The 57,671-nt window shown below is 61.3% G+C and carries 53 protein-coding genes (1 of these 53 running past the window's edge); 21 read left to right on the forward strand and 32 right to left on the reverse strand.

Annotated features, from left to right (window positions below):
• A partial coding sequence (xerD, locus tag AC07XZ_RS16935; RefSeq protein WP_102686932.1) for a site-specific tyrosine recombinase XerD occupies positions 1-840 on the reverse strand: 840 nt, incomplete at its 3' end.
• A 107-nt stretch (positions 841-947) separates the two neighbouring features.
• Between xerD and AC07XZ_RS16940 the strand changes: the two genes are divergently transcribed.
• Positions 948-2,756: a cation:proton antiporter gene (locus AC07XZ_RS16940; RefSeq protein ID WP_085747022.1), complete on the forward strand. Its 1,809-nt coding sequence runs from the start codon at positions 948-950 to the stop codon at positions 2,754-2,756.
• A 117-nt stretch (positions 2,757-2,873) separates the two neighbouring features.
• Here AC07XZ_RS16940 and AC07XZ_RS16945 read toward each other — a convergent pair whose 3' ends face one another.
• The 6 genes from AC07XZ_RS16945 to ffh all read right to left on the reverse strand — a co-directional run bounded on the left by AC07XZ_RS16945 (position 2,874) and on the right by ffh (position 7,110).
• Positions 2,874-3,287, reverse strand: a complete 414-nt coding sequence (locus tag AC07XZ_RS16945; RefSeq protein WP_011332614.1) for an acyl-CoA thioesterase — start codon at positions 3,285-3,287, stop codon at positions 2,874-2,876.
• Between the two features lie 90 nt (positions 3,288-3,377).
• Positions 3,378-3,728: a 50S ribosomal protein L19 gene (gene rplS / locus AC07XZ_RS16950; protein WP_003175895.1), complete on the reverse strand. Its 351-nt coding sequence runs from the start codon at positions 3,726-3,728 to the stop codon at positions 3,378-3,380.
• 45 nt (positions 3,729-3,773) lie between these two features.
• Positions 3,774-4,526, reverse strand: coding sequence for a tRNA (guanosine(37)-N1)-methyltransferase TrmD (gene trmD, locus AC07XZ_RS16955; protein WP_085747021.1), 753 nt, complete (start codon positions 4,524-4,526; stop codon positions 3,774-3,776).
• 3 nt (positions 4,527-4,529) lie between these two features.
• The gene (gene rimM, locus AC07XZ_RS16960; RefSeq protein ID WP_007954628.1) at positions 4,530-5,066 is read right to left on the reverse strand and encodes a ribosome maturation factor RimM; all 537 of its coding nucleotides are present in this window, start codon (positions 5,064-5,066) and stop codon (positions 4,530-4,532) included.
• Between the two features lie 5 nt (positions 5,067-5,071).
• Positions 5,072-5,323 carry a 30S ribosomal protein S16 gene (rpsP, locus tag AC07XZ_RS16965; protein ID WP_003198088.1) on the reverse strand — a complete coding sequence of 84 codons (252 nt, stop codon included), beginning with the start codon at positions 5,321-5,323 and terminating at the stop codon, positions 5,072-5,074.
• 410 nt (positions 5,324-5,733) lie between these two features.
• Positions 5,734-7,110, reverse strand: coding sequence for a signal recognition particle protein (gene ffh / locus AC07XZ_RS16970; protein ID WP_007954627.1), 1,377 nt, complete (start codon positions 7,108-7,110; stop codon positions 5,734-5,736).
• A gap of 209 nt (positions 7,111-7,319) precedes the next feature.
• Here ffh and AC07XZ_RS16975 point away from each other — a divergent pair, with 209 nt between their 5' ends.
• The 3 genes from AC07XZ_RS16975 to AC07XZ_RS16985 all read left to right on the forward strand — a co-directional run bounded on the left by AC07XZ_RS16975 (position 7,320) and on the right by AC07XZ_RS16985 (position 10,938).
• Positions 7,320-8,132, forward strand: a complete 813-nt coding sequence (locus tag AC07XZ_RS16975) for a cytochrome C assembly family protein (RefSeq protein WP_007954625.1) — start codon at positions 7,320-7,322, stop codon at positions 8,130-8,132.
• Positions 8,133-8,144: 12 nt separating this feature from the next.
• Positions 8,145-9,386: a transporter associated domain-containing protein gene (locus AC07XZ_RS16980; protein ID WP_085747020.1), complete on the forward strand. Its 1,242-nt coding sequence runs from the start codon at positions 8,145-8,147 to the stop codon at positions 9,384-9,386.
• A 235-nt stretch (positions 9,387-9,621) separates the two neighbouring features.
• Positions 9,622-10,938 (forward strand): MFS transporter, encoded by a 1,317-nt coding sequence (locus AC07XZ_RS16985; protein ID WP_102686929.1) that lies wholly within the window; start codon positions 9,622-9,624, stop codon positions 10,936-10,938.
• Positions 10,939-10,985: 47 nt separating this feature from the next.
• Here AC07XZ_RS16985 and purT read toward each other — a convergent pair whose 3' ends face one another.
• The 5 genes from purT to AC07XZ_RS17010 all read right to left on the reverse strand — a co-directional run bounded on the left by purT (position 10,986) and on the right by AC07XZ_RS17010 (position 14,183).
• Complete coding sequence (gene purT, locus AC07XZ_RS16990) at positions 10,986-12,167, reverse strand: formate-dependent phosphoribosylglycinamide formyltransferase (RefSeq protein WP_039769540.1); 1,182 nt, start codon at positions 12,165-12,167, stop codon at positions 10,986-10,988.
• A gap of 100 nt (positions 12,168-12,267) precedes the next feature.
• Positions 12,268-12,735, reverse strand: coding sequence for a preQ0 transporter (locus tag AC07XZ_RS16995; RefSeq protein ID WP_007954619.1), 468 nt, complete (start codon positions 12,733-12,735; stop codon positions 12,268-12,270).
• 64 nt (positions 12,736-12,799) lie between these two features.
• Complete coding sequence (locus AC07XZ_RS17000; RefSeq protein WP_102686928.1) at positions 12,800-13,015, reverse strand: DUF1289 domain-containing protein; 216 nt, start codon at positions 13,013-13,015, stop codon at positions 12,800-12,802.
• On the reverse strand, positions 13,012-13,536 hold the full coding sequence (locus AC07XZ_RS17005) for a gamma carbonic anhydrase family protein (RefSeq protein ID WP_007954617.1): 525 nt from the start codon (positions 13,534-13,536) through the stop codon (positions 13,012-13,014). Before AC07XZ_RS17005 ends, AC07XZ_RS17000 begins: the two co-directional genes overlap by 4 nt.
• A 47-nt stretch (positions 13,537-13,583) precedes the next feature.
• Positions 13,584-14,183, reverse strand: a complete 600-nt coding sequence (locus AC07XZ_RS17010; RefSeq protein ID WP_085608172.1) for a CoA pyrophosphatase — start codon at positions 14,181-14,183, stop codon at positions 13,584-13,586.
• A gap of 147 nt (positions 14,184-14,330) precedes the next feature.
• On the opposite strand from AC07XZ_RS17010, the gene AC07XZ_RS17015 reads away from it, so the two are divergent.
• The 7 genes from AC07XZ_RS17015 to nagE all read left to right on the forward strand — a co-directional run bounded on the left by AC07XZ_RS17015 (position 14,331) and on the right by nagE (position 22,988).
• Complete coding sequence (locus tag AC07XZ_RS17015; RefSeq protein WP_085747017.1) at positions 14,331-14,882, forward strand: NUDIX hydrolase; 552 nt, start codon at positions 14,331-14,333, stop codon at positions 14,880-14,882.
• Positions 14,883-14,984: 102 nt separating this feature from the next.
• A complete protein-coding gene (locus AC07XZ_RS17020; RefSeq protein WP_007954614.1) occupies positions 14,985-15,500 on the forward strand; it encodes a L,D-transpeptidase family protein in 516 nt (171 codons plus the stop codon).
• Positions 15,501-15,828: 328 nt separating this feature from the next.
• The gene (locus AC07XZ_RS17025) at positions 15,829-16,560 is read left to right on the forward strand and encodes a GntR family transcriptional regulator (protein ID WP_007954613.1); all 732 of its coding nucleotides are present in this window, start codon (positions 15,829-15,831) and stop codon (positions 16,558-16,560) included.
• A 30-nt stretch (positions 16,561-16,590) separates the two neighbouring features.
• Complete coding sequence (gene nagA / locus AC07XZ_RS17030; RefSeq protein ID WP_102686927.1) at positions 16,591-17,697, forward strand: N-acetylglucosamine-6-phosphate deacetylase; 1,107 nt, start codon at positions 16,591-16,593, stop codon at positions 17,695-17,697.
• Positions 17,678-18,700 carry an SIS domain-containing protein gene (locus tag AC07XZ_RS17035; protein WP_102686926.1) on the forward strand — a complete coding sequence of 341 codons (1,023 nt, stop codon included), beginning with the start codon at positions 17,678-17,680 and terminating at the stop codon, positions 18,698-18,700. Before nagA ends, AC07XZ_RS17035 begins: the two co-directional genes overlap by 20 nt.
• A 35-nt stretch (positions 18,701-18,735) precedes the next feature.
• On the forward strand, positions 18,736-21,249 hold the full coding sequence (ptsP, locus tag AC07XZ_RS17040) for a phosphoenolpyruvate--protein phosphotransferase (protein WP_102686925.1): 2,514 nt from the start codon (positions 18,736-18,738) through the stop codon (positions 21,247-21,249).
• Between the two features lie 23 nt (positions 21,250-21,272).
• Positions 21,273-22,988 carry an N-acetylglucosamine-specific PTS transporter subunit IIBC gene (nagE, locus tag AC07XZ_RS17045; protein ID WP_102686924.1) on the forward strand — a complete coding sequence of 572 codons (1,716 nt, stop codon included), beginning with the start codon at positions 21,273-21,275 and terminating at the stop codon, positions 22,986-22,988.
• Between the two features lie 668 nt (positions 22,989-23,656).
• On the opposite strand, the gene AC07XZ_RS17050 is transcribed toward nagE, so the two are convergent.
• Positions 23,657-23,968, reverse strand: a complete 312-nt coding sequence (locus tag AC07XZ_RS17050; RefSeq protein WP_102686923.1) for a YqfO family protein — start codon at positions 23,966-23,968, stop codon at positions 23,657-23,659.
• A 5-nt stretch (positions 23,969-23,973) separates the two neighbouring features.
• Positions 23,974-27,870: a phosphoribosylformylglycinamidine synthase gene (gene purL, locus AC07XZ_RS17055; protein ID WP_085747011.1), complete on the reverse strand. Its 3,897-nt coding sequence runs from the start codon at positions 27,868-27,870 to the stop codon at positions 23,974-23,976.
• Positions 27,871-28,155: 285 nt separating this feature from the next.
• On the opposite strand from purL, the gene mltF reads away from it, so the two are divergent.
• On the forward strand, positions 28,156-29,616 hold the full coding sequence (gene mltF / locus AC07XZ_RS17060) for a membrane-bound lytic murein transglycosylase MltF (protein ID WP_011332593.1): 1,461 nt from the start codon (positions 28,156-28,158) through the stop codon (positions 29,614-29,616).
• Between the two features lie 53 nt (positions 29,617-29,669).
• Here mltF and pdxJ read toward each other — a convergent pair whose 3' ends face one another.
• The 8 genes from pdxJ to lptF all read right to left on the reverse strand — a co-directional run bounded on the left by pdxJ (position 29,670) and on the right by lptF (position 38,093).
• Positions 29,670-30,413, reverse strand: coding sequence for a pyridoxine 5'-phosphate synthase (gene pdxJ / locus AC07XZ_RS17065; protein ID WP_064382428.1), 744 nt, complete (start codon positions 30,411-30,413; stop codon positions 29,670-29,672).
• 47 nt (positions 30,414-30,460) lie between these two features.
• A complete protein-coding gene (gene recO / locus AC07XZ_RS17070) occupies positions 30,461-31,150 on the reverse strand; it encodes a DNA repair protein RecO (protein ID WP_085747010.1) in 690 nt (229 codons plus the stop codon).
• A gap of 167 nt (positions 31,151-31,317) precedes the next feature.
• Positions 31,318-32,220: a GTPase Era gene (era, locus tag AC07XZ_RS17075; RefSeq protein WP_039769512.1), complete on the reverse strand. Its 903-nt coding sequence runs from the start codon at positions 32,218-32,220 to the stop codon at positions 31,318-31,320.
• On the reverse strand, positions 32,213-32,902 hold the full coding sequence (gene rnc, locus AC07XZ_RS17080; RefSeq protein WP_011332589.1) for a ribonuclease III: 690 nt from the start codon (positions 32,900-32,902) through the stop codon (positions 32,213-32,215). The genes era and rnc overlap by 8 nt, the downstream gene beginning before the upstream one ends.
• A 182-nt stretch (positions 32,903-33,084) precedes the next feature.
• Positions 33,085-33,939 carry a signal peptidase I gene (gene lepB / locus AC07XZ_RS17085; protein ID WP_011332588.1) on the reverse strand — a complete coding sequence of 285 codons (855 nt, stop codon included), beginning with the start codon at positions 33,937-33,939 and terminating at the stop codon, positions 33,085-33,087.
• A gap of 9 nt (positions 33,940-33,948) precedes the next feature.
• The gene (gene lepA / locus AC07XZ_RS17090; protein ID WP_039769508.1) at positions 33,949-35,745 is read right to left on the reverse strand and encodes a translation elongation factor 4; all 1,797 of its coding nucleotides are present in this window, start codon (positions 35,743-35,745) and stop codon (positions 33,949-33,951) included.
• A 172-nt stretch (positions 35,746-35,917) separates the two neighbouring features.
• A complete protein-coding gene (gene lptG, locus AC07XZ_RS17095; RefSeq protein ID WP_039769506.1) occupies positions 35,918-36,979 on the reverse strand; it encodes an LPS export ABC transporter permease LptG in 1,062 nt (353 codons plus the stop codon).
• Positions 36,972-38,093: an LPS export ABC transporter permease LptF gene (gene lptF, locus AC07XZ_RS17100; RefSeq protein WP_064593584.1), complete on the reverse strand. Its 1,122-nt coding sequence runs from the start codon at positions 38,091-38,093 to the stop codon at positions 36,972-36,974. Before lptF ends, lptG begins: the two co-directional genes overlap by 8 nt.
• A 308-nt stretch (positions 38,094-38,401) precedes the next feature.
• Here lptF and AC07XZ_RS17105 point away from each other — a divergent pair, with 308 nt between their 5' ends.
• The 5 genes from AC07XZ_RS17105 (at position 38,402) to rlmF (ending at position 44,983) form a co-directional block, all read left to right on the forward strand.
• Entirely contained in the window at positions 38,402-39,892 is a 1,491-nt protein-coding gene (locus AC07XZ_RS17105; RefSeq protein ID WP_085747009.1) for a leucyl aminopeptidase, read from the forward strand.
• A gap of 60 nt (positions 39,893-39,952) precedes the next feature.
• The gene (locus AC07XZ_RS17110; protein ID WP_102686922.1) at positions 39,953-40,381 is read left to right on the forward strand and encodes a DNA polymerase III subunit chi; all 429 of its coding nucleotides are present in this window, start codon (positions 39,953-39,955) and stop codon (positions 40,379-40,381) included.
• A gap of 8 nt (positions 40,382-40,389) precedes the next feature.
• Positions 40,390-40,782 (forward strand): DNA polymerase III subunit chi, encoded by a 393-nt coding sequence (locus tag AC07XZ_RS17115; RefSeq protein ID WP_102686921.1) that lies wholly within the window; start codon positions 40,390-40,392, stop codon positions 40,780-40,782.
• A 198-nt stretch (positions 40,783-40,980) separates the two neighbouring features.
• Positions 40,981-43,827, forward strand: a complete 2,847-nt coding sequence (locus tag AC07XZ_RS17120; RefSeq protein WP_102686920.1) for a valine--tRNA ligase — start codon at positions 40,981-40,983, stop codon at positions 43,825-43,827.
• 133 nt (positions 43,828-43,960) lie between these two features.
• Positions 43,961-44,983 (forward strand): 23S rRNA (adenine(1618)-N(6))-methyltransferase RlmF, encoded by a 1,023-nt coding sequence (rlmF, locus tag AC07XZ_RS17125; protein WP_085747006.1) that lies wholly within the window; start codon positions 43,961-43,963, stop codon positions 44,981-44,983.
• A gap of 123 nt (positions 44,984-45,106) precedes the next feature.
• Here rlmF and AC07XZ_RS17130 read toward each other — a convergent pair whose 3' ends face one another.
• Complete coding sequence (locus AC07XZ_RS17130) at positions 45,107-45,388, reverse strand: HU family DNA-binding protein (protein ID WP_003221909.1); 282 nt, start codon at positions 45,386-45,388, stop codon at positions 45,107-45,109.
• A 396-nt stretch (positions 45,389-45,784) separates the two neighbouring features.
• Here AC07XZ_RS17130 and yejK point away from each other — a divergent pair, with 396 nt between their 5' ends.
• Entirely contained in the window at positions 45,785-46,789 is a 1,005-nt protein-coding gene (yejK, locus tag AC07XZ_RS17135; RefSeq protein WP_007957356.1) for a nucleoid-associated protein YejK, read from the forward strand.
• Positions 46,789-47,139 carry a glutaredoxin family protein gene (locus AC07XZ_RS17140; protein ID WP_102686919.1) on the forward strand — a complete coding sequence of 117 codons (351 nt, stop codon included), beginning with the start codon at positions 46,789-46,791 and terminating at the stop codon, positions 47,137-47,139. Before yejK ends, AC07XZ_RS17140 begins: the two co-directional genes overlap by 1 nt.
• Before the next feature lie 31 nt (positions 47,140-47,170).
• On the opposite strand, the gene AC07XZ_RS17145 is transcribed toward AC07XZ_RS17140, so the two are convergent.
• From AC07XZ_RS17145 to AC07XZ_RS17185, 9 genes are all read right to left on the reverse strand, one after another.
• Positions 47,171-48,106 (reverse strand): glutathione S-transferase family protein, encoded by a 936-nt coding sequence (locus AC07XZ_RS17145; protein ID WP_102686918.1) that lies wholly within the window; start codon positions 48,104-48,106, stop codon positions 47,171-47,173.
• Positions 48,107-48,190: 84 nt separating this feature from the next.
• The gene (locus AC07XZ_RS17150) at positions 48,191-48,493 is read right to left on the reverse strand and encodes a GIY-YIG nuclease family protein (protein ID WP_102686917.1); all 303 of its coding nucleotides are present in this window, start codon (positions 48,491-48,493) and stop codon (positions 48,191-48,193) included.
• Positions 48,494-48,532: 39 nt separating this feature from the next.
• On the reverse strand, positions 48,533-49,006 hold the full coding sequence (locus tag AC07XZ_RS17155) for a nuclear transport factor 2 family protein (RefSeq protein WP_085747002.1): 474 nt from the start codon (positions 49,004-49,006) through the stop codon (positions 48,533-48,535).
• 100 nt (positions 49,007-49,106) lie between these two features.
• Positions 49,107-50,411 carry a CynX/NimT family MFS transporter gene (locus AC07XZ_RS17160; protein WP_102686916.1) on the reverse strand — a complete coding sequence of 435 codons (1,305 nt, stop codon included), beginning with the start codon at positions 50,409-50,411 and terminating at the stop codon, positions 49,107-49,109.
• Positions 50,401-51,060 (reverse strand): FadR/GntR family transcriptional regulator, encoded by a 660-nt coding sequence (locus AC07XZ_RS17165; protein ID WP_085747000.1) that lies wholly within the window; start codon positions 51,058-51,060, stop codon positions 50,401-50,403. The genes AC07XZ_RS17160 and AC07XZ_RS17165 overlap by 11 nt, the downstream gene beginning before the upstream one ends.
• A gap of 137 nt (positions 51,061-51,197) precedes the next feature.
• Positions 51,198-51,962, reverse strand: a complete 765-nt coding sequence (locus AC07XZ_RS17170; protein WP_007957337.1) for an amino acid ABC transporter ATP-binding protein — start codon at positions 51,960-51,962, stop codon at positions 51,198-51,200.
• An 11-nt stretch (positions 51,963-51,973) separates the two neighbouring features.
• Complete coding sequence (locus AC07XZ_RS17175; RefSeq protein ID WP_102686915.1) at positions 51,974-53,071, reverse strand: amino acid ABC transporter permease; 1,098 nt, start codon at positions 53,069-53,071, stop codon at positions 51,974-51,976.
• A 10-nt stretch (positions 53,072-53,081) separates the two neighbouring features.
• Complete coding sequence (locus tag AC07XZ_RS17180) at positions 53,082-54,263, reverse strand: amino acid ABC transporter permease (RefSeq protein WP_011332572.1); 1,182 nt, start codon at positions 54,261-54,263, stop codon at positions 53,082-53,084.
• A 65-nt stretch (positions 54,264-54,328) separates the two neighbouring features.
• A complete protein-coding gene (locus tag AC07XZ_RS17185) occupies positions 54,329-55,360 on the reverse strand; it encodes an amino acid ABC transporter substrate-binding protein (protein WP_007957332.1) in 1,032 nt (343 codons plus the stop codon).
• Positions 55,361-55,827: 467 nt separating this feature from the next.
• Between AC07XZ_RS17185 and AC07XZ_RS17190 the strand changes: the two genes are divergently transcribed.
• Together AC07XZ_RS17190 and rhlB are read left to right on the forward strand one after the other, a co-directional pair.
• Positions 55,828-56,484, forward strand: a complete 657-nt coding sequence (locus tag AC07XZ_RS17190; RefSeq protein WP_085690612.1) for an alpha/beta hydrolase — start codon at positions 55,828-55,830, stop codon at positions 56,482-56,484.
• Positions 56,485-56,580: 96 nt separating this feature from the next.
• A protein-coding gene (gene rhlB, locus AC07XZ_RS17195) for an ATP-dependent RNA helicase RhlB (protein WP_085746996.1) crosses the window boundary here: on the forward strand, positions 56,581-57,671 show its 5' portion. It continues 388 nt past the right edge of the window; 1,091 of the gene's 1,479 nt are visible here — the first part of the coding sequence; it begins with the start codon at positions 56,581-56,583; its stop codon lies beyond the right edge, outside the window.

Here is a 57,671-nt window from a genome sequence, read left to right on the forward strand (position 1 = left end):
AGTGTAGATCTGCGTGGTCGACAGGTCGCTGTGGCCCAACAGCATCTGCACCACCCGCAAATCGGCGCCATGGTTGAGCAGGTGTGTGGCAAACGCGTGACGCAAGGTGTGCGGCGACAGCGATTTACCAATGCCGGCGACCTTGGCCTGATGCTTGATGCGGTGCCAGAAGGTCTGGCGGGTCATCTGCTCGCCGCGCTGGCTGGGGAACAGCACATCACTGGGGCGCCCGCCCAGCAGCTCGCTGCGGCCATCGCGCAAGTAGCGCTCGACCCAGACAATCGCTTCCTCGCCCATTGGCACCAACCGCTCCTTGCTGCCCTTGCCCATCACCCGCAACACGCCCTGACGCAGGTTGACCTGTTCCAGAGTCAGACTGATCAGCTCGGTCACCCGCAGCCCGCAGGCATACAAGACTTCGAGCATGGCGCGGTCGCGCTGGCCGATGGCTTCGCTCAGGTCTGGTGCCTTCAGCAAAGCTTCAACGTCGGCTTCCGACAAGGATTTGGGCAATGGCCGACCGAGTTGCGGCATATCCACGCGCAAGGTCGGATCGACCGAAATCAGTTTTTCCCGCAGCAGGTAGCGATAAAAGCCACGCACACCGGAGAGAAATCGCGCGGTGGAGCGAGGTTTGTAGTTCTGTTCCAGACGCCAGGCCAGGTGGTCGAGGATCAGTTCGCGACCGGCATTGATCAGCTCGAGACCTTTGTCCTGCAACCAGCCGTTGAACAGCGCGAGATCGCTGCGGTAGGCGTCGCGAGTGTTGTCGGAGAGACCTTTTTCCAGCCAGAGGGCGTCGAGAAACTGGTCGATCAGTGGGTGGTCGATGGCAGGCATGGGCGCTCAAGACACGCAGGCTTGGCACTGCGCGCAAATAAAGAGTGAACGGTTGAAATGGCCGCTAGTCTTTCATAGCCCGCTATTTCAAGGAACAGGGAGCTTCAATGAACGAGCAGCAAATTCTGTTGGCTTTCGGTGGTATCGGTGCCGCCGCGCTGGGCTGCCAATGGCTTGCCTGGCGCCTGAAACTGCCGGCGATTCTGTTTCTGCTGCTGACCGGCATTCTGGCGGGCCCCGTGCTGGGCTGGCTCGACCCGCAGGAAATGTTCGGCCCGCTGCTGATGCCGCTGGTGTCGCTGGCGGTGGCGCTGATTCTGTTTGAAGGCAGCCTGACCCTGCACCTGTCGGAATGGCGCGAGATCGGCAGCGTCGTGCATCGCCTGGTCACCATCGGAGCGCTCTCGACCTGGATAGTGATTGCGGTCGCGACCCACTGGCTGCTGGGCTTCGACTGGCTGCTCGCCATCCTGTTCGGCAGCCTGACCCTGGTTACTGGCCCGACCGTGATCGTGCCAATGCTGCGCGTGGTGCGGCCGAAGGCTTCGATCGCCAACATCCTGCGCTGGGAAGGGATTGTGATCGACCCGATCGGCGCGCTGCTGGCGGTGGTGGTCTACAGCTTCATCATTGCTCGGTCCGAAGGAAATGGCCTGGAACAGAGCCTGCTGACATTCGGCGGGGTGATTGCCTGCGGCAGTGCGTTCGGCGTCGCCGGTGGCTGGCTGCTCGGCACGATCATCCGGCGCCAATGGCTGCCGGAGTATTTGCACAATCTGGCATCGCTCGCCGCGGTGCTGGGGATATTCATCGCCGCCAACCAGGTGATGCACGAATCCGGGCTGCTGGCGGTGACGCTGATGGGCATGTGGCTGGCGAACATGAAGGGCGTGGACGTGCGGCATATCCTGCACTTCAAGGAAAACCTCAGCGTGCTGCTGATTTCCGGGCTGTTCATTCTATTGGCGGCGCGACTGGATCTGAACGCTTTGATCAGTCTCGGGCCGCTGGTGCTGATTCTGTTGCTGGTGATCCAGTTGATCGCCCGACCGCTGAACGTGGTGCTAAGTACCGCCGGTTCGGGTCTGAGCTGGCGTGAGCGTGCATTGTTGTGCTGGATTGCCCCGCGCGGGATCGTCGCGGCGGCAGTCTCGGCGATCTTTGCGATTCGCCTGGATGAAGCGGGCCATGAAGGTGCATTGTTGCTGGTGCCGCTGACCTTCGCGGTGATCATCGGCACCGTCGTACTGCAAAGCGCGACTGCCCGGCCACTGGCCCGACTGTTGAAAGTTGCGGAACCAGCGCCCAGCGGCTTCCTGATCGTCGGGGCGAACGGGCCTGCGCGCCTGCTCGGCAAGTCGCTGCAACAGCTGGGCAGCCGGGTGCTGCTGACGGATTCAAGCTGGGAGAACATCCGCGCGGCGCGCATGGATGGCTTGCCGACCTACTTTGGCAATCCGGCTTCGCAGCATGCCGATGCGCATCTGGACCTGGTCGGACTGGGGCATCTGCTGGCGCTGTCACCGTCGGGCGAACTCAATACGCTGGCGGCCATGCGCTTTCGCCATGACTTTGGTCATCAACGATTGTTCGGACTGGCCAGTGGTCAGGAGAGCCGACGCAGCGACAAGCACCGCGCCAGCCTCGAACATCGCGGCAATCAACTGGGGAGCGAGGCGCTGACTTACGCCAGACTCGCCAGCCAATTGGGCCAGGGCGCCGACCTGTACAGCACGACATTGACGGACGGGTTCGGCTGGGACGATTACCGGGCGCTGCATGGCAACCGCGCGACGCTGCTGTTCATGCGCGATGACAGCGGCTGGGTGCATGTCGTGACACCGGAAACCGTGTTGAAGCCGGGACCGGGGTGGACGTTGCTGGCGCTGATTCAGCCGGAGAGTGGCAGCGCCTGATAGAACAAATCGCGGGCAAGCCCGCTCCCACAGTGTCCGTGTCGAACACAACATCAGCGGACAACACAAAATCTGTGGGAGCGGGCTTGCCCGCGAATGCCGCGGCTCGGTGCTGGATCAGGCCGCGAAACCCGGCAGCACCGGCACCGGACGCTTGTCATCATCAATGGCAACAAAGCTGAACTGCCCGTGAATGGCCTTCTCACGCCCGTCACAGCTCATGCTTTCGACGAACACTTCCACCTCGACCTTGAGACTGGTGTTGCCAACCTTGATCACCCGCCCGACCAGCTCGACGATGGATCCTGCCGGGATCGCGTGATTGAAGTCGATGCGATCGGTCGACACGGTCACCAGCGGCAAACGGCAAAACCGCGTGGCGGTGATGAACGACACTTCGTCCATCCAGGCCAGCGCGGTGCCGCCGAACAGGGTGTTGTGGTGGTTGGTGGTCGGCGGGAAAACCGCCTTGGTCACGCGGGTCACCGAGAGTTCGGTGCGGCGTTCGATTTCTTGCTCGCGAGGGGTCATGGGTCAGGCCTGGAACGGAATGCTGTGGATAAATTGCGGGCAACAAAAAAGCAGCCCGTAGGCTGCTTTTTTCTGCATCGGAAGCTGGACTTAAGCCAGTTTTTCCTTGATGCGAGCTGCTTTACCCGACAGGTCGCGCAGGTAGTACAGCTTGGCTTTACGTACGTCACCGCGACGTTTGACAGCCATGCTGTCGATCTGCGGGGAGTAGGTCTGGAAAGTACGTTCTACGCCAACACCGTTGGAGATTTTACGAACGGTGAACGCACTGTTCACGCCGCGGTTACGCTTGGCGATTACAACGCCTTCGAACGCTTGCAGACGGGAACGATCGCCTTCCTTCACTTTCACCTGAACGACGATGGTGTCGCCCGGGGCAAAGGTAGGGATTTCTTTGGTCATCTGCTCTGCTTCGAGTGCAAGGATGATTTTGTTGGTCATGCTGTGCTCCTAAGGTAAATCGTCTGATCTACCATCGATACGTTGTTAACTATCGTCCCGCTCGCGGATGTATTCCTCGAGCAGCTTCTTCTCTTCTCCAGAAAGCGAGCGGCTTTCCAGAAGATCGGCGCGTCGTTCATAGGTCCTACCAAGGGACTGCTGTAAACGCCAACGCCGGATATGCGCGTGATTGCCACTCAGCAACACGTCGGGAACACGCTGATCCGCATACACCTCAGGTCGGGTGTAGTGCGGGCAATCCAGCAGACCATCCGTAAAGGAATCTTCCTCAGCGGAATCCGCATGCCCTAAAGCTCCGGGCAGCAGTCGTGTAACCGCATCGATCATGACCATGGCCGGCAGCTCGCCGCCAGACAACACATAGTCACCAATCGACCACTCTTCATTGACATGAGCATCAATAAAACGCTCGTCAATGCCTTCATAGCGACCGGCAATCAGGATCAACGCATCCGATTTAGCCAGTTCGCGTACCGCCGACTGAGTCAGTTGACGGCCTTGGGGGGACAGGTAAATCACCTTCGCCGCCTCCCCGGCTGCTGCCTTGGCCTGAACCAGAGCATCTTCCAGGGGCTTGATCTTCATCACCATGCCCGGACCACCGCCAAACGGGCGATCGTCCACAGTGTGATGCCGATCCGTCGTGTAATCCCGCGGATTCCAACAGGTCAGCTGCAAGAGCCCCTGTTTGACCGCACGACTGGTAATGCCGTACTCACTGATGGCCGAGAACATCTCGGGAAACAGCGTAATGACGTCTACGCGCAGGCTGGCCATTGCTTAGAAGTCCGCGTCCCATTCCACCCTCATCACGCCTGCTTCCAGGTCGATTGCCAGCACGCATTGCTCCGTATAGGGCAACAACCGCTCGCGATCATCCAGGCTGCCGACGCAGGGCTTGACCACCAATACATCGTTCGCGCCGGTCTCCAACAGGTGATCAACCTTGCCGAAGAATTCTTCGTTCTGGTTGATGACACTCAGACCCTGCAACTGGTACCAGTAGTACTCGTCGCCAGTCAGGTTGGGCAAAAGGCTTCGCGAGATGCAAATCTCGTAACCACTCAGAAGACGGGCTTCATCGCGATCGTCGAGGCCTTTGAGCTTGGCAACCAGATCCTTTTGGGTGGATCGGCCGCTGACCAGCTCGACCTGCTTTACCACGCCTTCGCGCCGAAGCGTCCAGTTGCGGTAGTTCAACAGGTTTTCAATCGGATCGGTAAAGGAAAAGACCTTCACCTCGCCGCGAACGCCGTGAACCGAAAAAATCTTGCCGACAACGATCAGGTCATCAGCTTTTTCTGGCGTCGCGCTCATACTGCTCAGGCTGCAGCCTTGGCAGATTCCTTCAGCAACTGAGCAACACGCTCAGAAGGCTGTGCACCAACGCTCAGCCAGTAGGCAACGCGCTCTTGGTTCACGGACAGACGAACTTCCTGACCACGGGCAACAGGGTTGAAGAAACCAACCTGTTCTTTGTGGGAACCGTCACGCGGGTTGCGGGAGTCGGTTACGGTCAGGTGGTAAAACGGGCGCTTTTTGGAGCCGCCAAGGGCAAGACGGATTGTTAGCATGTGAACATCGTTCCTGTAGTCGGTGCTGCAAATCTAAATGCACAGCGGGCATGGGTGCCCGAAAGGCCGCATATTCTAAGGAATATCCGGACTTTTGCAAATGACTTTTTCCGGCGCCTGTGGCATGCCGTGCAGATTTGCATATGGGGCCGTCGTTCAAAACGGCCGGTCAGCTCCCGCCGAGTGCGGGTTTGCTGTTGATCCTGCGTCCTTGCAGGGTCTGCGCCGGTGCGACGACCGGCGAGATTCCAGTGTCCCGTCTCATCCATTTCGCTCACTTATGGCGAGTGGCTGATGCCCTCAAGCAAGGCGCCGCGACGAGTCATAGCCCGCTATGGCGAGGAGCGGCAACGCAGCATGAGGGCATCAGACGCCGCCATAAGTGAGCAGAATGGGTGAGACGGGACACCTTACATCTTCGGCATGCCGCCGCCGGGCAACATACCGCCCATGCCGCGCATCATTTTCGCCATTCCGCCCTTGGCGGAGAATTTCTTCATCATCTTCTGCATCTGCTTGTGCTGCTTGATCAAGCGACCGATGTCCTGCACCTGGGTGCCGGAACCCATGGCGATCCGGCGCTTGCGCGAACCACTGATCAGCTCAGGGTCGCGGCGCTCGGCCGGGGTCATGGAGTTGATGATGGCTTCCATCTGCTTGAACTGCTTCTCTGCGGCGTTCTGGGCGTTGCCCATTTGCGAGAGATTGACGCCGCCGATGTTCGGCAGTTTGTCCATGAGCCCACCTAGGCCGCCCATGTTCTTCATCTGTTGCAGCTGATCGCGGAAGTCTTCGAGGTCGAAGCCCTTGCCCTTCTTCAGCTTTTTAGCAAGCTTGTCGGCCTTGTCCTTGTCGAGCGTCGCTTCAGCCTGCTCGATCAGGCTGAGCACGTCGCCCATGCCGAGGATCCGCGAAGCGATACGCTCGGGGTGAAACGGATCGAGCGCTTCGCTCTTCTCGCCCATACCGATGAACTTGATCGGCTTGCCGGTGATTGCGCGAACGGACAGCGCGGCACCGCCACGGGCATCACCGTCGACCTTGGTCAGGATCACACCGGTCAGCGGCAGTGCATCACCGAAGGCCTTGGCCGTGTTGGCCGCGTCCTGACCGGTCATGGCGTCGACCACGAACAGGGTTTCAACCGGATTGATCGCGGCGTGCAGCGCCTTGATCTCGCCCATCATCTCTTCGTCGATGTGCAGACGACCGGCGGTGTCGACGATGACCACGTCGATGAATTTCAGTTTTGCTTCTTTAATAGCCGCGTTGGCGATATCGACCGGCTTCTGGCTCAGGTCGGACGGGAAGAACGTCACGCCGATGTCGTTGGCCAGGGTTTCCAGCTGTTTAATAGCAGCAGGACGGTAGATGTCCGCCGACACGACCATGACCGACTTCTTCTTGCGCTCTTTAAGGAAGCGCGCCAGCTTGCCGGCGGTGGTGGTTTTACCCGCACCCTGCAGACCGGCCATCAGAATGACGGCAGGCGGCACGGCGCTCAGGTTCAAGTCTTCGTTGGCCGCGCCCATCAGGCTTTCGAGTTCGGCCTGGACGATCTTCACGAACGCCTGGCCCGGCGTCAGGCTGCGCGACACCTCGGTGCCGACAGCGCGTTCCTTGACCGAATTGACGAAGTCCTTGACCACCGGCAGGGCGACGTCGGCTTCGAGCAACGCCATGCGCACTTCGCGCAGGGTGTCTTTGATGTTGTCCTCGGTCAGTTTCGCCTTGCCGGTGACATGGCGCAGCGTCTGCGAGAGACGGTCGGTTAAGTTTTCAAACATTGCGCGATCCTTTCAGGCCCTGTGTAGACCGGGATAATGGCGGCCCAGACCGGAATCAACATGTGCTCGGCGAGCCTGCGGCGTGGGCAGGTCGCGGATTATAGCGAAGACTGCGTCTGGCGGACACCTCGCTGTCAGCTTGCCGGTCTTTCGTGCAATGGCGGTTCTATGCCAAACTCAGCCCCTTTCGGGCTTGCCTAACAGGATTTATGCTCCCCTTGTCACCGAGTTTGCTGACCACCCTCGCCGCCGCCCTTCTCTACGCCGCTGCGACTCTCTATCAGGGCACCCGCCTGGCCACTGGCGCCAAGGCCAACAAGCGCCTGCTGGTCTCGCTCGGCGTCCTCGCCGTGCTGGCCCACAGCGCCAGCCTGCTCACCCATTTATTGACGCCGATCGGTCTGGGCCTGGATTTCTTCAGCGCTTCCAGCCTGATTGCGGCGGCCGTCATTGCCCTGACCCTGCTGGCCTGCTCGCGGATCCCGGTGGAAAACCTGTTGGTGCTGCTGTTCCCGCTGGGTGCAATCACGGTGCTGCTGGCGCAATTCGCGCCGACCGGCACGGTGCAGGTCATCGATGAAGAACCGGGCATTCTCGCGCACATTCTGCTGTCGATCCTCGCCTATGGCATGTTCACCATTGCGGTGTTTCAGGCCTTGTTGCTGCTGGTGCAGGATCACCAGCTCAAGCACAAGCACCCGTCCGGGCTGATCAAGAATTTCCCGCCGCTGCAGACCATGGAAAGCCTGTTGTTCGGCTTCCTCTGGGCCGGCTGGACGCTGCTGTCGCTGTCGCTGATTTCCGGCTGGCTGTTCGTCGAGAACCTGTTTGCCCAGCACCTGGTGCATAAAACCCTGCTGGCCTGCCTGGCCTGGATCGTGTTCAGCGTCCTGCTGTGGGGCCGTAACCGGCTCGGCTGGCGCGGGCACAAGGCAATCCGCTGGACCCTCGCCGGTTTCTGCCTGCTGATGCTCGCGTATTTCGGCAGCAAACTGGTTCGTGAATACATCCTGCACATCTGACGGGCGGCATAAATGGACGGTTTGCCCATAGGGCCGATGCTCGCGGTATTTGTTCTGCTGATTCTCTGGTCGGGGCTGTTTACCGCCGTCGAAGCGGCGCAACAGCACCTGCTCGCGCAACGCACCGCCTCCCGCGCCAGCGACAAGCCGCTGGCAAAGCTCAGTTTCCCGCTCGAAAGCCTGATCCTCTGCAATACCCTGTGCCGCGCCCTCGCCGTCATTCTGGCCACGCTGCTGGCAATCTTTCTCTGCGAAGAAAACGGCCCCTGGGCGGCTTGCCTCGGTGCCGGCGCCCTGCTGCTGGTCTTTGCCGACTATTTCCCCCGCGCCCTCGCCCAGCGTTATCCGGATGCGGTGTTGGCGTTCGGCAATACGCTGCTGGCGGTCCCGCTGAAGGTGGTTTACCCGCTTGCCTGGTTGCTCAGCCGCATCAGTGCTTTGCTGATGCGCCCGTTCATTCGCAAGGCCCAGGTGGTGCAACAGAGCGAAGATGATGTGCCGACGGAGCGTCATGACGACCCGGATCATCCGGTGCGCCCACACCCGGTTTCAGGCATCCATGCGCTGGACAACATCACGGTCAACGACATTCTGGTGCCGCGCAGCGATGTCGACGGCATCAACCTCGACGATCCGATCGAAGAAATCATCGAGCAATTGCGCAAGAACCGGCGCACTCGCCTGCCCGTCTTCCACAGCGATATCAATCAGGTCGAAGCGGTGCTCAACACCCGGCAGATCCGTCACCTGCTGGACAATGGCAGCCTGACCCGCGAAGCGTTGCTGGCGGCCAGTTACGAGCCGTATTTCGTCCCTGAAAGCACCCCGCTGCAACTGCAACTGCTGAACTTCCACAAGCAGCAGCGGCGTCTGGGCATGGTGGTGGACGAGTACGGCGAAGTCCTCGGCATCGTCACCCTGGAAGACATTCTCGAAGAGATCGTCGGCGAATTCGAAAGCGAGCACAGCCTCGACAATCCGCACATCCACCCACAGGCCGATGGTCGCATGGTGATCGATGGCGCGGCGTCGATTCGCGAACTGAACAAATGCCTGGGCTGGCACCTGCCCAGCGACGGCCCCCGGACCCTCAATGGCCTGGTAACCGAAGCGCTGGAAACCATCCCGGAAAGCGCGGTCTGCCTGAAGATCGGCCGCTACCGGCTGGAGATTCTCGAAACCGAAGAGAACCGGGTGAGCAAAGTCCTGATCTGGCACACCACTTCGGCCCCGGCGCTGGCCACGGCGCGCTAGGCAGCCTCTTGTTCAATCGTTAGCCACCTTCCTATAATCGCGGGGCTTACCCAAGCCCCGCCGAACCGCGTGCTTACCCCGCACCCGACAAATTCCGGCCGGTTCATCGGCAATATCCGCATCACACCGACGACTGTTCCTACCTGAAGCAGCGATCGCGCCTCATCCCACATCCCTGGGTGTTCGACCATAATAATTCGCTCCAACGGAGCTCATGACTGTCAGGGATCACCGCATGACGACCAGTACCGCTTACAGCGACACCACGCCTGCCCAACCGACCAACTCCGCCACCCGCGTGGCCACGGCGAGCTTCATCGGCACGGCCATCGAGTTCTACGATTTCTACGTCTACGCCACCGCCGCTGCGCTGGTGATCGGGCCGGTGTTTTTCCCGCAGACTTCCGGCACGGCGCAGATGCTCTCGGCATTCCTGACCTTCGGCATCGCCTTCCTCGCCCGACCTTTGGGTTCGGCGCTGTTCGGCCACTTCGGTGACCGGATCGGGCGCAAATCGACCTTGGTGGCTTCGCTGCTGCTGATGGGTGTCTGCACCACGCTGATCGGCGTGCTGCCGGGTTACGACAGCATCGGGGCCTGGGCGCCGATCCTGCTTTGCGTGCTGCGCTTCGGCCAGGGCCTGGGATTGGGTGGCGAATGGGGCGGCGCGGCGCTGCTGGCCACCGAAAACGCCCCGAAAGGTAAACGGGCGTGGTTCGGCATGTTCCCGCAACTCGGCCCTTCGATTGGCTTTCTGGCTGCCAACGGCTTGTTCCTGACGCTGGCCATGACGCTCAATGATGAACAATTCCGCAGCTGGGGCTGGCGGATTCCGTTCCTGCTCAGCGCCGTGCTGGTGATGGTCGGGCTGTACGTGCGCCTCAAACTCCACGAAACCCCGGTGTTCGCCAATGCCATCGCCCGTCAGGAGCGAGTGAAAGTTCCGCTGGTCGAGCTGTTCAGCCAATACTGGGCACCGACGCTGCTGGGCGCCGCCGCCATGGTGGTCTGCTACGCACTGTTCTACATCTCGACGGTGTTTTCCCTGAGCTACGGCGTATCCACATTGGGTTACAGCCGCGAGACATTCCTCGGGCTGCTGTGCTTTGCGGTGCTGTTCATGGCGGCTGCCACGCCTTTGTCGGCGTGGGCAAGTGACCGTTACGGGCGCAAGCCGGTGCTGATCGTCGGCGGTGTGTTGGCAATTCTCTCCGGGTTTCTGATGGAGCCGCTGCTGACTCAGGGATCGACCTGGGGCGTGGCGCTGTTCCTGTGCATCGAGCTGTTTCTGATGGGGGTGACATTCGCCCCGATGGGTGCGCTGCTGCCGGAACTGTTTCCGACGCATGTCCGGTATACCGGTGCATCGGCAGCCTACAACCTCGGCGGCATTGTCGGAGCCTCAGCGGCGCCGTTCTTCGCGCAGAAACTGGTGGCGATGGGTGGTTTGAGTTACGTCGGCGGGTATGTGTCGGCGGCCGCGGTGCTCAGCTTGATCGCTGTGCTGTGCCTGAAGGAAACGCGTAATAACGATTTGAATCAGGTGTCGTAAATGCCCTGATCGCTCCCGCCCGATGCGGGAGCGATCAGGTTGCGAGATTACAGCTCTACAACGACCGCCTGGGAAGCACGGGTCGCCTTGGCGCGAGCGGCTTCAATCGACTCGTCACGGGCCAGTGCAACACCCATGCGGCGCTGACCGTTGACTTCAGGCTTGCCGAACAGACGCAGCGCGGTATCCGGCTCGCTCAGCGCAGCCCCGAGGTTGGCGAATGCGGTCTGGGTCGACTGACCTTCCACCAGGATCACCGCCGAGGCCGATGGGCCGAACTGACGGATCAGTGGCACCGGCAGGCCGAGGATCGCCCGGGCGTGCAGGGCGAACTGCGACAGGTCCTGGGAAATCAGGGTTACCAGACCGGTGTCATGCGGACGCGGCGACACTTCGCTGAACCACACCTGATCGCCTTTGATGAACAGCTCGACGCCGAACAGGCCACGCCCCCCCAACGCTTCGGTCACGGCTTTGGCAACGCGCTCGGATTCAGCCAGCGCCACCGGGCTCATGGCCTGTGGCTGCCAGGATTCCTGATAGTCGCCCTTCTCCTGACGGTGGCCGACCGGCGCACAGAAAGTTGTGCCGCCGACATGACGCACGGTCAGCAGAGTGATTTCGTAGTCGAAATCGATGAAGCCTTCGATGATCACGCGACCTTTGCCGGCGCGACCGCCCTCTTGGGCGTAATCCCAGGCTTTCTGCACGTCATCGGCGCTGCGCAGCAGGCTCTGGCCCTTGCCCGACGAACTCATCACCGGTTTTACGACGCATGGGAAACCCAGGTCCTGAACGGCCTTGCTGTAATCCTCGAAGGTGTCGGCGAAGTGGTACGGCGAAGTCGGCAGGTCCAGCTCTTCGGCGGCCAGGCGACGGATACCTTCGCGGTTCATGGTCAGTTGCGCGGCGCGAGCGGTCGGGATCACGGTGAAGCCTTCGGCTTCCAGTTCGACCAGAGTCGCGGTGGCGATGGCTTCGATTTCCGGCACGATGAAGTGCGGCTTCTCGGCTTCGATCACTGCACGCAGGGCGGCGCCGTCGAGCATGTTGATCACGTGGCTGCGATGGGCAACCTGCATGGCCGGCGCATTGGCGTAACGGTCAACGGCGATCACTTCAACGCCCAGGCGTTGCAGCTCGATCACCACTTCTTTGCCCAACTCACCACAGCCACACAGCAATACGCGGGTCGCGGTCGGCGACAATGGAGTTCCGATACGGGTCATCTCAGGTCCTCAAAGAAGCGGATCATCGAGGAAAGCAACGCCAGACGCGCTTTCCATGGGGAGAAAGCGCGGCATTTTACATGAACCTGAGGGTTTGGCTTCAGCCGGCGACAGCCTGTTTGCGTTCGCGCCAGGCCATGATCAGCCAGACCGCAGTCACACCGGCGAACTTCGAGGCCAGCGCGGTGATGAGCACCGGCGGCGTCAGCAGGTCGATCATGCCGAAGAAGATGAAGGTATCGAGGGGAATGCTCAGCGCCGAGCTGATCCACAAGCGGTCGCGCAACGGGCGCTTGGTGATGGTGAACACCAGCCAGTCGATGCATTCGGAGACCGCGAATGCCGTGGCGCTGGCCAGTGCAATCGACGGATCGGACGTGACATAGGACAGCACCAGCGCCGCCAGCATCGCCACAATCGCGCCGTGGCCGAAGCGGATCTGCACCATGTCGCGCAGCACGAACACCAGCCCACCCCAGGCCGACCAGATGATGTCCAGGTGCGGCGCGGTGGAGAAGGCGAAGTTGATCAGCACGACGCTGCTGATGTAGGCGATGAGGAAAATCATGGGCGTGACCTGTCAATTTGGCGCACAGGTTACTTCAGCCCTTCGATCACGCCAATCAAATCGGTTATTGCCCTGGCGTTTTACCGATCATCCAGACCAGGCCACTGGCCTTCGCCCGCTCATGACAGAGCCCGAGGACAACCCGGCGTTCATCATTCGTCATCCCGCTCCAGCGAGTGATCTCCTCGACCGTACGCTGGCAACCGGTGCAAATGTCGTCTTCGTCCAGCGCGCAAATGCTCACGCACGGCGAGGCGACAGGTTTTTCCGGGGTTGTCATTCTTCCTGCTCGACCAGATCGCGCGCATAGCGCTGGGAGTTATGCACATAGTGCGCGGCACTGGCTTCGAGCATCTTCTTCTGCGGCTCGGTGAGTTCGCGCACGACCTTGCCCGGCGAGCCCATCACCAGCGAACCGTCAGGAATTTCCTTGCCTTCGCCGATCAGCGAATTGGCGCCGATGATGCAGTTCTTGCCGATTTTCGCGCCGTTGAGGATGACGGCGTTGATGCCGATCAGGCTGTAGTCGCCGACCGTGCAGCCGTGGAGCATGGCGTTGTGGCCGATGGTCACGCCGGTGCCGATGGTCAACGGATAGCCCATGTCGGTGTGCATCACCGTGCCGTCCTGCACGTTGCTGTTCTTGCCGATCAGGATCAGTTCGTTGTCGCCGCGCAACACGGCGTTGAACCAGACGTTGGCGCCCTCTTCCAGTTTGACCTTGCCCACCAGCACGGCATTGGGGGCGACCCAGCTCTGCGGATGGGTTTCGACACGGGCGTCGCCCAGGCGGTATTTCATCTTGTTTTCCTCAGGGCTCACGATGGCTGGCCATTCGAGCGATGGCTTCAGGTATTGATGAAGCTTTTAGGCGGCTGATGCAGGCTGATTTTGGCGTCATAGAGCAGGTTGATCAACTCGACGATCATGATCGCCGTCAGCCCCCAGATCTTGTATTCGCCGTAACGGTAGCTCGGCACGTACCAACTGCGACCCTGATAGTCGATGCGGTGGGTGTGTTCGCGCGGATCCTTGCGGAAGAACTCCAGCGGCACGCTGAACACCGCAGCAATCTCGGCATCATTGGCCTGGTATTCGACAAAATCGGGAATCACCCCGACATACGGCGTGACCTTGATGCCATGCAGGGAAATCAGCGGACTGAGCGGACCGATCACTTCGACCAGTCCTGGCGGCAGGCCGATTTCCTCTTCGGCTTCACGCAGGGCGGTGAAGATCAGATCCGGGTCTTCGGGATCGCGTCGTCCACCGGGGAAGGCGACTTCGCCGCCGTGGGTCGAGAGCCCGCTGGCGCGCAGGGTGAGGACAAGTTCGGGTTCGTCACTGCGAGTAATCGGCACCAGGACAGCGGCCTCGGGGAAACGCGTGTCGGTCTCCAGCGTGCGCGGCGTGTGATTGCTTACCCGGTGCAGTAGCTCGTCCAGCATAAGTGTTCTCGATCGGTGCCTTACCCTGCATCATGCACCAATCATTGCGACCGCCCAAGCCCCGAACGGCGGTCATGTCGCGAAACGACAACTTGCCGACTGACACCGCTGCACGCCAAGATAGGCGCAGCATTCAGGAACCCCAGCATGAAATTTTGCAGCCAGTGCGGCAACCCGGTGACCCAGCGCATTCCCGAAGGCGACTCGCGGCTGCGATTCGTCTGCGACAGCTGTCAGACGATTCACTACCAGAACCCCAATATCGTGGCCGGTTGCGTGCCGACCTGGGGCACCAAAGTCCTGCTGTGCCGCCGCGCCATCGAGCCACGCCTCGGTTACTGGACGCTGCCCGCCGGGTTCATGGAGAACGGCGAGACCATCGAACAGGCCGCCATTCGCGAAACCGCCGAGGAAGCCTGCGCCCGGGTGCGCAACCTGAGCATCTACACCCTGATCGACGTGCCACATATCAGTCAGGTGCATGTGTTTTTCCGCGCCGAGCTGGCGGATCTGGACTTCGCCGCCGGCCCCGAAAGCCTGGAAGTGCAACTGTTCGACGAGGAAGACATTCCCTGGGACGAGCTGGCTTTCCGTACGGTGGGCCGTACTTTGGAATGTTTCTTCGCTGACCGGCGCGTCGAGGTCTATCCGGTTCGCTCCGAATCGATCCCGCCGCTCACTCAACCGGCCATTACTTGATTTCGACGGCGGCCGGCCGATAACCGGCTAACGCAGCCCGCGACAGCGCCTGCACACTATCTATAAATAAAGTATCTGCTTCATTTCTGGGGAATCGTTTCAATGCGCTGGTTGCTTGCCCTGTTCTGCCTGTCGTTCGTCACCGTCTCCCAAGCGTCATTCGTGACCACCGTGACGCCTTCGAACACCCCGCTCATCGAAAAAGTACTGGTGCTCAAATCGGCCCATCAGCTGCAGTTGATTGCCGACGGCAAGCCACTCAAGAGCTATCGCATTTCCTTGGGCAAGGGCGCGAAAAAAGGCCCGAAGCTGATTGAGGGCGACAAGCGCACACCGGAAGGTTTCTATTGGATCGACTGGCGCAAGACCAGCGACAAATTCAACCTGTCGATGCACATCTCTTACCCGAACATCAGCGACTCCGCCCGCGCCCGCCGCGAAGGCGTCGAGCCTGGCGGCATGATCATGATCCACGGCACGCCGGACTCCGAAGACAACCCGGAACAACTGTTCCATACCCTGGACTGGACCGATGGCTGCATCGCCATGCGCAACGTCGACATGCGCGAAGTCTGGAACCTGGTGCCGGACGGCACGATGATCGAAATCCGCCCCTGATTCCGTAACCAGGCAGTTGTTGCAATGGGCCGCGAAGCGGCCCTTTCTCCTGACCATTGGTCGCCCGTAAAAAATAAATTCAAAAGATCGCAGCCTGCGGCAACGTCTGAACGGTGATACCACTTTCACCCGCCAGAACTGCCGCAGACGGCGATCTTTTGCTTTCCATAGCCCACCGCTAATACCACTTGAAGCCACCCGCCCTGAAACACCCGATTCCAAAGGACTACAGGCCTTTCCGCTGCGTTGACATGGTATGCAAGTGGTATTAGTTTTCGCCGAAACAGCGAGCGACAACAAACCAATATCAGCTCCGGAAGTGCCTTGCATGAACGACCTCCACGCCCTGCGCCCTGACGACTCCCAGCCGACGCCGCTGTACCTGCAACTGGCGCGCAACCTGGAAGCGGCGATCCATGCCGGCCAGTGGAAAGCCGAACAGGCGATGCCGTCGGAACGCAATCTCAGCGAGATGTTGGGGATTTCCCGGGTCACCGCGCGCAAGGCGCTGGAAGTCCTGCTCGATCAAGGTCTGATCCGCCGCCTGCAAGGTTCCGGCACTTTCATCACCCCGCGCCTTGAACAACCGCTCTCGCGTCTGTCGGGTTTCAGCGAAATGCTGCGCCTCAAGGGCTTCGTGCCCAGCTCGCAATGGCTCGAGCGGGAAATCACCCTGCCGACCCACGAAGAACTGATCCGCCTCGGCCTGTCGCCGAACGACAAGGTCGCGCGCATGAAACGCCTGCGCAAAGCCGACGACACCGTGATGGCCATCGAGATGAGCACCCTGCCCGCCTCGATCATGCCCAAGCCACAGGTGGTGGGCGATTCCCTCTACGAACACCTCGACAGCATCGGCAAACCGATCGTGCGCGCCTTGCAGCACATCCAGGCGATCAACGCCTCGGACGAGTTCGCCGCACTCGTCGGCATCGCCCCCGGCACCGCGATGCTGCTGATGACCCGGGTCGGCTACCTGGAAGACAACACGCCGATCGAAGTCACCGACACCTATTGCCGCAACGACTACTACGACTTTGTTGCAGAGCTTCGCCGCTGATCAGCAGCCAGGCCAAACGAGAGAAGCGAAATGTCTGAAGACAACATCCTCACCGCTGACGGCTGGATTCGCGGCCGGCTGATCCACGAACACGGCAGAGTCGTGTCGATCGAAGGCGTGCCTTGCGATCCGGCGACCAATGACCTGCCTTATCTGCTGCCGGGTTTCATCGACCTGCACGTCCACGGCGGTGGCGGCAAGGACATCATGGAAGGCGCCAGCGCGTTCGAGACCATCACCAAGACCCACGTGCGCTTCGGCACCACCTCGCTGCTGGCCACCACCATGACCGCGCCGAGTGCCGAGATTGCCAGCGTGCTCAAGGAGGTCGGCGAATTCTGCGAACAGCGTCCGAAAGGCGCCGCCCGAGTGCTCGGCGTGCACCTCGAAGGCCCGTACATCAATCCCGGCAAACTCGGCGCCCAGCCGAACTTCGCCCACACCGCGTTGATGGCCGAAGTCGAAGACTATCTGGCACTCGCGCCAATCCGGGTGATCACCATCGCCCCGGAAATCGCCGGCCATGACGGCTTGATTCGTGAACTCAGCAGCCGTGGCATCCGCATGCAGATCGGCCACACCCTCGGCAGTTACGAGGAAGGCGTCGCCGCCCTCGAAGCCGGCGCCACCAGTTTCACCCACTTGTACAACGCCATGAGCCCGCTGCATCACCGCGAGCCTGGCATCGTCGGCGCGGCGCTGGCCCATGCCAAATTCGCCGAGCTGATTCCGGACTTGCTGCACGTACACCCCGGCGCGATCCGCGTCGCCCTGCGCTCGATTCAGTGCCTGTACTGCGTCACCGACTCGACCGCCGCCGCCGGCATGCCCGACGGTGAATACAAGCTCGGCAGCCACACCGTCACCAAATGCCTGGGCGGCGTGCGCCTGCCCGACGGCACCCTGGCCGGCAGCACTCTGACCATGGATCAGGCCCTGCGCAATCTGGTGAAAATCGGTCTGCCGATCGCCGAGGCCTCGCAACGTCTTTCGCAATTCCCCGCCGACTATCTCGGCATCACCGAACGCGGGCGCCTGCAACCCGGCGCCTGGGCCGACTGCGTGCGGCTGGATCGCTCACTCACACTGACCGCCGTCATGGTCGAAGGAGAAGACATTGACTTCAAAAATGCTTGAGGAGGCGCTGTCCTCGTTCGAGGCCGTGCAAGCACAACTGCAACAGCTCGACCCGCCAATGATCGAGATCGCCGGACGCCTGCGCCGTCAGCCGCCGCAAGTGGCGATGACCGTTGCCCGTGGCAGCTCCGACCATGCGGCGAGCTACTTCGCCTACCTGACCATGCAGCAACTCGGCGTACCGGTGGCGTCGCTGCCGATGTCCGTGGTGACCATGCAACAGGCGCCGTTGAAGGTCAGCGGTCAGGTCGCGTTCGCGTTCTCCCAATCGGGCCAGAGCCCGGATCTGGTCAACAGTCTGCGTCTGCTGCGCAAACGCGGCGCCCTCAGCGTGTCGATGGTCAACGCTGCCGATTCGCCGCTGGAAGCTGCTTGTGAATTCAGCCTGCCGTTGCTGGCCGGCACCGAAAGCAGCGTCGCCGCGACCAAGAGTTTCATCGCCACCCTCAGCGCCAGCGCCCGCCTGATTGCCCACTGGAAAGAAGACAGCGAATTGCTGGAGGCGCACAACGCCCTGCCCGAAGGCCTGCGCGAAGCTGCGCAACAGGACTGGAGCCTGGCCATCGACGCCCTGCGTGATTGCGAACGCCTGATGGTGATCGGCCGTGGCGCCGGTTTCGCCATTGCCCAGGAAGCCGCGCTGAAATTCAAGGAAACCTCGGCGATCCAGGCCGAAGCCTTCAGCAGCGCCGAAGTCCGCCACGGCCCGATGGCCCTGATCGACGAACATTACCCGTTGCTGGTGTTCGCCCCGCGCGGTGCCGAACAGGCCGGTCTGCTGAGCCTGGCAGCCGAGATGCGCCAACGCGGCGCCCGCGTGCTACTGGCTGCGCCGGATGACGTGAGCGAGCGCGACCTGACCCTCAGCCGTGCCGAACACCCGGCCCTCGACCCGATCCTGGCGATCCAGAGTTTCTATGTGATGGCGGCCGGCCTGGCCGTGGCCCGTGGCATGGACCCGGATCAGCCGCGACACCTGAGCAAAGTCACCCGTACGCACTGAGTCCAAACCGAACGTTTTCCTGATGAGACCGAGCCATGCACAACAACAATAAAGAGCTGACTTTAAGCGCCCCGCTCAGCGGCCCGGTGCTCACGCTCGCCAAAGTCCCGGACGCGGTGTTCGCCAGCGGCGCAATGGGCGACGGCATTGCCATCGATCCGCTGAACGACACCCTGTATTCGCCCTGCGCCGGCGTGGTGATTCACGTCGCCCGCACCGGCCATGCACTGACCGTGCGCGCCGACAACGGCGCCGAGCTGTTGCTGCACCTTGGTCTGGACACGGTGGAGTTGCAGGGCGAAGGCTTCTCGATGCTGGTCAAGGAAGGCGCGCGGGTCAGCAATGGCCAGCCGCTGCTGCGCTATGACCTGGACAAGGTCGGCCGCCAGTGCAAAAGCCTGGTCAGCCTGCTGATCCTGACCAACAGCCAGGATTTCCAGGCGCGCCCCATCACCCTGAAAACGGTGAAGGTGGGCGAGCCACTGCTGCACATCGTCGCTCGTCACAGCGCAGCGGCGAACACAGAGGAACTCGGCGGCCCGGAAGTTCACGGCCACGTGCAGGTCGCCCATCGCGGCGGTCTGCATGCACGCCCGGCGGCGTTGATCCGCCAGACCGCGCAAGGTTTCAAAAGCCATTCGCAGCTGCATTTCGCCGGCAAGTCGGCGCCGTGCAACAGCCTCATCGGTTTGATGGGCCTGGCGATTGGCGAACAGGACGAAGTGCAGGTCAGTTGCCAGGGCCCGGACGCACAGGCTGCGTTGCAAGCCTTGCTCACCGCACTGGCCACCGCCCTGCCGGAGGATCATCACGCCGCCGCACCGGTTGCCGCCACTCCACGCAATCGCCCGGCCGAGGCCGGTGTGTTGCACGGCGTGTGCGCCGCACCAGGTATGGTCGGCGGGCCGCTGTTTCGCTTGAACGCGATCAGCCTGCCAGCCGACAGCGGCAATCATCAGCCCGAGCAACAACTACAGATTCTCGACACCGCGCTGAATCAGGTTCGCAGCGAAATCGACGGCACCCTCGCACAAGCAAAAAAACACCGCAATGCCGACGAAGAAGCAATCTTCGCCGCGCACCTGGCCTTGCTGGAAGACCCGGCCCTGCTCGACGCCGCCCGGCAATCGATCGAAATCGGCACGGCGGCGACTCACGCCTGGAGCCAGTCCATCGATGCGCAATGTGAAGTGCTGCGAAACACCGGCAGCCCACTGCTGGCCGAGCGCGCCAACGATCTGCGCGACCTCAAGCAACGGGTGCTGCGCGCGCTGCTCGGTGAGGCCTGGCATTACGACGTGCCGACCGGTGCCATCGTCGCCGCTCACGAACTGACGCCTTCGGATTTGCTGCAACTGAGCGCGCAAGGCGTCGCCGGTTTGTGCATGGCCGAAGGGGGCGCAACGTCCCACGTGGCGATTCTGGCCCGGGGCAAAGGCCTGCCGTGCATGGTCGCACTGGGCTCGGCGCTGCTCGATCAGACGCAAGGCCAATCGGTGGTCCTCGACGCCGACGGCGGGCGCCTCGAACTGACGCCGAATGCCGAACGTCTGGCCGAAGTCCGCCAGGCGCAGATCGACCGCCAACAACGTCGTGACGCCCAGCAAGCTCAGGCCCATCTGCCGGCGGAAACCCGCAATGGCGTGGCCATCGAAGTGGTCGCCAACGTTGCCTCCAGCCACGAGGCGGCCGATGCGTTTGCCAACGGCGCCGACGGCGTCGGCCTGTTGCGCACCGAGTTTCTGTTCGTCGATCGCCACACTGCGCCGGACGTCGAAGAACAACGCGCCGCCTATCAAGCTGTGATCGATGCCATGGGCGGCAAATCGGTGATCATCCGCACCATCGACGTCGGCGGCGACAAACAACTCGACTACTTGCCGCTGCCGGTGGAAGCCAACCCCGTACTCGGCCTGCGCGGCATTCGCCTGGCCCAGGCCCGCCCGGAAATCCTCGATCAGCAACTGCGCGCCCTGCTGCAAGTCAGCCCGTTGCAGCGCTGCCGGATACTGCTGCCGATGGTCACCGAAGTCGACGAACTGCTGCACATCCGCCAGCGGGTCGATGCGCTGTGTCTGGAACTCGGCATCAATCAACGTCCGGAAATCGGCGTGATGATCGAAGTCCCGGCCGCCGCCCTGCAAGCCGAACAACTGGCCGAACACGCGGACTTCCTGTCCATCGGCACCAACGACCTGTCGCAATACACCCTGGCCATGGACCGCGACCACGCAGGCCTCGCCGCACGGGTCGATGCCTTGCACCCGGCGCTGCTGCGCCTGATCGCCATGACCTGCGAAGGCGCGGCGGTGCATAAACGCTGGGTTGGCGTGTGCGGCGCCTTGGCTTCCGATCCGCTGGCGACGCCGGTGTTGATCGGCCTGGGTGTGAGCGAACTGTCGGTGAGCCCGGTACAGATCGGCGAAATCAAAGACCGCGTGCGCCAGTTGCACGAAGCCGAATGCCAACGCCTCGCCCGGGACTTGCTCAAGCTGAGCAGCGCCGCCGCGGTGCGTCATGCCTGTCATCAACATTGGCCTCTGCGCTAACAAAAACAACAAGGACAAACGCCATGTACCAACTCTTCATCGAAGGCCTGCAACGCCTCGGCCGCGCGCTGATGCTGCCGATCGCGATCCTGCCGATCGCCGGCCTGCTGCTGCGCCTGGGCGACACCGACCTGCTGAACATCGCGATCATCCACGACGCCGGCCAGGTGATCTTCGCCAACCTGGCAATGATCTTCGCCATCGGCATCGCGGTCGGCTTCGCCCGGGACAACAACGGCACCGCCGGCCTCGCCGGAGTGATCGGCTACCTGGTGATGATCTCCACCCTCAAGGTGCTCGACGCCAGCATCAACATGGGCATGCTCGCCGGGATCGTCAGCGGCCTGATGGCCGGCGCGCTGTACAACCGCTTCAAGGACATCAAGCTGCCGGAGTACCTGGCATTCTTCGGTGGCCGGCGTTTCGTCCCCATCGTCACCGGTTTCAGCGCGGTCGGCCTGGGCGTGCTGTTCGGCTATATCTGGCCGCCGATCCAGCACGGCATCAACAGCTTCGGCACCCTGCTGATGGAAAGCGGCAGCTTCGGCGCGTTCGTCTTCGGCGTGTTCAACCGCCTGCTCATCGTCACCGGCCTGCACCACATCCTCAACAACATGGCGTGGTTCGTGTTCGGCAACTTCACCGATCCAACCACCGGCGCACTGGTCACCGGCGATCTGTCCCGCTACTTCGCCGGCGACCCGAAAGGCGGCCAGTTCATGACCGGTATGTTCCCGGTCATGATCTTCGGCCTCCCCGCCGCCTGCCTGGCGATGTACCGCAACGCCCTGCCGGAGCGACGCAAAGTCATGGGCGGGATCTTCCTGTCGATGGCCCTGACCGCGTTCCTCACCGGCGTCACCGAACCCATCGAATTCGCCTTCATGTTCCTCGCACCGCTGCTGTTCCTGCTGCATGCGCTGCTGACCGGATTGTCGATGGCAATCACCAACGCCTTGAACATCCACCTGGGCTTCACCTTCTCCGGCGGTTTCATCGACATGGTGCTGGGTTGGGGACGCTCGACCAACGGCTGGCTGGTGGTACCGGTAGGACTGGTTTATGCGGTCATCTACTACGCGGTGTTCGATTTCTGCATCCGCCGCTTCAACCTGAAAACCCCGGGACGCGAAGACGTCGCCACCGCCGACAAAGCGGTCCTGACCGAAAACGAACGCGCAAGCGCTTACATCAAGGCACTCGGCGGCGCGGAAAATCTGGTCACCGTCGGCGCATGCACCACGCGGCTGCGACTGGAAATGGTCGATCGCAACAAAGCCTCCGATGCCGATTTGAAAGCTCTGGGCGCGATGGCCGTGGTACGTCCGGGCAAGGGCGGCAGTTTGCAGGTTGTTGTGGGGCCGATGGCCGACAGCATTGCCGACGAAATCCGCCTGGCGATGCCTGCATTGGGCCGAGCCGTAGTGGCTGCTCCTGTCGCCGTCGTCGAAACCAGTGAGCCCGTTGCTGTAGCCGCACCGCAGGCCCAGCAATGGCTGAGCGCCCTGGGCGGCAGCGACAACGTGCTTCAACTCGACTGCATCGCCATGAGCCGGATCCGCCTGCAACTGGCCGATGGCAAAGCGCTCTCGGAAAGCCGATTGAAAGAACTTGGATGTTTAGGTGTGAGCGCGCTGGAAGATGGCGTGTGGCACTTGCTGGTGGGTGAGCGGGCGCAGAGTTTGAGTGCGGCGCTTGAGGGGTTGGTTAATCGGAGTGAGGTGAGTGCCAAGGTTTAGGGCGACCTCTGAATCGATGGGTGGGGGTGATTCGAGGCTTCTTTATAGGACTCCGAATCCAGCCCTCACCCTAGCCCTCTCCCGGAGGGAGAGGGGACTGACCGCGTTGTTTGGGAGAGGTACGCCGACGTGACATACTGAGGTGAACTCGGGTTATAAAATGCATGCAACTCGAATCGTGCTTCCTCTATTTCCTCTATTTCCTCTATTTCCTCCCCTTCTTCTGCTCCTTGCTCCTGCTTCAGCTTCAGCTTCTGCATTCGCTCCCCACCACTCAACACGATGAGCGTTAGCTCGAGTAAAGCTCTTGATCTTTTGGCCCCTTCGGAAGGCTGAGTGGAGGGATTTATCCGGGGGTGGGAGCGCAGCGACCGTGCGGCGAAGCCGCATGCATCGAGAGGAGGTGCAGCGAAGCAAACCGTAGGCGATGCCCCCGGATGAATCCCGGAACGAAGGAACACCGAGCCAAAGCGAGGTGCCGAACGCAGGGGCCCAGACCTTTGGTTACTTTGGGGCGTTTGCCAAAGTGACCCGCCGTAAGGGCGGAACCATAAGCCGCCGCACTCGAAGAAACGGATATACACCCAACCCAAACCCCAAAACCCAAACAACAAAAAACCCGCTGAAATCACTCTCAGCGGGTTTTCCATTTCAGTAGCCAAGGAAGATCAAAAATCCTCCAGCCGCCACACTTCATAAGCCGGCGTCTCGTAGGGATGGCTCAACTTAAGAGCCGCCACTACCGCGCGAATCAACTCATCGCCAACAACAAGCTCAACCTTCCACTCCTCGACCCGCTCAAACCGCCCCGCCTCACCAATGAACGGCTGACTGCCGTCCAAAGGCCGAAACTGACCAGATCCAAGCACCTGCCAAGCACAGTGGTCATAATCACCGATCCGCCCACCACCGGCAGCGAACACAGCATCCTTGACCACCTCGACATGACTGTCAGGAACAAAAAAAGCGAGCTTGTACACAGCGCTTAGTTCACCCACACACGAGCATTACGGAACATACGCATCCAAGGAGCGTCTTCGTTCCAGTCTTCCGAACGCCACGAGTTCTGCACGGCACGGAACACACGCTCCGGGTGCGGCATCATGATCGTCACACGGCCATCACGGCTGGTGAGGCCGGTGATCCCGCGCGGCGAGCCGTTCGGGTTGGCCGGGTAGGCTTCGGTGACCTTGCCGTGGTTGTCGACGAAACGCATCGCCACGCAACCGGACAGATCAGCTTCGAGCAGTGCCTCTTCGCTTTCGAATTCGGCATGGCCTTCACCGTGAGCGATGGCGATCGGCATACGCGAACCGGCCATGCCCTGCAGGAAGATCGAGTTCGATTCCTGAACCTGAACCATCGCCACGCGCGCTTCGAACTGCTCGGAGCGGTTGCGCACGAAGTGCGGCCAGAACTCGCTGCCCGGGATCAGCTCGTGCAGGTTGGACATCATCTGGCAACCGTTGCACACGCCGAGGGTAAAGCTGTCGTTACGCTCGAAGAACCCCTGGAACGCATCGCGGGCGCGACTGTTGAACAGTGCGGACTTGGCCCAGCCTTCACCGGCGCCGAGAACGTCGCCGTAGGAGAAACCACCGCAGGCCACCAGACCTTTGAACTCGTTCAGGTCGACGCGGCCGGCCAGAATGTCGCTCATGTGCACGTCGATCGCGTTGAAACCGGCGCGGTCGAACGCGGCCGCCATTTCCACCTGACCGTTGACGCCCTGCTCACGCAGCACGGCAACCTGTGGGCGGATGCCTTTCTTGATGTAAGGCGCGGCGATGTCCTGGTTGACGTCGTAGCTCAGCTTGACGCTCAGGCCCGGGTTGTCTTCTTCCAGCAGCGCATCGAACTCTTGCTCGGCGCAGTCGGCGTTGTCGCGCAGACGCTGGATCTGGTAGCTGGTCTCGGCCCACTGACGTTGCAGCAGACGACGCTGGCCTTCGAACACGGTGTCACCGTTGAAGGTGATGTTGATCTGGCCGTTATTGATCGGCTGACCGATCACCGAAACGCAGTCGCCCAGACCGGCAGCGCTGAATTGGGCGAGGATGTCCGGAGTCGCGTCCTGGCGAACCTGGATCACGGCACCCAGTTCTTCGTTGAACAGGATGGCGGCGATTTCAGCGGAGCTTTCGGCAACGCTGTCCAGGTTCAGGCTCAGACCGCAGTGGCCGGCGAAAGCCATTTCCACCACGGAGGTCAGCAGACCACCGTCGGAACGGTCGTGGTAAGCCAGCAGGTGACCGTCGGCGTTGAGGCCCTGGATCACTGCGAAGAACGCTTTCAGGTCTTCGGCGTCGTCGACGTCCGGAGCCTGCTTGCCGAGCTTGCCGTGAACCTGCGCGAGGATCGAAGCGCCCATACGGTTCTGGCCGCGACCGAGGTCGATCAGGATCAGGTCGGTGGTGCCCTTGTCCATGCGCAGTTCCGGAGTCAGGGTCTGACGGATGTCAGCCACTGGCGCGAAACCGGTCACGATCAGGGACATCGGCGAGGTGACGGTCTTGTCTTCGCCGTTGTCGTTCCAGCGGGTGGCCATGGACATCGAGTCCTTGCCGACCGGAATGGTGATGCCCAGCTCAGGGCACAGTTCCATGCCGACCGCTTTCACGGTGTCGTACAGACGCGCGTCTTCGCCCGGGTGGCCGGCAGCGGACATCCAGTTCGCCGACAGTTTGATGTCGGAGAGCTTGTTGATGCGCGAGGCGGCAATGTTGGTGATGGTTTCGCCGATGGCCATGCGGCCCGACGCCGGAGCGTCCAGCAGCGCCAGCGGAGTGCGCTCGCCCATCGCCATCGCTTCACCGGTGTAGACGTCGAAACTGGTGGCGGTGACGGCTACGTCGGCCACCGGAACCTGCCAAGGGCCGACCATCTGGTCACGGGCCACGAGGCCGGTGATGGTGCGGTCGCCGATGGTGATCAGGAAGCTTTTGCTTGCCACGGCCGGGTGGTGCAGAACGCGCTCGATGCTTTCGCCGATGTCGAGGTTCGACGGATCGAAGTCATCGCCCAGCTCGGCTTCGCGAACCACCGAACGGTGCATGCGCGGCGCCTTGCCCAGCAACACTTCCAGTGGCATGTCCACCGGGTTGTTGCCGAAGTGGCTGTCGGTCACGGTCAGTTGCGGCTCGGCGGTGGCTTCGCCGACAACGGCAAACGGGCAACGCTCACGTTCGCAGATCGCCTTGAAGCGCTCGAAGTCGGCCGGACCGACCGCCAGAACGTAACGTTCCTGGGATTCGTTGGACCAGATTTCGTGCGGGGCCATGCCCGGCTCGTCGTTTGGAATGTTGCGCAGTTCGAAACGGCCACCGCGGTCGCCATCGTTGACCAGTTCCGGGAAGGCGTTGGACAGACCACCCGCACCCACGTCGTGGATGAAGCTGATCGGGTTCTTGTCGCCAAGCTGCCAGCAACGGTCGATGACTTCCTGGCAGCGACGTTCCATTTCAGGGTTTTCACGCTGAACGGAAGCGAAGTCCAGATCCGCCGAGCTGGTGCCGGTAGCCATGGAGGAAGCAGCGCCGCCGCCCAGACCGATCAGCATCGCCGGGCCGCCGAGGACGATCAGCTTCGAGCCGACCAGAATCTCGCCTTTCTTGACGTGCTCTTCACGGATGTTGCCCATGCCACCAGCCAGCATGATCGGTTTGTGGTAACCGCGAACTTCATCACCGTGCGGGGTGGTGATCGACTGTTCGAAGGTACGGAAGTAACCGGTCAGGGCCGGACGGCCGAATTCGTTGTTGAACGCAGCGCCGCCCAGCGGGCCTTCGATCATGATGTCCAGCGCGTTGACGATGCGCTCAGGTTTGCCGTACGGCACTTCCCACGGCTGTTCGAACCCAGGGATCTGCAGGTTCGACACTGTGAACCCGGTCAGGCCGGCTTTCGGCTTGGCGCCACGACCGGTTGCACCTTCGTCGCGGATCTCGCCGCCGGAACCGGTGGACGCGCCCGGGAACGGAGCGATCGCGGTCGGGTGGTTGTGGGTTTCGACCTTCATCAGGATGTGCACCGGTTCCTGCACCGCGCCGTACTGGCGGGTTTCCGGATCCGGGAAGAAGCGGCCGGCGACGTTGCCGACGATCACCGAAGCGTTGTCCTTGTAAGCGGACAGCACGCCTTCGCTGTGCATCTGATAGGTGTTCTTGATCATGCCGAACAGGCTTTTTTCCTGGCTCTCGCCGTCAATATCCCAACTGGCGTTGAAGATCTTGTGGCGGCAGTGCTCGGAGTTGGCCTGGGCGAACATCATCAGTTCGATGTCATGCGGGTTGCGCTTGAGACCGTTGAAGGCGTTGACCAGATAATCGATCTCGTCTTCGGCCAGAGCCAGGCCCAGTTCGACGTTGGCTTTTTCCAGTGCGGCGCGACCGCCGCCGAGGATGTCGATGGCGGTCAGCGGCTTCGGTTCGGCGTGGCTGAACAGACCGGCAGCCTGCTCGAGGTTGGCCAGAACGATCTGAGTCATGCGGTCATGCAGTACGTCTGCAATCTGCTGCGCTTCGGTTTCGCTGAACTGACCGGCCACGTAGAACGCGATGCCGCGCTCCAGGCGCTGGATCTTGCTCAGGCCGCAGTTGCGGGCGATGTCGCTGGCCTTGCTCGACCATGGCGAGATGGTGCCGAAACGCGGCAATACCAGGAACAGACGACCGGTCGGCTCTTGAACCGGAACGCTTGGACCGTACTTCAGAAGGCGCGCAAGCACCTGCTGTTCGTCGCCGGTCAGGACGCCGGTGACTTCGGCGAAGTGAGCGAATTCAGCATACAAGCCACTGACAGCCGGAACCTTCTGGCTCAGTTGCTCAAGGAGTTTGCTGTGGCGAAAGGCAGAAAGGGCAGGAGCGCCGCGCAGGATCAACATCTTCGGGACAGCCTCGGGAAGGGGTGTGCTTTGAGGCCGTGCATTCTAGCCTAAACCGCCCTCAACATCACCCGAAACGCTACGCACGGTTGCACCCGGATGTCGAGTGGTGTTCCTGCCTTGAGGGTCAAATTTATAGGGTGTTGGAACGCGGGTTATTTTTTCTGTCACAAAATGCCTTTCGGTCCCGTTTCTGCGGGGTTTCGCGCGGTTTTGTGATCCCTAGCAGACAACCCCGCCACTGTCGAGATATGGCGCCCGTTGTCCTTTGCGTATACTGCGCACATGTTTTCCCCAACGGCTTTGCGTCCGCGATACGCCAAATGGCTGATCGCTACCGGACTCTTCCTGATGCTCAGTGGCTGTGTTGATAAACCCAACACACTCGAGCGCGTAAAGGAGGATGGCGTGCTGCGGGTGGTCACCCGAAACAGCCCCGCCACCTACTTTCAGGATCGCAGCGGTGAAACCGGCTTCGAATACGAGCTGGTGAAGCGCTTCGCCGACGATTTGGGGGTCGAGCTGAAGATTGAAACCGCCGACAACCTCGACGACCTGTTCAACCAGGTCGGCAAGCCGAACGGCCCGGTACTGGCCGCCGCCGGCCTGGTCAGCAGCGAACAGCGCAAGAAACAGGTGCGCTTCTCCCGCTCCTACCTCGAAGTCACCCCGCAGATCATCTATCGCAACGGCCAATCTCGTCCTACCGACGCCGGCGATCTGGTGGGCAAGAAGATCATGGTGCTCAAGGGCAGCACCCACGCCGAACAACTGGCGGAGCTGAAACAGAAATATCCTGGCATCCAGTACGAAGAATCCGACGCCGTTGAAGTGGTCGACCTGCTGCGCATGGTCGATGAAGGTCAGATCGACCTGACCCTGGTCGATTCCAACGAAGTGGCGATGAACCAGGTGTATTTCACCAACATCCGCGTGGCCTTCGACCTCGGCGACGCGCGCAGCCAGAGCTGGGCCGTGGCCGCCGGCGAAGACAACAGCCTGCTCAACGAGATCAACAGTTATCTGGACAAGGTGCAGAAGAACGGCACCCTGCAACGTCTGAAAGACCGCTATTACGGCCACGTCGACGTCCTCGGCTACATGGGTGCCACCACCTTCGCCCAGCATCTGCAGCAGCGGCTGCCCAAATACGAACAGCACTTCAAGGCCTACGCCAAGAAAGAGAAAGTCGACTGGCGCCTGCTGGCGGCCATCGGTTATCAGGAATCACTGTGGCAACCGGCGGTCACCTCGAAGACCGGCGTGCGCGGGCTGATGATGCTGACCCAGAACACCGCTCAGGCCATGGGCGTGTCCAACCGCCTCGATCCGAAGCAGAGCATCATGGGCGGCGCCAAGTACCTGGCCTACATGAAGGATCAGCTCGACGAGTCGATCCAGGAACCGGATCGCACCTGGTTTGCTCTGGCGGCCTACAACGTCGGCAGCGGTCATCTGGATGACGCGCGCAAACTGGCGGCCAAGGAAGGGTTGAACCCGGACAAGTGGCTGGATGTGAAAAAGATCCTGCCGCGCCTGTCGCAGAAGCAGTGGTACAGCAAGACCCGCTACGGCTACGCCCGGGGCGGCGAACCGGTGCATTTCGTGGCGAACATCCGTCGCTACTACGACATCCTGACGTGGGTGACCCAGCCGCAGCTTGAAGGCGATCAAGTGGCCGAGGGCAACCTGCATGTGCCGGGGATCGATAAATCGAAACCGGCTCAAGAGCCCGCCCCGCTTTAACCCATCCCCAATACAAATGTGGGAGCAAGTTGGCTCCCACAGGATGTTGAAACTTAGTGTTTGGCAGCCGCCAGAATCAACGCCTTCATCTCCGACACTGCCGACTTGAAGCCGACGAACAACGCGTGCGCCACCAGTGCGTGACCGATGTTCAGCTCGTTGATGCCCTTGATTGCGGCAACCGCCTCGACGTTGTGATAGTGCAGGCCATGGCCGGCATTGACGATCAGGCCCTGGGCCAGACCGAAGGCCACGCCGTCCGCCACACGCTTGAGCTCTTCAGCCACTTCGGTTGGTGTTTCGGCATCGGCGTAACGCCCGGTGTGCAGCTCGATAGCCGGGGCACCGACGCGCTTCGACGCAGCGATCTGCCGCTCGTCGGCGTCAATGAACAGCGATACCTCGCTGCCGATCTTCGACAGACGCTCGACAGCCGCCCTGATCCGCTCTTCCTGCCCCGCCACATCCAGACCGCCTTCGGTGGTCAATTCCTGACGGGTTTCCGGCACCAGGCAGATGTGCGCCGGACGAATGCGCTCGGCGAACGCCATCATTTCTTCGGTGACGCCCATTTCGAAGTTCATGCGGGTTTGCAGCACGTCCTTGAGCAGCAGCACGTCGCGCTCCTGAATGTGCCGGCGGTCTTCGCGCAGGTGCACGGTGATGCCGTCGGCGCCCGCCTCTTCCGCGTCCAGCGCAGCCTTGACCGGATCCGGATAGCGCGTGCCACGGGCCTGACGCAGGGTGGCGACGTGGTCGATGTTCACGCCAAGAAGAATGCGATTGCTGGTGGTCACGGATGCGCTCCTGAATGGAAAGATTCGGCGCACAGCATACGGCGAGATCAGGGCTTGCGAAACAGCTCGCGACTGACGAGGGGACGACCGCCCAGATGCACGGCCAATGCCTGGCGCATCAAGCGCTTGGCGGCGGACAGCGCGCCCGGTGCCGACCAGTCGGCTTCGGCCATGGCCAGCAGTTCGGTGCCGTTGAACAGACCGGGTTGCAGCAGGTAGACCCGTTCGAGTCCGGCATCCACCTGCAAGCGATAGAGACCGTCCGCAGCGACAGGCTCGTCGTTGATGTCGGTATTCAGGGAAAAGCCATAACCAAGGTCGTCGAGCAGCCGCCATTCGAAAGAACGCAGCAACGGCTCCAGCGGCCGGCCTTCGGCCAATGCCAGCAAGGTCGCGGCGTAATGATCGAACACCGCCGGGTGCGGATCTTCGGCGGGCAGCAGGCGAATCAACAGTTCATTGAGATACAGGCCGCTGAACAGCGCCTCGCCGACCATCCACGTTGCGTTGCCGACACTCTCCATGCGCCCGACGTTCTTCAACTCACCCTTGCCGCGAAACTCCACTTCCAGCGGCACGAATGGCCGCGCCAATGTCCCGGCCTTGCCCCGCGCACTGCGCAACACCGCCCGCAGCCGACCTTGCGGCGTGAGGAAGTCCACCAATGCGCTGGTTTCGCGGTAGGCGCGCGAATGCAGGACGTAGGCGGGTTGGGCGGGAGGCGGGCTTTGCGACATTGAGTTCTCGATGACGAAACGCAGTTTTACACACAAACCCAAAACTACTGTGGGAGCGAGCCTGCTCGCGATGAGGGTGTATCAGACAACAAGGATGTCGACTGAAATACCGCTATCGCGAGCAGGCTCGCTCCCACAGTGGGTATCGGTGTTCTCGGGATCAGCGCTTACAGGTCGCCGTAACCCAGCGAACGCAGCGCACGCTCGTCGTCGGACCAGCCGCCCTTCACCTTGACCCACAGATTGAGCATGATCTTGGAGTCGAACAGCAGCTCCATGTCCTTGCGCGCCTCGGTGCCGATGCGCTTGATGCGCTCGCCCTTGTCGCCAATGATGATTTTCTTCTGGCCGTCACGCTCGACGAGGATCAGCGCATGGATGTGCAGCGTCGCACCCTGCTGCTTGAACTCTTCGATTTCCACAGTGATCTGGTACGGCAGCTCGGCGCCGAGCTGGCGCATGATCTTCTCGCGCACCAGTTCGGCGGCGAGGAAGCGGCTGCTGCGGTCAGTGATCTGGTCTTCCGGGAAGAAGTGATCGTTCTCCGGCAGATGATCGGCGATGACCTTTTCCAGCGCATCGAGGTTGTGCCCGTGTTGCGCCGAGATCGGAATGATCTGCGCGTTCGGCAGCTGTTCCTGCAACCACGACAGATGCGGCATCAGCTCGGCCTTGTCTTCGATGCGGTCGGTCTTGTTCAGCGCGACGATCAGCGGGCCGGTCACGTACTGCACGCGCTCCAGCACCATCTGGTCTTCTTCGGTCCACTTGGTGCGGTCGACCACGAAGATCACCACGTCGACGTCTTTCAACGCCGCCGAAGCGGTCTTGTTCATGTAACGGTTCAGGGCTTTTTCGCCCCCCTTGTGCATGCCGGGGGTGTCAACGTAGATCGCCTGCACGTCGCCCTCGGTCTTGATCCCGAGCATGTTGTGGCGAGTGGTCTGCGGCTTGCGCGAGGTGATCGCGAGCTTCTGGCCGAGGATGTGGTTCAGCAGCGTGGACTTGCCCACGTTGGGACGGCCGACGATGGCAACATAGCCACAGCGCGTTGCGTTTGTATCAGTCATTGCCATTCTCCACACCCAGGGCAATCAGTGCTGCAGCGGCCGCTACCTGTTCGGCAATACGACGGCTCACACCCTGACCCCGGCTTTTTTCATTCAATAGGACAACTTCGCACTCGACGAAGAAGGTACGACAGTGCGGCTCGCCCTGGATATCCACCACTTCGTAGCGCGGCAGTTCGCAGCCACGCGATTGCAAAAATTCCTGCAGGCGGGTCTTCGGATCCTTGTTGGTATCGACCAGCGTCAGACCTTCGAACTCGCCGGCCAGCCAGGCCAGTACGCGCTCGCGGGCGACTTCCATGCCGGCGTCGAGGTAGATCGCACCGATCAGCGCTTCAAGGGCGTCGGCCAGAATCGACTCGCGACGGAAACCGCCGCTCTTCAATTCGCCGGACCCCAGACGCAGGTAATCGCCCAGATCGAAACCGCGGGCCAGCACCGCCAGCGTCTCACCTTTTACCAGCCGTGCGCGCAAACGCGACAACTGGCCTTCGCGAGCCAGCGGGAAACGGTCGAACAAGGCTTCGCCGGCAACAAAGTTGAGGATCGCATCGCCGAGGAATTCCAGACGCTCGTTATTGCGTCCGGCAAAGCTGCGGTGCGTAAGGGCCAGGACCATCAGTTCCTGATCCTTGAAGGTGTAACCGAGCTGACGCTCGAGACGGCTTAGAGAAACGCTCACGGTTTACCCACGCTGAGTTCGTGGCTGGATTCCACTGCCATCGCCGGGATACGGCGCAGGCCTGGGACAATTAACGCTGTGTTCAAAAATGACGTCCTGAATATCGTGGCTTCATGCCCCGGAGCCGGTTGTGCCGACGCCAGAAATGCATTCGGCGCTGTGGTCAACAGCGCCGTGTTTGTTTACTTGATCAGGCCGACCCGCGAGAAGTTCGGCAGGTGGCTGAGTTTCGGTTCCGGCCAGCTCATCCAGACCGCGAAGGCCTTGCCGACGATGTTCTGGTCGGGAACCATGCCCAGCAGATCCTTGGGAATGTTCGGATCATCCCAGTAGCGACTGTCGTTCGAGTTGTCGCGGTTGTCGCCCATCATGAAGTAGTGCCCGGCCGGCACGGTCCAGGTATGGTCCGGTGTGGCGCGGTAGCGGCTCATTTCCTTGCGGATCAGGTGCTCGGCGACGCCGAGTTTTTCCTTGTAGAGTTCCGCGCTGCCCAGCGTGCCCGGCTCGGAGCCGACCAGTTGCTCGGCAATCGACTCGCCATTGACGAACAGGCGCTTGTCGGCGGTGTACCGCACGGTGTCGCCCGGCAAACCGACTACACGCTTGATGTAGTTGACGTTCGGGTCGCTCGGGTAGCGGAACACCATCACATCGCCGCGCTGCGGGTCACCGACTTCGATGATCTTCTTGTCAATCACCGGCAAACGGATCCCGTAGGAAAACTTGTTCACCAGAATGAAGTCGCCAACGTCCAAAGTCGGTTTCATCGAGCCGGACGGAATCTGGAACGGCTCCACCAGGAACGAACGCAGCACCAGCACGATGAACAGCACCGGGAAGAACGACTTGCCGTACTCGACCAGCAGCGGTTCCTTGTTCAGCTTCTCGACCACCACCACATCAGGCTGGCTGACGCTGCCCTGATAGGAGGCGATGGCGGCACGCCGACGCGGTGCCAGGATCAACAGATCGAGCAACGCCAACAGACCGCAGACGAACACGGCAATGACCAGCAACAGCGGGAAATTTAGTGACATAGGACCTGACTATTCCAACCTGAGCACGGCGAGGAAGGCTTCTTGTGGAATTTCCACGTTGCCGACCTGTTTCATGCGTTTCTTACCGGCCTTCTGCTTCTCAAGCAGTTTTTTCTTACGGCTGACGTCGCCGCCGTAGCACTTGGCCAATACGTTCTTTCTGAGTGCCTTGACGGTTGTCCGGGCGACGATCTGACCGCCAATGGCAGCCTGGATGGCCACGTCGAACATCTGACGAGGAATCAGTTCTTTCATCTTCTCGGTCAACTGGCGACCTTTGAAGTGCGAGTTGTCACGGTGCACGATCAGCGCCAGAGCGTCGACCTTGTCGCCGTTGATCAGCACGTCCAGTTTCACCAGATTAGCCGATTGGTAACGATCGAAATGGTAGTCCAGCGAAGCATAGCCGCGGCTGGTGGATTTCAGACGATCGAAGAAGTCCAGGACCACTTCGTTCATCGGCAGGTCGTAGGTAACTTGCACCTGATTGCCGAGGAACAGCATGTCGACCTGCACACCGCGTTTCTCGATGCACAGGGTGATGACGTTGCCCAGGTGCTCCTGCGGTACCAGGATGTTGGCGCGCACGATTGGCTCGCGCATGTCTTCGATCGACGAGACGTCCGGCAGCTTCGACGGGTTGTCGACGTAAATCGTTTCACCGGTTTTCAGCACCAGTTCGAAGATTACCGTCGGCGCCGTGGTGATCAGGTCCAGGTCGTACTCGCGCTCCAGGCGCTCCTGGATGATTTCCATGTGCAGCATGCCGAGGAAGCCGCAACGGAAGCCGAAGCCCAGCGCGTCGGAGCTTTCCGGGGTGTATTGCAGCGACGAGTCGTTCAGGGTCAGTTTCTGCAGCGCTTCGCGGAAGTCCTCGAAGTCGTCGGAGCTGACCGGGAACAGACCGGCGTAAACCTGTGGCTGGATGCGTTTGAAGCCTGGCAGTACCGGAACGTCCGGGGTGGAGCTCAAGGTCAGGGTGTCACCGACCGGCGCACCGTGAATGTCCTTGATGCTGGCAATGATGAAGCCCACTTCGCCGGCCTTCAGGTCAGCGGTGGCGGTGTGTTTCGGGTTGAACACGCCGACGCTGTCGACCAGGTGCACCTTGCCGGTGGACTTGACGAGGATCTTGTCGCCCTTCTTCACGCGGCCGTGACGCACGCGCACCAGGGAAACAACGCCCAGGTAGTTGTCGAACCAGGAGTCGATGATCAACGCTTGCAGCGGATCTTCGATGTTGCCGGTCGGCGCAGGAATGGTGGCGACCAGACGCTCGAGCACTTCGTCGACACCCAGGCCGGTCTTGGCGCTGCAGGTGACGGCGTCGGTGGCGTCGATGCCGATGATCTTCTCGATCTCGTCCTTGACGCGGTCAGGCTCGGCCTGTGGCAGGTCGATCTTGTTCAGGACTGGCATGACCTCGAGGCCCTGCTCGATGGCGGTGTAGCAGTTGGCAACGGATTGGGCTTCAACGCCCTGCCCCGCATCGACCACCAGCAACGCACCTTCACACGCGGCCAGGGAACGGCTGACTTCGTAGGTGAAGTCGACGTGGCCCGGGGTGTCAATGAAGTTCAGCTGGTAGGTGACGCCGTCTTTGGCCTTGTAATAGAGGGTAACGCTGTGGGCCTTGATGGTGATCCCGCGTTCGCGCTCCAGATCCATGGAATCCAGTACCTGGGCTTCCATTTCACGCTCGGCCAGGCCACCGCACATCTGGATGAAACGGTCAGCCAGCGTCGACTTGCCATGGTCAATGTGGGCGATGATGGAGAAATTGCGGATATGACTCAAATCACTCACGGATCAACACTCAAAAAGGCTGCAGGCTTGGCCCGCCGAAAAATAGCCGGGAATTGTACCTGATACACGGCGCAAGCGTCACGTTCGCCTGTCACCCTGATTGCATGCAAAAACGCCCCGATCTGATGACCGAGGCGTTTTCAAGGCTAAAGCGTGGGTGAAACCTTGTTCATCAACCGGCTCGACGCAACAGCCAGACACCCGCCAGCGCACACACGCCAGCCGGCACCAGCACCGCGAACAGCGGCGAGAAGCCGAAGACCAGACTGGATGGACCCAGCAGATCCTGAACGATGCGGAAGGTGAAGCCCACCAGCACACCGGTGAACACCCGCTGACCGAGGGTCACCGAACGCAACGGACCGAAGATGAAGGAAATCGCCATCAGCACCAGCGCGGCGGTCACCAACGGCTGCAACACCTTGACCCAAAATGCCAGCCAGTAACGACCGTTGCTCAGACCCTGATCAGCCAGATAGTGGATGTAACCCCACAGACCGGTGATCGACAGCGATTCCGGCGCCATCACTACAGTGCTCAGCAATTGCGGGCTCAGCGAGACATCCCAGCGCTCGACCGGCGTGTTGACCACTTCAGTGCTGCGCTCGTGGAATTTGGTGGTGGTCACGTCGGTCAGCTGCCAGTGATCGGTGTCGAACTCGGCGCGTTTGGCGAAGCTCGAGCTCAGCAGGTGACGCTCTTTGTCGAAGTGATAACGAGTCACGCCGTACAGGCGACCGTTGGGCTGTACGGAGTTGATGTGAATGAACTCCTCGCCTTGACGGTGCCACATGCCGTGCTTGGCGCTTTGCGCGTCGCCGCTGCCTTGCGCCAGCGAACGGTTGGCCTGGGCCATGCTTTCGGTGGCCGGAGCCACGTACTCGCCGATCAGCACGCCGGCCAGCATCAGCACCAGCATCGGCTTCATCACCGCCCAGACGATGCGCCCGATGGACACACCGGCTGCGCGCATCACGGTCAGTTCGCTGCTGCTCGCCAGACTGCCGAGGCCGATCAGGCAACCGATCAGCGCCGCCATCGGCAGCATGTCGTAGAGCCGACGCGGCGCGGTCAGGAGCACGAAGCTCAGAACGTCGACCAAGGTGTAGGTGTCACTGACGTCGCCCATCTCGTCGATGAACGCAAACAAGGTTGCCAGGCCGAGAATGATCGCCAGCACTGCGATGATCGCCATGAACACGCTGCTGCCGATGTAGCGGTCGAGTTTAACCACGGGCCACCTCCAGCGCTGCGCTGCGACGGCTCGCCAGTTTCAGGCGCAGAGGTTCCCAGTACAGCAGGCCGAGGCCGATGACCAGGAAGATCGCGTGGACCCACCACAAGCCGAGCGCCGGTGGAATCTTGCCTTTCTCGAGGGCGCCGCGGGCGGCAATCAGGATGGTCAGGTAAGCCATATAAAGAAGAATCGCCGGCAGCAGCTTGAGGAAACGCCCCTGACGCGGATTGACCCGCGACAGCGGCACCGCCATCAGGGTCACGATGAACACCAGCAACGGCAGCGACAGGCGCCATTGCAGTTCGGTTTTCGAGCGGATGTCATCGCTGCCCAGCAGAGACGAGGTCGGCATGGCGTCACGGTCGGTGACTTCCTCGCTGACATCCGGCTTGGGCAGCAGCACGCCGTAGGTTTCGTAGTGGATGGCGCGATAGTTGGCCTGACCCGGGCTGCCGTCGTAGCGGTAGCCGTTGTCGAGGATCAGGTAGCGGTTGCCGTCGGGACGCACTTCCTGACGCCCCTTTTCCGCCACCAGCACGGAAATCCCGCGATCTTTCTGGTTGGCGCCGAGGTTCTTCTGCGAGATGAACACGCTGCCAAGATTGACCCGATCATCGCTCAGGGTTTCGGTGTAGGTCACCCGCGTACCGTCGCGCAGGGCCTGGAAGCGGCCGGGCTCGAGGGTGTCGAACTCGGTCAGGGCGTCCTGCTTGTTCAGCAGCAGCTGGAACTGGTTGGCGCCTTGCGGGGCCAGGCTCAGGCTCAGCCATGCAACCACCAGCGCCACCAGGGTGGCCGGAAACAGAGTCATGCGAAACAGACGCTGCTGGCTCATGCCGGTGGCCGAGAGCACGGTCATCTCGCTTTCCAGGTACAACCGGCCGTACGCCAGCAGGATCCCGAGAAACAGGCCCAGCGGCAGGATCAGTTGCAGGAAGCCCGGCAGACGGAAGCCCATGATCAGGAACAGCGATCCCGGATCGAGCTGGCCTGCGGCGGCCTGGGCAAGGTATTTGATGAAGCGACCGCTCATGATGATGACCAGCAGCACGGCGCTTACCGCACTCAGGGTCAACAGGACTTCGCGGGACAGATAACGGAAGACGATCAAACCAGACACTCCAGGGTTGTCAGGCTAAGGCGGCCAAACAAGCAAACGTATCGACGGGCCCGCAAGGCAGAGCCGTCGAAAAAAGATGCGGCATTATCCTGTGATTGAGGGCGCCTGTCACTGCGCACACTCACGCAAGCGTGCAATCCGTTGAAGATCGTACTACCGAGGGTTGTCAGGCGCGGTGAGCGAGGTTCAAACTGCCGCCTCTGTCGCAGGCACTGGCCTGCGCCTCTTCTCTCTATAAGCAGGCGACGGCGGGCACCGTCGAACGCCTGCGTGTTGACCATTCATTCAGGGATCCGGACATGGAACTGGTTGTAAAAAGCGTTAGCCCAGAAACGTTGAAAACCGCCACCCTGGTGGTTGCCGTCGGCGAAGGCCGCAAACTCGGTGTTGCCGCCAGGCAGGTCGACGAACTGAGCGGTGGCGCAATCAGCGCCGTGCTCAAGCGTGGCGATCTGGCCGGCAAGGTCGGCCAGAGCCTGTTGCTGCACAGCCTGCCGAACCTGAAAGCCGAACGCGTGCTGCTGGTCGGCGTGGGCAAGGATGAAGAACTGGGCGACCGTCCGTTCCGCAAGATCGTCGCCGGCATCCTCAACACCCTTAAAGGCCTGGCCGGCAGCGATGCCGTCCTGGCACTCGATGAAATCATCGTCAAGAACCGCGACAGCTACGGCAAGACCCGCCTGCTGGCCGAAACCCTGGTCGACGGCGAATACACCTTCGACCAGTTCAAGAGCCAGAAAGCCGAACCGCGGGCCCTGAAGAAGATCACCCTGCTGACCATCAAGGCCGCTCAGGCCGAAGTGCAGCGCGCCGTGAACCACGCCACCGCGATCGCCAACGGCATGGCGTTCACCCGTAACCTGGGCAACCTGCCGCCGAACATCTGCCACCCGACTTTCCTCGGCGAGCAAGCCAAGAACCTCGGCAAAGAGTTCAAGGATCTGAAAGTCGAAGTCCTCGACGAGAAGAAGATCAAGTCGCTGGGCATGGGTTCGTTCTACGCCGTCGGCCAGGGCAGCGCCCAGCCGCCGCGCCTGATCGTCATGCAATACAACGGCGGCAAGAAATCCGAGAAGCCGTACGCACTGGTTGGTAAAGGCATCACTTTCGACACCGGCGGCATCAGCCTGAAACCGGGCGCCGGCATGGACGAAATGAAGTACGACATGGGTGGCGCCGCCAGCGTGTTCGGTACTCTGCGCGCCGTGCTGGAACTGAAACTGCCGATCAACCTGGTGTGCATCCTGGCTTGCGCCGAGAACATGCCGAGCGGCAACGCTTCGCGTCCGGGCGACATCGTCACCACCATGAGCGGCCAGACCGTGGAAATCCTCAACACCGACGCCGAAGGCCGTCTGGTGCTGTGCGATGCCCTGACCTACTCCGAGCGCTTCAAGCCGCAAGCGGTAATCGACATCGCCACCCTGACCGGTGCCTGCGTCGTTGCGCTGGGCGCCCACACGTCGGGCCTGCTGGGCAACAACGACGAGCTGATCGAGCAACTGCTGAGCGCCGGCAAGGCTGCCGACGACCGCGCCTGGCAACTGCCGCTGTTCGATGAATACCAGGAGCAGCTGGACAGTCCGTTCGCCGACATCGCCAACATCGGCGGTCCTAAGGCCGGCACCATCACCGCTGCCTGCTTCCTGTCGCGCTTCACCAAAAACCTGAACTGGGCGCACCTGGACATCGCAGGCACCGCCTGGACCAGCGGCGGCAAGGACAAGGGCGCCACTGGCCGTCCGGTTCCGCTGCTGACCCAGTACCTGCTGGACCGCGCCAAAGCCTGAAACCGATGACTGCGAGCGGCGCCTCTCTTGAGGGGCGCTGCTTGCAGCTCAGGAACCGCAATGACCAAAGTCGACTTTTACATCCTGCCCAGCGCCGATCCTTCGGCTCGCCTGGACTTTGCCTGCAAGCTCACCGATAAAGCCTGGCGCATGGGCCATCGCATCTACCTCCATTGCAGCGATGCCGCCCAGCGTGATGATCTCGATGCGCGACTGTGGGCGTTCAAGGGCGAAACCTTCGTGCCTCACGGCCCGGCTGAAAGCGAACCGGAAGGACTGATCGTGCTGGGACTGGGCGATGACTGCGGCCAGCACACAGACTTGCTGGTCAACCTCGACCTGAAAGTCCCGGTTTTCGCCAACAAATTCGCCCGGGTGGCGGAGGTGGTGGTGGAAGATCCGGCGATCCGCACTGCGGCGCGGGAGAGTTTCCGTTTCTACCGCGAACAGGGCTATCCTCTGCAAGACCACCGTTTACAGCGACTCTGAGTACGCCGATGGACACTCCAAAACCGCTGCAAAAACCCACGCACCTGCTGGATGACCTCGAGTCGATCCGCCAACTGCTCGGGGATGACAACCTGCAACCGCCACTGCTGACCGACACGGTCGATGATGGCGAACAGGAACAGATTCCGATGTTGTTCGATTCGGTCGACAACACACCGCAAGCCGTTGAGGCTGCACCCGCGCCGGCACCTGCCCCGCAGCCTGCCGCTGCGCCTGTGGATAAAGGCCCCGACGCCCTGCTGCACCTGGACAGCGAACTGCGTGCCGCCGCGCAACTGATCATGCAGGACGTGATTGACGATTTCGCGCCGCACATCGAAACCGAAATCAAACGTCGCCTCGAGGCGCGGATGGAACGGCTTCTCAGCCAATACGAATAATCCCCCAATCTCCTGTGGGAGCTGACCTGCCAGCGATCGCATCACTGCGGTTTTCCTGAAAACCGCGGCGCGTGCATCGCTGGCGAGCCAGCTCCAACATTTAAGTCTCCACCCGGCCCGCCCCGCTCGCCCTGCGCCCCATGCCCCGCTATACTTCCCGGCTTTTCCTGAATAAATGCCAATAGGGTCCCGCCGCGCATGGATAAGACCTACCAGCCGCACGCCATTGAAACTTCCTGGTACAACACCTGGGAGTCCGAGAACTACTTCGCCCCGCAAGGCGCGGGCGACTCCTACACCATCATGATCCCGCCGCCGAACGTCACCGGCAGCCTGCACATGGGTCACGGTTTCAACAACGCGATCATGGACGCCCTGATCCGTTTCCGCCGCATGCAGGGTCGCAACACCCTGTGGCAGCCGGGCACCGACCACGCCGGTATCGCCACGCAGATGCTGGTGGAGCGTCAACTCGAAGCCCAGGGCCAGAATCGCCACGATCTGGGCCGGGAAAAATTCCTCGAGAAAGTCTGGGAGTGGAAGGATCAGTCCGGCGGCAACATCAGCCGTCAGATCCGTCGCCTCGGCTCGTCCGTGGACTGGAGCCGCGAGCGCTTCACCATGGATGACGGCCTCTCGGAAGCCGTTAAAGAAGCGTTCGTGCGCCTGCACGAAGACGGTTTGATCTATCGCGGCAAGCGTCTGGTCAACTGGGACACCAAGCTGCACACGGCGATTTCCGACCTCGAAGTGGAAAACCACGACGAGAAAGGTTTCCTGTGGAACCTGAAATACCCGCTGGCCGACGGCGCGAAAACCGCTGAAGGCAACGATTTCCTGATCGTCGCGACCACCCGTCCGGAAACCATGCTCGGCGACTCCGCCGTCGCGGTGAACCCGAACGACGAGCGCTACAAAGCCCTGATCGGCAAGTTTGTCGAGTTGCCGCTGGTCGGCCGCCGCATCCCGATCATCGCCGACGATTACTGCGATCCTGAATTCGGCACCGGCTGCGTGAAAATCACCCCGGCCCACGATTTCAACGACTACGAAGTCGGCAAGCGCCACAACCTGCCGCTGCTGAACATCTTCGACAAGAACGCCAACGTGCTGCCTGCGGCCCAGGTGTTCAACCTCGACGGCACGCTGAACGACAGCATCGACGGCAAGATTCCGGCCGAATACGCCGGTCTCGAGCGTTTCGAAGCGCGCAAGCAGATCGTTGCCGCATTCGACGCCGCCGGCCTGCTGGTGAGCGTCGACGACCACAACCTGAAAGTACCGAAAGGCGACCGCTCCGGCACCGTCATCGAGCCGTGGCTGACCGACCAGTGGTACGTGTCCACCAAGCCGCTGGCCGAGCCTGCGATTGCTGCCGTTGAAGACGGCCGTATCCAGTTCGTGCCGAAGCAGTACGAAAACATGTACTTCTCGTGGATGCGCGACATCCAGGACTGGTGCATCAGCCGTCAGCTGTGGTGGGGCCACCGGATTCCAGCCTGGTACGACGAGTCGGGCAAGGTCTACGTCGGTCGCGACGAAGCCGAAGTGCGCGCCAAGCACAACCTCGGTCCGGACGTTGCGCTGCAACAGGACAACGACGTTCTCGACACCTGGTTCAGTTCGGGCCTGTGGACGTTCTCCACCCTGGGCTGGCCGGAAAAGACCGAGTTCCTGAAGAAATTCCACTCCACCGACGTGCTGGTCACCGGTTTCGACATCATTTTCTTCTGGGTTGCCCGGATGATCATGCTGACGATGCACCTGATCAAGAACGAGGACGGCACGCCGCAGGTTCCGTTCAAGACCGTTTATGTGCATGGTCTGGTGCGTGATGGCCAAGGCCAGAAGATGTCCAAGTCCAAGGGCAACGTCCTGGACCCGCTGGACATCATCGACGGCATCGAGCTCGAAACCCTGGTGCAGAAACGCACTTCCGGTCTGATGCAGCCGAAACTGGCGAAGAAGATCGAGAAGCAGACCCGCGACGAGTTCGCCGATGGCATCGCCAGCTACGGCACCGACGCCCTGCGCTTCACCTTCTGCTCGCTGGCGTCCACCGGTCGCGACATCAAGTTCGACATGGGCCGCGTCGAAGGCTATCGCAACTTCTGCAACAAGATCTGGAACGCCGCGCGTTATGTTCTGGACAAGGGCGAAGACTGCGGCCAGAACGGCGAAGCCTACGAGCTGTCTCTGGCGGATCGCTGGATCATCTCGCAGCTGCAACGCACCGAAGCCGAAGTGACCCGTCAATTGGATCAGTTCCGTTTCGACCTGGCGGCGCAAGCGCTGTACGAGTTCATCTGGAACCAGTACTGCGACTGGTACCTGGAATTGTCCAAGCCAGTGCTGTGGGACGAAAACGCGCCGGTCGAGCGTCAGCGAGGCACACGCCGCACACTGGTTCGGGTACTGGAAGTGGCGCTGCGCCTGGCGCATCCGTTCATGCCGTTCATCACTGAAGAAATCTGGCAGCGCATCGCGCCGCTGGCCGGCATTCAGGGCAAGACGATCATGCTGCAACCTTGGCCGGTGGCCAACGAAGAGCGCATCGATCCGGCGGCCGAAGACGACATCGAATGGCTCAAGGGTCTGATGCTCGGCACGCGCAACATCCGTGGCGAAATGAACATCGGCCCGGGCAAACCGCTGCCGATCTACCTGAAGAACGTCACCGCTGAAGACCAGCGCCGCCTGACCGAGAACGAAGCGCTGCTGAAGAAGCTGGCGCGTCTGGAATCGATCACCGTGCTGGCGGCCGGCGAAGAAGCACCGCTGTCCGCCACCGCACTGGTTGGCGAGATGGAAGTGCTGGTGCCAATGGCCGGCCTGATCGACAAGAACGCCGAGCTGGCGCGTCTGGACAAGGAAATCCTGCGACTGCAGGGCGAAGTCCAGCGCGTTGGCGGCAAGCTGTCCAATGCCGGTTTCGTTGACAAGGCCCCGGCCGAAGTCATCGAGAAGGAACGCGCCAAACTGGCCGAAGCCGAACAGGCTTTGGCCAAGCTGGCCGAGCAGCACGCGCGGATTGCCAGCCTGTAACGGCAAATCGCACTGAAAAAGGGAGGCCCGCAACGGCCTCCCTTTTTTGTGCCCGGCACTTTTCCGGCCAACAACACGGCTCCCTGTGGGACAATGGCCGCCACTTTCAGCCCTACCCGAATCGACCACGCCCATGAACGCCCCACGCACACCGAAACCTGCGCGCAAGAAGCCTGACTCCGCCACCCCGGCCAAGCCCGTGGCGCCGCGTAAAGAGGCCAGCCTGCACCCGCGCAATCGCCATCAGGGTCGTTACGACTTCCCGGCGCTGATCAAGACCACGCCGGAACTGGCGAAGTTCGTGATCACCAACCCGTACGGCAAGGAAAGCATCGACTTCGCCAGTCCCGATGCAGTGCGTGTGTTCAACCGGGCGTTGCTCAAATCGTTCTACGGCATCCAGCATTGGGACATCCCGGCCGATTATCTGTGCCCGCCGGTGCCGGGCCGCGCCGACTACATCCACTTCCTGGCTGACCTGCTGGCCAGCAACAACGACGGCGTGGTTCCGCGCGGCGCCATCGTCAACGTGCTGGATATCGGCATGGGCGCCAACTGCGTGTACCCGCTGATCGGTAACAGCGAATATCGCTGGCACTTCCTGGGCTCGGAGATCGATCCGACCGCAGTGGCTGCTGCCAGGGCCATCGTCCAGTCCAACGACTTGAACAAGGTCATCCAGCTGCGCCAGCAGGAAAACCGCAAGCACATCCTGATCGGCCTGCTGGAGCCCGGCGAGCGCTTTGACCTGACCATGTGCAACCCGCCGTTCCACGCGTCGATGGAAGAAGCCACCAAGGGCAGCGAGCGTAAATGGCGAGCCCTGGGCAAGGCCGATCCGAAACGCAAACTGCCGGTGCTGAACTTCGGCGGTCAGTCGGCCGAGCTGTGGTGTGAGGGCGGCGAAGCGCGTTTCGTGACGCAACTGATCGCCGAAAGTGCGAATTTTGCGCACAAGGTGTTGTGGTTCAGCACCCTGGTCTCGAAAGCTTCGAACCTGCCTGCCATCGAAACCGCACTGAAAAAGGCCGGCGCGCTGGAAAGCCAGGTGGTGGAAATGTCCCAGGGGCAGAAACAGAGTCGCTTCGTCGCCTGGACCTTCCAGACCAAGTCCGAACAGCAGATCTGGCGGCGCGAACGCTGGGTTCGCAAGTAAGACGTTTCAACCGGGGCGGCGCTTGAGCGCAAAGCAGCCGCCGCCACTGCTGAAACACAATCGGCAGGCACAAAAAAACCGTGCCCGGATCGCTCCGGTGCACGGTTTTTTTATCGCTGCGTCTTACTTGTTCACAGCGTCGGTCAGGCCTTTGGCCACAACCAGCTTGATCACTTTCTTGGCAGGGATTTCGATGGCAGCGCCAGTCGATGGGTTACGGCCAGTGCGGGCAGGACGCTCGGTCACTTTCAGCTTGCCGATACCTGGCAAGGTGATTTCGCCGCCGTTTTCCAGCTGATCGGCAACGATTTGGCCCAGTTGGTCCAGAGCGTTACGCGCGGTGGTTTTCGGCGCGTCGATAGCTTCAGCGATGTCGGCGATCAGTTGGTCTTTAGTAAGAGCCATGTAGTGTTCCTTCCCTATCAAATTCATATGGATTGCAGAGTGCAGTGTCAGCCATCGAGCCCGATCTTCTGGATCTGGCACCCTCGGCGATAACCACGACGAGTCGGGGTTATAGATGCCGAAATCAAGGTTTGGTTCGACCTGACAAAAGCTGAATGCATGCTTGTCGCGGTGACTTCGCACAAGACCGGGCAAAACTAGCACAGAGACAAGGAAATATCCGCCTCTAGCTAGCCAAATGGTCAGGTTTATTGCGCTAAATCGGTAAATAAATGCATAAGGGCCGTCGGGTGACCCGGATTTGCCCTTCACCCCGCGCCAAATCCAGTGGTTGCGGTACACTGAGCGCTTTTTCGGGGGAGCCCGCCCTCCTCCCTTCCACCAGCCGAGAAGCCTATGCCGATCCGTCATTGCATCGTCCATTTGATCGACAAAAAACCCGACGGCACACCCGCAGTCCTGCACGCCCGTGACTCCGAACTGGCTGAGTCCGCAGCCATCGAGAACATGCTCGCCGATCTCAACGAGAGCTATAACGCCAAACAGGGCAAAGCCTGGGGCCTGTTCCATCCGGAGTCCGGTGCGTTCCCGTTCAGCGGCTGGCTGAAGGAGTACATGGAAGGCGGCAAGGACTTCACCGCGTTCAGCAAAGTCGCGGTCGAACACCTGCAAAAGCTGATGGAAGAGTCGAACCTGTCGGTCGGCGGCCATGTGTTGTTCGCCCACTATCAGCAAGGCATGACCGATTACCTGGCCATCGCCCTGCTGCACCACAGCGAAGGCGTGGCGGTGACCGATCAACTGGACGTGACCCCTTCGCGCCACCTCGACCTCGGTCAACTGCACCTGGCGGCGCGGATCAACGTTTCAGAGTGGCAGAACAACAAGCAGTCCAAGCAGTACATCTCGTTCATCAAGGGCAAGAACGGCAAGAAGGTTTCGGAGTACTTCCGCGACTTCATCGGCTGCCAGGAAGGCGTCGATGGCCCGGGCGAAACCCGCACCCTGCTCAAGGCCTTCAGCGACTTCGTCGAGAGCGAAGACCTGCCGGAAGATTCCGCCCGCGAGAAGACCAAGACCCTGGTCGACTACGCCAGCAGCCAGGCCAAGCTTGGCGAACCGATGGGCCTGGAAGAACTCTCGGAGCTGATCGACGAAGAGCGCCCGAAAGCCTTCTACGATCACATCCGCAACAAGGATTACGGCCTGTCGCCGGAGATTCCGGCGGATAAACGCACGCTCAACCAGTTCCGCCGCTTCACCGGTCGTGCTGAGGGCCTGTCGATCAGCTTCGAAGCGCACCTGCTGGGCTCGAAGATCGAATACGACGAAGAAGCCGGCACTCTGGTCATCAAAGGCCTGCCGACCTCGCTCACCGATCAGTTGAAGCGCCGCAACTGATGCTCGGCAATGTGCTGAAAAAGATTCTGCTGGTTCTGCTGGTGGTCGTGGTCTATCAGAACTGGGGCAAGATCGAGCGGGTCTTCAACCCGTCGCAGATGGCGTCCGAGCAAGTCCGCGCCAACGCCCATGTCGTGCTGTACGCCACGGACTGGTGCGGCTACTGCAAGCAGACCAAGCGCTTTCTCGATCAGAAAGGCATTCCGTTCAAGGAATTCGATATCGAGAAGGATGCCGAGGCACGCAAGGTGTACGAAGCGCTGGGCGGGCGCGGGATTCCGCTGATCGACGTCAATGGCACGTTGATTCGCGGGTTTGATCCGGACGAGATTCTCGCTGCACTGAAATGAACGAGGGAGCCAATCGGCTCCCTCAGTTATTTCAGCGTTTCTCGATCCGGAAACCGAAACGCGGGAAGTGCACATGCACCAACCCGCCTCGCTCGTCTTCACGGCGCAGGATTAGCTCCTCGCGACCGGCAAACACCAGCTCACCGGCCACCGGATCTACACCGTAGTCTGTCGCTGCGACCAGCACCTGCTGACCTGCCAAGAACCCGTTCGGATCAGTGAACTCTTCGTCCGGCAACGCCGCCGGCGTCGAGCTGCGCGCGATCTCCAGTGCCTCCTCCGAGCTCATCTCGCTGGCCGCGCCATGGCCGAAGCCGAGCACACGCCCCAGCCACGCCGACACTGCCGGGTAAGCATCCACCAACGGTGCCGTCACGTGCGTGGCCTTGAGGAACCACAGCGGATGGGCCATGGCGAAGTCGGCAATCGACGGCTCGCCGAACAGGAAGTCACCGTCTTCGCGCTGCAACTGTTGCTCCAGACGCGCCATGAGTGTCGGCCAATTGTGCTTGGCCTGCTCCACTGAAAGCTTGGTTGCGCTGCCACCACTGAACAGTCCGGCCCGATCGGCAAGGAACGCCTTGATCGCTTCCGGCGGCAATTTGCCGAAACGCACTGCCACCGATTCCGGCTGGAACACCAGGCTCACCGCGTGCTGGAACACCACCGAATCGGCCCAGGCGGCAAAACTGGCGGCAATCATTTCCTGACCTTCCGGGAAGAACGAAGGCTGAGCCTTCTCCTGCTCGAGGCGGCGGGCGATCAGCGCGGTGTCGCAATAGATGTCGGCGCCGATCTGCAGCACCGGAGTCTTGCGGTAGCCACCTGTCAGGGCGGTCAGGTCCGGTTTCGGCATCACCGGCGAGATGTGCACCGAGCGCCAGGACAGGCCCTTGAAACCCAACAGCAGCCGGGCCTTTTCGGCGAATGGAGAGGTCGGGTAATGATGCAGAATCAACTCGGACATGCTCGGCTCCGCCGCACAGAAAGTGAGCCAGCAGCTTAGCGCGCAATTCGTTCGCAGCCTACGGATCCGGCTGATGGGAACTGATCAGTCAGGTTGATAAGACGCCACCAGACATTCCTTCGCACTCTTCCTGAGCTTCTTGATCAATCGCTCCTGACGCAACGCATCACCCTTGTCGCGACAACGCTCGGTGTAGACCAGCGCCATCGCCGGGCTTGAGAGAAAGAACCGTGCGCCCTTGCCGCTCTGGTGCTTGGCGAAACGGCGCACGGGATCATCGCTGATCCCGCAGTACAGCGAACCGTTGGCGGCGCGTACGAGGTAGACGAACCAGGACTTGCTCACTGGAACGTCGGCATCGAGAGGATTTTCGCTAAGGCTGGTCACGGGACAATTCAGGCGTAAGGAAAACAGGCCGCGATCTTATCAGCGACTCGCCTGAAATGCCTTCAGCCCTTTCAGCGCCTGGGCGCGGACGGCGTTGCGCACCAGCGGCGTCCAGCCAAGGAGCAGGCCCTTGAAGCCCAGCGCCTGGCGCGACCAGCGCCACAGGTCGAAGTAGTCGTGGTGTTCGCAGATCTTGCCGTCACGGAAGACGAAACGTGCCTGGATGTCGTTGATGACGATGTTGCCGGTCTGGCTGAACAGGTACGTCGCTACCCAGTGGGCGCCGCCGCTGCGCTCGTCGGCGCGGACATTGTCGAAGGTCAGGGAGAAGTCCTTGGCGCGGGTAGTGAGCATGCGCCACATGTCGCCGGCATCGCGGCCGCGCAACTCGCCGAAGGCCGGATCGCTGAACACTACGTCGTCGGTGTAGCAGGCGGCCATGGCCTCGGCGTCGAGGCGCTGGAAAGCCTGGTAGAAACGGGTGATCAGGGCGCTGTGGGCTTCTTCACTCATGGGCAATCTCCAGGAAAGGTACAGATTGCCAGCACGATAATCCGCAAACGCCCGAAACACTATCGGCATTCGCATTCCGAATACCGACAGTGTGTGCGGGTCAGACCTTTTCGCTTACGACCTGCACGTACAGCGCGCGACCGGCACCGAGGCCGGCGAGGATTGCCCCGGCACCGATAATGCCGAAGATCCAGCCCACGGCGTTCCAGCCGCCGGTCCAGTCATGCACCACGCCGACCGCGAACGGCCCCATGGATGCGAGGGTGTAGCCGAAGCCCTGGGACATGCTCGACAGGTTCGCCGCGACATGGGAATCCCGTGAGCGAAGCACGATCAGGGTCAGCGCCAGGCTGAACGTACCGCCCTGCCCCAGGCCCAGCAGGATCGCCCAGCCCCACAACCCTTCGATCGGCGCGTAGAGGCAACCGAACAGGCCGCCGAGGGTCAGCGCCATCACCACCACGATCGCCAGCCGCTGATCCTTGCCGCGCGTGGCCAGCCACGGGGCCGCCAGGGAGCTGGCGAGCTGGATGATCACCGAACCGGACAGCACCAGGCCGGCCTGGGTCGGCGTCAGCCCGCGACCGATAAGGATCGACGGCAACCAGCCGAACACGATGTAGGCCAGCGACGATTGCAGGCCCATGTACAAGGTGACCTGCCAGGCCAGCGGATCACGCAACAGACCACGCACTCGATAAGCGACATTGTGCGCGCCGTGCTTCTGGCCGATTTGCGGCAGCCAGAACACTGCCGCCACCAGCGCCGGAATCACCCAGAAACCCAGGCCCATGGCCCAGCTGTGGTCGAAGTGCTCGCTCAGCGGCACGCTGGAGCCCGCCGCCATCGCCGCGCCCAGACACAGAGCCATGGTGTAGACACCGGTCATGGTGCCGGCATGCTTGGCGAAGTCACGCTTGACGATGCCCGGCAGCAACACGCCGATGATGCCGATGCTCGCGCCGCCCAGCACGCTGCCGGCGAACAGACCGATTTCACCGAAATTGCTGCGCAGGATGATGCCGCCGGCCAGTGTCAGAAGAATTCCCAAGACCACCCGCTCGGCACCGAAACGCCGCGCAAGTATCGGGGCCAGCGGAGCGAACAGACCGAGGCAAAGCACCGGCAACGTCGTCAGCAATCCTGCCTGAGCAGCTGACAAGCCAAGGCTTTTCGACACCTCACTGAGCAACGGCGCCATGCTCGACAGCGCCGGACGAAGGTTCAACGCCACCAGAATCAGCCCCAGCAGCAACAGCCACGGACGCCGTACCAGCGGATGGCTTTGCTGCACCTGCTCGTCATCGGCTTCGGCGTCGATCAACAACTCTTCGAGCTCGGCCTTGCGAACGGGTGCTGGGGAAACTTCTGGGCGGGACATGGTTTTCTCGGTTTCAAGGTTCATTGATCAACTGCCTCGACAGGGCTTTGGCCCGCTCCGGATCGCGCTGCTCGACGGCCTCAAGCAAGGCGACGTGCAAATCGAAGACTTCCTGTCGACGGGGGACGATGTTCAGGGTCTGGCGCAATTGCGCGCCAACGATGCTGGAAAAATAGCGATACAGCTCGCTGAGGGTCGGGTTGTGCGCGGCATCCACCAGACGGCGGTGGAAGACCAGATCGCAGCGGATATAACTGTCGAGGTCGCCGTGGTAGTGGCTGCCGGCGACACCCAGCGCCTCGCGCAACGCGACGAGGTCTTCATCGGTCCGGCGCAAGGCCGCCAGGCCGATGGCCTCGACTTCAAGGATGTGCCGGGTTTCCCGGGCCTGGTCCAGCGAGCATTTGGACAGCGCCTTGAGCGTGTCCATCGGATCGACCACCGCCCGCAGGTAACTGCCGTCGCCTTGACGGATTTCGATCAAACCGGAAAACGCCAACACCCGCATCGCCTCGCGCACGGTGTTGCGGCTGATGCCGAGTTCGGCGCACAGCTCGGGCTCGGTCGGCAAACGCTGACCGACCTGCCACGTGCCGTCGGTGATGCGCTGGCGCAATTGATCCAGGGCCTGATCGACCAGGGATCGTTTTATCAATAATGAGTTTTCTGACATGGAATTCGCCCTGTCATCCAATCATGGGATGAATTTGCTGACAGGTTAGTCAGATTGTTCAGCCGGGGCAACCGACAAAATCCGGGCAAAAATAAACCCGGAACTCAGTCCGGGTTTATTTCAACGCCCGATCAGGATCAATGCAGGATCTGACTCAGGAACAGCTTCGTCCGATCATTCTGCGGATTGTCGAAGAAGTCGTTCGGCGCCGCCTGTTCAACGATTTCGCCCTTGTCCATGAAGATCACGCGGTTGGCCACGGTGCGGGCGAAGCCCATTTCGTGGGTCACGCAGAGCATGGTCATGCCGTCTTCGGCCAGGCCGATCATGGTGTCGAGTACCTCTTTCACCATCTCCGGGTCGAGTGCCGAGGTCGGTTCGTCGAACAGCATGATTTTCGGTTTCATGCACAGCGCGCGGGCGATCGCCACACGCTGCTGCTGACCGCCGGACAATTGCCCCGGGTACTTGTGCGCCTGCTCCGGAATGCGTACGCGTTCCAGGTAATGCATGGCGATTTCCTCGGCCTTGCGCTTGGGCATCTTGCGCACCCACATCGGCGCCAGGGTGCAGTTCTGCAGGATGGTCAGGTGCGGAAACAGGTTGAAGTGCTGGAACACCATGCCGACTTCACGGCGGATCGCTTCGATCTGCTTGAGGTCGTTGGTCAGTTCCACGCCATCGACCACGATGCGGCCCTGCTGGTGCTCTTCCAGACGGTTGAGGCAGCGGATGGTGGTGGACTTGCCGGAACCCGACGGGCCGCACAGCACGATACGCTCGCCCTGACGCACGTTGAGGTTGATGTCTTTCAGCACGTGGAACTGGCCGTACCACTTGTTCACGCCCTGCATCTGAATGATGCCTTCAGGGCCCACTGGCTTTTTGATTGCTTCGCTCATCGAAAAAACTCCTAACGCTTGTGGCCAGTGTCGAGCTTGCGTTCCAGGTGCATGGAATAGCGCGACATGCCAAAACAGAAAATCCAGAACACCAGGGCGGCGAACACGTAGCCTTCGGTGGCCATGCCCAGCCATTTCGGATCGGCAGCGGCTTGCTTGACGCTGTTGAGCAGGTCAAAGAGGCCGATGATGATCACCAGGCTGGTGTCCTTGAACAGCGCGATGAAGGTGTTGACGATGCCGGGAATCACCAGCTTCAGGGCTTGCGGCAAAATCACCAGGCCCATGGCGCGCCAGTAACCGAGGCCCATCGCGGCCGCGGCTTCGTACTGACCTTTGGGGATCGCTTGCAGACCGCCGCGCACCACCTCGGCGACGTACGCCGACTGGAACAGGATCACGCCGATCAGCGCCCGCAGCAGCTTGTCGAAGTTCATACCTTCGGGCAGGAACAGCGGCAGCATCACCGAGGACATGAACAGCACCGTGATCAACGGCACGCCGCGCCAGAACTCGATGAAGGTCACGCAGACCACTCGGATCGCCGGCATGTTCGAGCGCCGGCCCAGCGCCAGGACAATCCCCAGCGGCAACGCACCGGCGATGCCGACAGTCGCGATCACCAGGGTCAGCATCAGACCGCCCCACTGGCTGGTCGCCACGGTGTCGAGGCCGAAGACGCCGCCATGCAGCAGGCACCAGGCAACGATCGGGTAGACCACCAGGAAGCTCAGGCCGTATACCGCCTTGTGCGCCACGCGCTTGATGAACAGCGGTGCCACGCCGATGACCGCCAGCCACACGGTCAGGTCCACGCGCCAGCGCAGTTCAGGCGGGTAGTAGCCGTACATGAACTGGCCGAAACGCTGCTGGATGAAGACCCAGCAGGCGCCGTCCTTGGTGCAGTCGGCGCGGGTGGTGCCGACCCAGTTGGCATCGAGGATCGCCCAGCTGAGGATCGGCGGAATCACCAGGTAGATCAGGTAGAACGCGAACAGGGTCAGCAGGGTGTTGAGCCAGCTGGAGAACATGTTCGCGCGGATCCACGCCATCGGGCCGAAGACCTTGGCCGGCGGTGGCATGTCGGGTTTGAAAGTATGAGTACTCATGCGCTATTCCTTACCGCTCGATCAGCGCGATGCGCTTGTTGTACCAGTTCATCAGCAGGGAAATGCTGATACTGATCGCCAGGTACACGCTCATGGTGATGGCAATGACTTCGATCGCCTGACCGGTCTGGTTCAGCACGGTGCCGGCGAACAGCGAAACCATTTCCGGATAACCGATACCGGCCGCCAGCGAGGAGTTCTTCGCCAGGTTCAGGTATTGGCTGGTCAGCGGCGGGATGATGACCCGCAGCGCTTGCGGAATGATCACCTTGCGCAGGGTCGGGCCGTTGCGCAGGCCGAGCGAATGCGCCGCCTCGGTCTGGCCATGGCTGACCGACTTGATGCCCGAACGCACGATCTCGGCGATGAACGCTGCGGTGTACACCGTCAACGCCAGGGTCAAGGCCAGCAATTCCGGAATCAGCACCCAGCCACCGACGAAGTTGAAGCCTTGCAGCTTCGGCATTTCCCAGTGCACGGGGGCACCGAAGATCAGCGCGCACAGCGCCGGGATCACCAGGAACAGCGCCAGGCCGGCCCAGAACTTGTGGAACGGCTCGCCGGTGGCTTCAAAGCGCTTGTTGGCCCAGCGGCTCATCAGCACGATGGCGACGATGGCCACCACGATGCTGACCACGAACGCCCAGAAGCCGTCGGCCATTTGCGCGGCCGGCATGTTCAGGCCACGGCTGCTGACGAAGAAGGTATCGCCGAAGTTGTGGCTGTTGCGCGGCCCCGGCATGGTCAGGAACACCGCGAAGTACCAGAACAGGATCTGCAGCAGTGGCGGGATGTTACGGAAAACCTCCACGTACACCGTTGCCAGTTTGGAAATGATCCAGTTCTTCGACAGGCGCGCGACGCCGACGATGAAGCCGAGGATCGTGGCCAGGATCACACCGATGAACGTCACCAGCAGCGTGTTGAGCAGGCCGATGACAAACACCCGGGCATAACTGTCCGCTTCGGTGTAGGAGATCAGGTGTTGAGCGATGCCGAACCCGGCACTGCGCTCCAGAAAGTCGAACCCCGAAGTGATACCCCGGTGTTGCAGGTTGGTCTGGGTGTTATCGAACAGATACCAGCCCAGGGAGACCACCGCCACGATGGTGATGATCTGAAATACCCACGCACGCACTCGTGGATCGCTGAGGCTGAGCCTCTGCTTTGGTGCGCCGATTGAATTTTGCATGAAGTGCCCCGGAAATAATGGAACAGAACGTCACCCGGCAGTTGGCCTGCCGGGTGACAGAACCATCAGCGCACTGGTGGTGCGTATTGAATGCCGCCGTTGTTCCACAGCGCGTTCAGGCCGCGGTCGATTTCCAGCGGAGTGCTCTTGCCGAGGTTTTTCTCGAAGATTTCGCCGTAGTTGCCGACTTGCTTGACGATCTGTACGACCCAGTCCTTCGGCAGTTTCAGGTCTTTGCCGTATTCGCCGTCTGCGCCGAGCATACGAGCGACATCCGGGTTCTTGGTCGCTTTGGCTTCCGCTTCGACGTTCTTCGAAGAGATGCCCGCTTCTTCGGTGTTCAGCAGCGCGTAGCCAACCCAACGCACGATGGCCAGCCACTCGTCGTCGCCGTTACGCACGACCGGGCCCAGTGGTTCCTTGGAAATGGTTTCCGGCAGAACCACGTAGTCCTTCGGCGAAGCCAGCTTGCTGCGCTGGGCGAACAGCTGGGACTTGTCGGAGGTCAGCACGTCGCAACGACCGGATTCCAGCGACTTGGCGCTTTCATCGGAGGTGTCGAAAGTGATCGGGGTGTATTTCAGACCGTTGCCGCGGAAGTAGTCGGAAACGTTCAGCTCGGTGGTGGTACCGGCCTGGATGCAGATGGTTGCACCGTCCAGCTCTTTGGCACTCTTCACGCCCAGCTTGTTGTTTACCAGGAAGCCGATACCGTCGTAGTAGGTAATGAAGCCCGGGAATTTCAGCCCCATGCCCGCGTCACGGGAGCTGGTCATGGTGGTGTTGCGCGACAGGATGTCGATCTCGCCCGACTGCAGCGCGGTGAAACGCTCCTTGGCGTTCAACTGACTGAACTTGACCTTGGTCGCGTCGCCGAACACGGCAGCCGCCACAGCGCGGCAGACGTCAGCATCGATACCCACGATCTTGCCGGTGGAATCCGGAACCGAGAAGCCTGGCAAGCCATCACTGACGCCGCACTGCACGAATCCTTTCTTCTTCACTGCATCCAGGGTTGCACCCGCCTGAGCGAACCCGCTGACACCCAGTACTGCAGCAGCAGTCACGATCGCCAGAGTGGATTTCAACATCTTCATTCAAACCTCCAGTTTTGCTCTTGTTGTGTCGGAGCTTGAGTCCAGTCGCACCCTTTTGAGGCGTTGTTGACCCGTGTTGGCTTTTTTTGGGGTCAACCGACGCAGGACCTTCGCTATGAGTCTAGTAGGAGACAATCCACATCATGGACAACTCACTTCTCACCAGTCGGCCGAACGGGCGGTAGCCCTTTCACGTTCGCTAAGCCCGTTGCGGCCATTGGCGAACATCCATCACCGGATTCTTTGCTATCCCGTCGCCAGGCGTTCACTGATAGTGTTACCGCCAGGCGCGAGATCGATTGCACGACTACCTCATAGCAAAGCCCGTACCACACCGGCTGCTGAAGCGATTGAGTGACAGGTCAATAGCAAAACTTGCAGCCTTGCGACATCTTCTTAACGGATCAACCGGGCGCGCACGCAAATCACGCACTCAATGAGAGCGCCCGCACACAATTGGAGCAGCCATGACCGAGCCCTTGATTCTTCAGCCTGTTAAGCCCGCAGACGCCTGCGTGATCTGGCTGCACGGCCTCGGCGCCGACCGCTACGACTTTCTGCCGGTGGCCGAAGCGCTTCAGGAAAGCCTGCTGAGCACGCGTTTCGTCCTGCCCCAGGCGCCGACCCGTCCGGTGACGATAAATGGCGGTTATGCCATGCCGAGCTGGTACGACATCAAGGCGATGAGCCCGGCCCGGGCGATCGACCGCGATGAGCTGGAAGCGTCTGCCGACCGCATCATCGAATTGATCGAAGAACAGCGAAGCAGCGGAATAGACGCCTCGCGAATTTTCCTCGCCGGGTTCTCCCAGGGTGGCGCTGTGGTCTATCACACCGCGTTTCTGAAATGGCAGGGGCCGTTGGGCGGGGTGCTGGCATTATCGACATACGCGCCGACGTTCAGCGATGAACTGGAGTTGTCCGCCAGCCAGCAGCGGATTCCGGTGCTGTCGCTGCACGGCCAGTTCGACAACGTGGTGCAGAACTCGATGGGACGCACGGCTTATGAGTATCTCAAGGCCCATGGTGTCACCGTGACATGGCAGGAATACCCAATGGAGCACGAAGTGTTACCCGAAGAAATTCGCGACATCGGCACATGGTTGAGCGAACGCCTGCGCTGACAATTGCGACAGGGGTCGCCCTTTGATCATCCCACTACGCCGCGCCCGTTTCTTGCATTACACTGGCCGGCGTACATTCCTTAACCAATTGATGAGATGACCGTGCTCAAAGCACTCAAGAAAATGTTCGGTAAAAGCGAGGCTGAGCAGCTCGCGCCAGTCCCCACTGCGCCGTCGCACGCCCCCGGTCATCGCAGCGATGCCAGCCAGGCCGACCGCCAGACGCCCGCCACGACGCCCAAACGCGAACCGAAACCCGCTCCAGCTGCCGTGCCCGCCACCGAGCCAGCCCGCAGCGAAGCACCAAAACCGGCCAGACCACGTCGCGAACCCAAGCCCAAGGCGCCGGTGATTCCCTGGAAACTCGAAGACTTCGTCGTCGAGCCGCAGGAAGGCAAGACCCGCTTCCACGATTTCAAACTCGCCCCGGAACTGATGCACGCCATCCACGACCTGGGTTTCCCGTATTGCACGCCGATCCAGGCTCAGGTGCTGGGTTACACCCTCGCCGGCAAAGACGCCATCGGCCGCGCCCAGACCGGCACCGGCAAGACCGCCGCGTTCCTGATCTCGATCATCACCCAGCTGTTGCAGACCCCGCCGCCGAAAGAGCGCTACATGGGCGAGCCACGGGCGCTGATCATCGCGCCGACCCGCGAGCTGGTGGTGCAGATCGCCAAGGACGCCGCCGACCTGACCAAGTACACCGGCCTCAACGTCATGACGTTCGTCGGCGGCATGGATTTCGACAAGCAGCTCAAGCACCTCGAAGCGCGCCATTGCGACATCCTCGTCGCGACCCCGGGCCGCCTGCTCGACTTCAACCAGCGCGGTGACGTACATCTGGACATGGTCGAAGTGATGGTGCTCGACGAAGCCGACCGCATGCTCGACATGGGCTTCATCCCGCAGGTTCGTCAGATCATTCGCCAGACCCCGCCGAAAAGCGAACGTCAGACCCTGCTGTTCTCCGCGACCTTCACCGATGACGTGATGAACCTCGCCAAGCAGTGGACCACCGATCCTGCGATCGTCGAAATCGAGGTCACCAACGTGGCCAACGAAAACGTCGAACAGCACATCTACGCGGTGGCCGGTGCCGACAAATACAAACTGCTCTTCAACCTGGTCAACGACAACGGCTGGGAGCGGGTGATCGTGTTCGCCAACCGCAAGGACGAAGTGCG

This window comes from Pseudomonas sp. GW458-11-26-14-LB4, from assembly GCF_059423925.1.

Coding starts and splice junctions, on each gene's coding strand:
- recO (WP_085747010.1), bottom strand. CDS start 31,150: ATGTCGCAAAGCCCGCCTCCCGCCCAACCCGCCTACGTCCTGCATTCG.
- AC07XZ_RS17130 (WP_003221909.1), bottom strand. CDS start 45,388: ATGGCTCTTACTAAAGACCAACTGATCGCCGACATCGCTGAAGCTATC.
- AC07XZ_RS17160 (WP_102686916.1), bottom strand. CDS start 50,411: ATGAACCTTGAAACCGAGAAAACCATGTCCCGCCCAGAAGTTTCCCCA.
- AC07XZ_RS17020 (WP_007954614.1), top strand. CDS start 14,985: ATGCGCTGGTTGCTTGCCCTGTTCTGCCTGTCGTTCGTCACCGTCTCC.
- lepB (WP_011332588.1), bottom strand. CDS start 33,939: ATGTCACTAAATTTCCCGCTGTTGCTGGTCATTGCCGTGTTCGTCTGC.
- AC07XZ_RS16985 (WP_102686929.1), top strand. CDS start 9,622: ATGACGACCAGTACCGCTTACAGCGACACCACGCCTGCCCAACCGACC.
- rlmF (WP_085747006.1), top strand. CDS start 43,961: ATGAACGCCCCACGCACACCGAAACCTGCGCGCAAGAAGCCTGACTCC.
- AC07XZ_RS17010 (WP_085608172.1), bottom strand. CDS start 14,183: ATGCTGGACGAGCTACTGCACCGGGTAAGCAATCACACGCCGCGCACG.
- ptsP (WP_102686925.1), top strand. CDS start 18,736: ATGCACAACAACAATAAAGAGCTGACTTTAAGCGCCCCGCTCAGCGGC.
- rpsP (WP_003198088.1), bottom strand. CDS start 5,323: ATGCTAACAATCCGTCTTGCCCTTGGCGGCTCCAAAAAGCGCCCGTTT.
- AC07XZ_RS17005 (WP_007954617.1), bottom strand. CDS start 13,536: ATGAAATACCGCCTGGGCGACGCCCGTGTCGAAACCCATCCGCAGAGC.
- AC07XZ_RS17175 (WP_102686915.1), bottom strand. CDS start 53,071: ATGAGTACTCATACTTTCAAACCCGACATGCCACCGCCGGCCAAGGTC.
- AC07XZ_RS16995 (WP_007954619.1), bottom strand. CDS start 12,735: ATGATTTTCCTCATCGCCTACATCAGCAGCGTCGTGCTGATCAACTTC.
- AC07XZ_RS17025 (WP_007954613.1), top strand. CDS start 15,829: ATGAACGACCTCCACGCCCTGCGCCCTGACGACTCCCAGCCGACGCCG.
- AC07XZ_RS17000 (WP_102686928.1), bottom strand. CDS start 13,015: ATGACAACCCCGGAAAAACCTGTCGCCTCGCCGTGCGTGAGCATTTGC.
- mltF (WP_011332593.1), top strand. CDS start 28,156: ATGTTTTCCCCAACGGCTTTGCGTCCGCGATACGCCAAATGGCTGATC.
- AC07XZ_RS16940 (WP_085747022.1), top strand. CDS start 948: ATGAACGAGCAGCAAATTCTGTTGGCTTTCGGTGGTATCGGTGCCGCC.
- AC07XZ_RS17015 (WP_085747017.1), top strand. CDS start 14,331: ATGAAATTTTGCAGCCAGTGCGGCAACCCGGTGACCCAGCGCATTCCC.
- AC07XZ_RS16980 (WP_085747020.1), top strand. CDS start 8,145: ATGGACGGTTTGCCCATAGGGCCGATGCTCGCGGTATTTGTTCTGCTG.
- AC07XZ_RS17120 (WP_102686920.1), top strand. CDS start 40,981: ATGGATAAGACCTACCAGCCGCACGCCATTGAAACTTCCTGGTACAAC.
- AC07XZ_RS17165 (WP_085747000.1), bottom strand. CDS start 51,060: ATGTCAGAAAACTCATTATTGATAAAACGATCCCTGGTCGATCAGGCC.
- AC07XZ_RS17155 (WP_085747002.1), bottom strand. CDS start 49,006: ATGAGTGAAGAAGCCCACAGCGCCCTGATCACCCGTTTCTACCAGGCT.
- ffh (WP_007954627.1), bottom strand. CDS start 7,110: ATGTTTGAAAACTTAACCGACCGTCTCTCGCAGACGCTGCGCCATGTC.
- purL (WP_085747011.1), bottom strand. CDS start 27,870: ATGTTGATCCTGCGCGGCGCTCCTGCCCTTTCTGCCTTTCGCCACAGC.
- AC07XZ_RS16975 (WP_007954625.1), top strand. CDS start 7,320: ATGCTCCCCTTGTCACCGAGTTTGCTGACCACCCTCGCCGCCGCCCTT.
- purT (WP_039769540.1), bottom strand. CDS start 12,167: ATGACCCGTATCGGAACTCCATTGTCGCCGACCGCGACCCGCGTATTG.
- AC07XZ_RS17140 (WP_102686919.1), top strand. CDS start 46,789: ATGCTCGGCAATGTGCTGAAAAAGATTCTGCTGGTTCTGCTGGTGGTC.
- AC07XZ_RS17190 (WP_085690612.1), top strand. CDS start 55,828: ATGACCGAGCCCTTGATTCTTCAGCCTGTTAAGCCCGCAGACGCCTGC.
- AC07XZ_RS17180 (WP_011332572.1), bottom strand. CDS start 54,263: ATGCAAAATTCAATCGGCGCACCAAAGCAGAGGCTCAGCCTCAGCGAT.
- AC07XZ_RS16945 (WP_011332614.1), bottom strand. CDS start 3,287: ATGACCCCTCGCGAGCAAGAAATCGAACGCCGCACCGAACTCTCGGTG.
- AC07XZ_RS17115 (WP_102686921.1), top strand. CDS start 40,390: ATGGACACTCCAAAACCGCTGCAAAAACCCACGCACCTGCTGGATGAC.
- AC07XZ_RS17170 (WP_007957337.1), bottom strand. CDS start 51,962: ATGAGCGAAGCAATCAAAAAGCCAGTGGGCCCTGAAGGCATCATTCAG.
- AC07XZ_RS17145 (WP_102686918.1), bottom strand. CDS start 48,106: ATGTCCGAGTTGATTCTGCATCATTACCCGACCTCTCCATTCGCCGAA.
- nagA (WP_102686927.1), top strand. CDS start 16,591: ATGTCTGAAGACAACATCCTCACCGCTGACGGCTGGATTCGCGGCCGG.
- nagE (WP_102686924.1), top strand. CDS start 21,273: ATGTACCAACTCTTCATCGAAGGCCTGCAACGCCTCGGCCGCGCGCTG.
- AC07XZ_RS17105 (WP_085747009.1), top strand. CDS start 38,402: ATGGAACTGGTTGTAAAAAGCGTTAGCCCAGAAACGTTGAAAACCGCC.
- AC07XZ_RS17185 (WP_007957332.1), bottom strand. CDS start 55,360: ATGAAGATGTTGAAATCCACTCTGGCGATCGTGACTGCTGCTGCAGTA.
- yejK (WP_007957356.1), top strand. CDS start 45,785: ATGCCGATCCGTCATTGCATCGTCCATTTGATCGACAAAAAACCCGAC.
- AC07XZ_RS17110 (WP_102686922.1), top strand. CDS start 39,953: ATGACCAAAGTCGACTTTTACATCCTGCCCAGCGCCGATCCTTCGGCT.
- trmD (WP_085747021.1), bottom strand. CDS start 4,526: ATGGCCAGCCTGCGCGTAGACGTCATTACGCTGTTTCCCGAGATGTTC.
- rimM (WP_007954628.1), bottom strand. CDS start 5,066: ATGAGCGCGACGCCAGAAAAAGCTGATGACCTGATCGTTGTCGGCAAG.
- era (WP_039769512.1), bottom strand. CDS start 32,220: ATGACTGATACAAACGCAACGCGCTGTGGCTATGTTGCCATCGTCGGC.
- rplS (WP_003175895.1), bottom strand. CDS start 3,728: ATGACCAACAAAATCATCCTTGCACTCGAAGCAGAGCAGATGACCAAA.